At 62.5% G+C, this 56,165-nt stretch carries 49 protein-coding genes (1 of these 49 only partly in view); 31 read left to right on the forward strand and 18 right to left on the reverse strand.

All coding sequences use genetic code 11. The annotated features are described in order from the left end of the window. The 4 genes from VFW72_RS06575 to def all read right to left on the reverse strand — a co-directional run. Positions 1 to 574, reverse strand: the beginning of a protein-coding gene (locus VFW72_RS06575) for a sensor domain-containing protein (protein WP_329673483.1). Its footprint begins 1,919 nt before the window's first position; 574 of the gene's 2,493 nt are visible here — the first part of the coding sequence; the start codon lies at positions 572 to 574; its stop codon lies off the left edge, out of view. 129 nt (positions 575 to 703) lie between these two features. Continuing rightward, positions 704 to 1,552 carry a zinc metalloprotease HtpX gene (htpX, locus tag VFW72_RS06580; RefSeq protein WP_329673484.1) on the reverse strand — a complete coding sequence of 283 codons (849 nt, stop codon included), beginning with the start codon at positions 1,550 to 1,552 and terminating at the stop codon, positions 704 to 706. A 110-nt stretch (positions 1,553 to 1,662) separates the two neighbouring features. Beyond that, positions 1,663 to 2,613: a methionyl-tRNA formyltransferase gene (gene fmt / locus VFW72_RS06585; protein WP_329673530.1), complete on the reverse strand. Its 951-nt coding sequence runs from the start codon at positions 2,611 to 2,613 to the stop codon at positions 1,663 to 1,665. 16 nt (positions 2,614 to 2,629) lie between these two features. Further along, positions 2,630 to 3,136 carry a peptide deformylase gene (gene def / locus VFW72_RS06590; RefSeq protein WP_329673485.1) on the reverse strand — a complete coding sequence of 169 codons (507 nt, stop codon included), beginning with the start codon at positions 3,134 to 3,136 and terminating at the stop codon, positions 2,630 to 2,632. A 274-nt stretch (positions 3,137 to 3,410) separates the two neighbouring features. On the opposite strand from def, the gene VFW72_RS06595 reads away from it, so the two are divergent. The 4 genes from VFW72_RS06595 (at position 3,411) to lipA (ending at position 7,547) form a co-directional block, all read left to right on the forward strand. Beyond that, positions 3,411 to 4,559: a LysM peptidoglycan-binding domain-containing protein gene (locus VFW72_RS06595; RefSeq protein ID WP_414638782.1), complete on the forward strand. Its 1,149-nt coding sequence runs from the start codon at positions 3,411 to 3,413 to the stop codon at positions 4,557 to 4,559. Positions 4,560 to 4,588: 29 nt separating this feature from the next. Beyond that, a complete protein-coding gene (gene dprA / locus VFW72_RS06600) occupies positions 4,589 to 5,758 on the forward strand; it encodes a DNA-processing protein DprA (protein ID WP_329673487.1) in 1,170 nt (389 codons plus the stop codon). Between the two features lie 8 nt (positions 5,759 to 5,766). Then, positions 5,767 to 6,450 carry a lipoyl(octanoyl) transferase LipB gene (gene lipB / locus VFW72_RS06605; RefSeq protein ID WP_329673488.1) on the forward strand — a complete coding sequence of 228 codons (684 nt, stop codon included), beginning with the start codon at positions 5,767 to 5,769 and terminating at the stop codon, positions 6,448 to 6,450. A 92-nt stretch (positions 6,451 to 6,542) separates the two neighbouring features. Then, positions 6,543 to 7,547 carry a lipoyl synthase gene (gene lipA, locus VFW72_RS06610; protein WP_329673489.1) on the forward strand — a complete coding sequence of 335 codons (1,005 nt, stop codon included), beginning with the start codon at positions 6,543 to 6,545 and terminating at the stop codon, positions 7,545 to 7,547. Between the two features lie 23 nt (positions 7,548 to 7,570). Here lipA and VFW72_RS06615 read toward each other — a convergent pair whose 3' ends face one another. From VFW72_RS06615 to VFW72_RS06630, 4 genes are all read right to left on the reverse strand, one after another. Next, the gene (locus VFW72_RS06615) at positions 7,571 to 9,268 is read right to left on the reverse strand and encodes a cation:proton antiporter (RefSeq protein WP_329673490.1); all 1,698 of its coding nucleotides are present in this window, start codon (positions 9,266 to 9,268) and stop codon (positions 7,571 to 7,573) included. Positions 9,269 to 9,326: 58 nt separating this feature from the next. Then, complete coding sequence (locus tag VFW72_RS06620; RefSeq protein ID WP_329673491.1) at positions 9,327 to 9,761, reverse strand: hypothetical protein; 435 nt, start codon at positions 9,759 to 9,761, stop codon at positions 9,327 to 9,329. 21 nt (positions 9,762 to 9,782) lie between these two features. Next, the gene (locus VFW72_RS06625; protein WP_329673492.1) at positions 9,783 to 10,940 is read right to left on the reverse strand and encodes a hypothetical protein; all 1,158 of its coding nucleotides are present in this window, start codon (positions 10,938 to 10,940) and stop codon (positions 9,783 to 9,785) included. A 135-nt stretch (positions 10,941 to 11,075) separates the two neighbouring features. Next, positions 11,076 to 12,215, reverse strand: a complete 1,140-nt coding sequence (locus tag VFW72_RS06630) for a D-alanyl-D-alanine carboxypeptidase family protein (protein ID WP_329673493.1) — start codon at positions 12,213 to 12,215, stop codon at positions 11,076 to 11,078. 240 nt (positions 12,216 to 12,455) lie between these two features. Here VFW72_RS06630 and VFW72_RS06635 point away from each other — a divergent pair, with 240 nt between their 5' ends. Next, positions 12,456 to 13,433: an ABC transporter substrate-binding protein gene (locus VFW72_RS06635; RefSeq protein WP_329673494.1), complete on the forward strand. Its 978-nt coding sequence runs from the start codon at positions 12,456 to 12,458 to the stop codon at positions 13,431 to 13,433. Further along, a complete protein-coding gene (locus VFW72_RS06640) occupies positions 13,430 to 15,772 on the forward strand; it encodes an ATP-binding protein (RefSeq protein ID WP_329673495.1) in 2,343 nt (780 codons plus the stop codon). Before VFW72_RS06635 ends, VFW72_RS06640 begins: the two co-directional genes overlap by 4 nt. Here VFW72_RS06640 and VFW72_RS06645 read toward each other — a convergent pair. Beyond that, complete coding sequence (locus VFW72_RS06645) at positions 15,764 to 16,483, reverse strand: TetR/AcrR family transcriptional regulator (protein WP_329673496.1); 720 nt, start codon at positions 16,481 to 16,483, stop codon at positions 15,764 to 15,766. The genes VFW72_RS06640 and VFW72_RS06645 overlap by 9 nt on opposite strands. Before the next feature lie 190 nt (positions 16,484 to 16,673). Between VFW72_RS06645 and VFW72_RS06650 the strand changes: the two genes are divergently transcribed. Together VFW72_RS06650 and VFW72_RS06655 are read left to right on the forward strand one after the other, a co-directional pair. Next, entirely contained in the window at positions 16,674 to 17,516 is an 843-nt protein-coding gene (locus VFW72_RS06650; protein WP_329673497.1) for an SDR family NAD(P)-dependent oxidoreductase, read from the forward strand. 2 nt (positions 17,517 to 17,518) lie between these two features. Then, positions 17,519 to 18,508 carry an alpha/beta hydrolase gene (locus VFW72_RS06655; protein WP_329673498.1) on the forward strand — a complete coding sequence of 330 codons (990 nt, stop codon included), beginning with the start codon at positions 17,519 to 17,521 and terminating at the stop codon, positions 18,506 to 18,508. 90 nt (positions 18,509 to 18,598) lie between these two features. Here VFW72_RS06655 and VFW72_RS06660 read toward each other — a convergent pair whose 3' ends face one another. After that, positions 18,599 to 20,422 (reverse strand): acyl-CoA dehydrogenase C-terminal domain-containing protein, encoded by a 1,824-nt coding sequence (locus VFW72_RS06660; RefSeq protein WP_329673499.1) that lies wholly within the window; start codon positions 20,420 to 20,422, stop codon positions 18,599 to 18,601. A 244-nt stretch (positions 20,423 to 20,666) separates the two neighbouring features. On the opposite strand from VFW72_RS06660, the gene VFW72_RS06665 reads away from it, so the two are divergent. Genes VFW72_RS06665 through VFW72_RS06705 form a run of 9 tightly spaced genes read left to right on the forward strand, consistent with a single transcriptional unit; the run spans position 20,667 to position 29,091 of the window. After that, positions 20,667 to 21,785 carry a BMP family ABC transporter substrate-binding protein gene (locus VFW72_RS06665; RefSeq protein ID WP_414638781.1) on the forward strand — a complete coding sequence of 373 codons (1,119 nt, stop codon included), beginning with the start codon at positions 20,667 to 20,669 and terminating at the stop codon, positions 21,783 to 21,785. A gap of 29 nt (positions 21,786 to 21,814) precedes the next feature. After that, positions 21,815 to 22,966, forward strand: coding sequence for an ABC transporter permease (locus VFW72_RS06670; protein ID WP_329673500.1), 1,152 nt, complete (start codon positions 21,815 to 21,817; stop codon positions 22,964 to 22,966). Further along, positions 22,963 to 23,886 carry an ABC transporter permease gene (locus tag VFW72_RS06675; protein ID WP_329673501.1) on the forward strand — a complete coding sequence of 308 codons (924 nt, stop codon included), beginning with the start codon at positions 22,963 to 22,965 and terminating at the stop codon, positions 23,884 to 23,886. The genes VFW72_RS06670 and VFW72_RS06675 overlap by 4 nt, the downstream gene beginning before the upstream one ends. 19 nt (positions 23,887 to 23,905) lie before the next feature. Next, positions 23,906 to 24,949, forward strand: a complete 1,044-nt coding sequence (locus VFW72_RS06680; RefSeq protein ID WP_329673502.1) for a formamidase — start codon at positions 23,906 to 23,908, stop codon at positions 24,947 to 24,949. After that, positions 24,946 to 25,653 (forward strand): isochorismatase family cysteine hydrolase, encoded by a 708-nt coding sequence (locus VFW72_RS06685; RefSeq protein WP_329673503.1) that lies wholly within the window; start codon positions 24,946 to 24,948, stop codon positions 25,651 to 25,653. The genes VFW72_RS06680 and VFW72_RS06685 overlap by 4 nt, the downstream gene beginning before the upstream one ends. Positions 25,654 to 25,662: 9 nt before the next feature. Then, the gene (locus VFW72_RS06690; protein WP_329673504.1) at positions 25,663 to 27,285 is read left to right on the forward strand and encodes an ABC transporter ATP-binding protein; all 1,623 of its coding nucleotides are present in this window, start codon (positions 25,663 to 25,665) and stop codon (positions 27,283 to 27,285) included. After that, a complete protein-coding gene (locus VFW72_RS06695) occupies positions 27,282 to 27,959 on the forward strand; it encodes an isochorismatase family cysteine hydrolase (protein WP_329673505.1) in 678 nt (225 codons plus the stop codon). The genes VFW72_RS06690 and VFW72_RS06695 overlap by 4 nt, the downstream gene beginning before the upstream one ends. Then, positions 27,956 to 28,357: an oxalurate catabolism protein HpxZ gene (gene hpxZ, locus VFW72_RS06700; protein ID WP_329673506.1), complete on the forward strand. Its 402-nt coding sequence runs from the start codon at positions 27,956 to 27,958 to the stop codon at positions 28,355 to 28,357. The genes VFW72_RS06695 and hpxZ overlap by 4 nt, the downstream gene beginning before the upstream one ends. Beyond that, positions 28,354 to 29,091 (forward strand): GntR family transcriptional regulator, encoded by a 738-nt coding sequence (locus VFW72_RS06705; RefSeq protein WP_329673507.1) that lies wholly within the window; start codon positions 28,354 to 28,356, stop codon positions 29,089 to 29,091. Before hpxZ ends, VFW72_RS06705 begins: the two co-directional genes overlap by 4 nt. Here VFW72_RS06705 and VFW72_RS06710 read toward each other — a convergent pair. Then, positions 29,069 to 30,616: an FAD-linked oxidase C-terminal domain-containing protein gene (locus VFW72_RS06710; protein WP_329673508.1), complete on the reverse strand. Its 1,548-nt coding sequence runs from the start codon at positions 30,614 to 30,616 to the stop codon at positions 29,069 to 29,071. The two genes, VFW72_RS06705 and VFW72_RS06710, sit on opposite strands and share 23 nt — an antisense overlap. Positions 30,617 to 31,096: 480 nt before the next feature. Between VFW72_RS06710 and VFW72_RS06715 the strand changes: the two genes are divergently transcribed. After that, entirely contained in the window at positions 31,097 to 31,588 is a 492-nt protein-coding gene (locus tag VFW72_RS06715; protein ID WP_329673509.1) for a GNAT family N-acetyltransferase, read from the forward strand. Here the strand turns inward: VFW72_RS06715 and VFW72_RS06720 are convergent. Then, positions 31,572 to 32,789: an FIST signal transduction protein gene (locus VFW72_RS06720; RefSeq protein ID WP_329673510.1), complete on the reverse strand. Its 1,218-nt coding sequence runs from the start codon at positions 32,787 to 32,789 to the stop codon at positions 31,572 to 31,574. The two genes, VFW72_RS06715 and VFW72_RS06720, sit on opposite strands and share 17 nt — an antisense overlap. Before the next feature lie 48 nt (positions 32,790 to 32,837). Next, positions 32,838 to 33,575, reverse strand: a complete 738-nt coding sequence (locus VFW72_RS06725; protein WP_329673511.1) for a PhaM family polyhydroxyalkanoate granule multifunctional regulatory protein — start codon at positions 33,573 to 33,575, stop codon at positions 32,838 to 32,840. A gap of 81 nt (positions 33,576 to 33,656) precedes the next feature. On the opposite strand from VFW72_RS06725, the gene VFW72_RS06730 reads away from it, so the two are divergent. Next, complete coding sequence (locus tag VFW72_RS06730) at positions 33,657 to 35,240, forward strand: alkaline phosphatase D family protein (RefSeq protein WP_329673512.1); 1,584 nt, start codon at positions 33,657 to 33,659, stop codon at positions 35,238 to 35,240. 10 nt (positions 35,241 to 35,250) lie between these two features. Here VFW72_RS06730 and VFW72_RS06735 read toward each other — a convergent pair whose 3' ends face one another. After that, positions 35,251 to 35,811 (reverse strand): HNH endonuclease, encoded by a 561-nt coding sequence (locus tag VFW72_RS06735; protein ID WP_329673513.1) that lies wholly within the window; start codon positions 35,809 to 35,811, stop codon positions 35,251 to 35,253. Between the two features lie 296 nt (positions 35,812 to 36,107). Here VFW72_RS06735 and VFW72_RS06740 point away from each other — a divergent pair, with 296 nt between their 5' ends. From VFW72_RS06740 to VFW72_RS06775, 8 genes are all read left to right on the forward strand, one after another. After that, on the forward strand, positions 36,108 to 36,833 hold the full coding sequence (locus VFW72_RS06740; RefSeq protein WP_414638783.1) for a TetR/AcrR family transcriptional regulator: 726 nt from the start codon (positions 36,108 to 36,110) through the stop codon (positions 36,831 to 36,833). A 69-nt stretch (positions 36,834 to 36,902) separates the two neighbouring features. Beyond that, positions 36,903 to 38,693 (forward strand): acyl-CoA dehydrogenase C-terminal domain-containing protein, encoded by a 1,791-nt coding sequence (locus tag VFW72_RS06745; protein ID WP_329673514.1) that lies wholly within the window; start codon positions 36,903 to 36,905, stop codon positions 38,691 to 38,693. A 79-nt stretch (positions 38,694 to 38,772) separates the two neighbouring features. Further along, a complete protein-coding gene (locus VFW72_RS06750; protein WP_329673515.1) occupies positions 38,773 to 41,172 on the forward strand; it encodes a 3-hydroxyacyl-CoA dehydrogenase/enoyl-CoA hydratase family protein in 2,400 nt (799 codons plus the stop codon). 18 nt (positions 41,173 to 41,190) lie between these two features. Further along, positions 41,191 to 42,414 carry an acetyl-CoA C-acyltransferase gene (locus VFW72_RS06755; protein WP_329673516.1) on the forward strand — a complete coding sequence of 408 codons (1,224 nt, stop codon included), beginning with the start codon at positions 41,191 to 41,193 and terminating at the stop codon, positions 42,412 to 42,414. Between the two features lie 113 nt (positions 42,415 to 42,527). After that, positions 42,528 to 43,391, forward strand: a complete 864-nt coding sequence (locus VFW72_RS06760) for an alpha/beta fold hydrolase (RefSeq protein ID WP_329673517.1) — start codon at positions 42,528 to 42,530, stop codon at positions 43,389 to 43,391. Next, positions 43,392 to 44,270, forward strand: coding sequence for an alpha/beta fold hydrolase (locus VFW72_RS06765; RefSeq protein WP_329673518.1), 879 nt, complete (start codon positions 43,392 to 43,394; stop codon positions 44,268 to 44,270). It abuts the gene before it with no gap. Then, positions 44,267 to 45,040, forward strand: coding sequence for an enoyl-CoA hydratase (locus VFW72_RS06770; RefSeq protein WP_329673519.1), 774 nt, complete (start codon positions 44,267 to 44,269; stop codon positions 45,038 to 45,040). The genes VFW72_RS06765 and VFW72_RS06770 overlap by 4 nt, the downstream gene beginning before the upstream one ends. Continuing rightward, positions 45,034 to 45,966 (forward strand): diguanylate cyclase, encoded by a 933-nt coding sequence (locus VFW72_RS06775; protein ID WP_329673520.1) that lies wholly within the window; start codon positions 45,034 to 45,036, stop codon positions 45,964 to 45,966. Before VFW72_RS06770 ends, VFW72_RS06775 begins: the two co-directional genes overlap by 7 nt. A gap of 16 nt (positions 45,967 to 45,982) precedes the next feature. Here the strand turns inward: VFW72_RS06775 and VFW72_RS06780 are convergent, their stop codons facing one another. Both VFW72_RS06780 and VFW72_RS06785 read right to left on the reverse strand, forming a co-directional pair. Then, positions 45,983 to 48,301 (reverse strand): TonB-dependent receptor, encoded by a 2,319-nt coding sequence (locus VFW72_RS06780; protein WP_329673521.1) that lies wholly within the window; start codon positions 48,299 to 48,301, stop codon positions 45,983 to 45,985. A gap of 109 nt (positions 48,302 to 48,410) precedes the next feature. Continuing rightward, positions 48,411 to 48,800, reverse strand: a complete 390-nt coding sequence (locus VFW72_RS06785; protein ID WP_329673522.1) for a DUF2946 family protein — start codon at positions 48,798 to 48,800, stop codon at positions 48,411 to 48,413. 149 nt (positions 48,801 to 48,949) lie between these two features. Between VFW72_RS06785 and VFW72_RS06790 the strand changes: the two genes are divergently transcribed. Both VFW72_RS06790 and VFW72_RS06795 read left to right on the forward strand, forming a co-directional pair. Beyond that, positions 48,950 to 49,813, forward strand: coding sequence for a DUF6502 family protein (locus VFW72_RS06790; protein ID WP_329673523.1), 864 nt, complete (start codon positions 48,950 to 48,952; stop codon positions 49,811 to 49,813). Next, positions 49,810 to 50,979: a DUF5666 domain-containing protein gene (locus tag VFW72_RS06795; RefSeq protein ID WP_329673524.1), complete on the forward strand. Its 1,170-nt coding sequence runs from the start codon at positions 49,810 to 49,812 to the stop codon at positions 50,977 to 50,979. Before VFW72_RS06790 ends, VFW72_RS06795 begins: the two co-directional genes overlap by 4 nt. A gap of 47 nt (positions 50,980 to 51,026) precedes the next feature. Here the strand turns inward: VFW72_RS06795 and VFW72_RS06800 are convergent, their stop codons facing one another. After that, the gene (locus VFW72_RS06800) at positions 51,027 to 51,767 is read right to left on the reverse strand and encodes a 2OG-Fe dioxygenase family protein (RefSeq protein WP_329673525.1); all 741 of its coding nucleotides are present in this window, start codon (positions 51,765 to 51,767) and stop codon (positions 51,027 to 51,029) included. Positions 51,768 to 51,775: 8 nt separating this feature from the next. Next, on the reverse strand, positions 51,776 to 52,198 hold the full coding sequence (locus tag VFW72_RS06805; protein ID WP_329673526.1) for an acyl-CoA thioesterase: 423 nt from the start codon (positions 52,196 to 52,198) through the stop codon (positions 51,776 to 51,778). Positions 52,199 to 52,251: 53 nt separating this feature from the next. Here VFW72_RS06805 and VFW72_RS06810 point away from each other — a divergent pair, with 53 nt between their 5' ends. Both VFW72_RS06810 and tssI read left to right on the forward strand, forming a co-directional pair. Next, complete coding sequence (locus VFW72_RS06810; protein WP_329673527.1) at positions 52,252 to 54,075, forward strand: ABC transporter ATP-binding protein/permease; 1,824 nt, start codon at positions 52,252 to 52,254, stop codon at positions 54,073 to 54,075. A gap of 140 nt (positions 54,076 to 54,215) precedes the next feature. Then, on the forward strand, positions 54,216 to 56,165 hold a 1,950-nt coding region (tssI, locus tag VFW72_RS06815), incomplete at its 3' end, for a type VI secretion system tip protein TssI/VgrG (RefSeq protein ID WP_329673528.1).

Raw genomic sequence — 56,165 nt, forward strand, 5'->3', positions numbered from 1 at the left:
TTTCCATGCTGTTGACCGATAGGTCGAGAGGGAAGCTGTGTCCATTGACCCGAACGCCTTCGGTGCGGTGTCCGACACCGTCCAGGCCCACGCACTGGGTGGACAGAAAGTCACCGATGTCTTCGTAGCGCCCTGCCGCAGGAATGAGCTGCCCCAGATGGCGGCCGACCATGTCGGTGCGGGCGTAGCCGAAGATGTGGCACATGGCCCTGTTCACGCTCAGCAGGTGTCCTGAGGTGGACACCGTCATGATGCCGTCAATGGTGTGATCCAGCACGGAGCGCAGATGGGCTTCGCTTTGACGAGCCTTGTTGCTCAGATCCAGCGCCATGCGGGTGGCGCGGCTGTGCTTGTAGGCGGCGTTGCGCAACAGCAGCCCCAAGGCTGCGGTGGCCGTCAGACCTCCCAGCATCAAAGCCAGGGGGAAGGGGCGCAACCAGCTGGGTTCTGGGCCGCTGCCAGCCGCATGCCAACTGGCCCAGGCACTCAGAAGGGCGCCGCCCGCGAGCGCGAGCCAGGCTCTGGCTTTCAACCAGCGTGATTCTCGACGGGCTTGGAGGATCTCAGACAGCATGAAAACAAAACCGATACAGACAAGAGCACCCTGGCTTTCCGGGGTGTTCCGCTGTATCGGCTGTCGGCTGTCCTTCCTTGAACAAAGGCGCAGAGCGCCTGAGGGTATTAATGCGCGACTGTGAGGGAATCAGGCGTTGCGCGCCATGGCCATGAGGCGCGCAATGCGCTCCTCGGTCGAGGGGTGCGTGGCGAACAGACCCTTGATGCCCTCGGCCGACAGCGGGTTCATGATCATCATTTGCGCTGTTTCGGGGTGAGCCTCGGCCGCCTCCAGCGGAATGCCGCGGGCATAACGCTGGATTTTGTCGAGCGCGCTGGCTAGGGCGCGTGGGTCGCCGCTGATTTCAGCGCCGCCGCGGTCGGCTTCGAATTCGCGGGCGCGGCTGATGGCCATTTGAATCAGGCTGGCGGCCAAGGGGGCCAGAATGGCCACGGCAATGCCGGCCAAGGGGTTGGCTGGGCGGCCTTCCTGGTCGCGGCCGCCGAAAAACATGGCGAAGTTCGCCAGCATGGAGATGGCACCGGCCATGGTGGCGCTGATGGTGCTGATCAGGATGTCGCGGTGCTTCACGTGGGCCAACTCGTGCGCCATCACGCCGCGCAGTTCGCGCTCACTCAACACGTCGATGATGCCCGTGGTGGCTGCCACGGCAGCGTGTTCGGGGTTGCGGCCGGTGGCAAAGGCATTGGGGGCGGCCTCGTCAATCAGGTACACGCGGGGCATGGGCAGGTTGGCGCGCTGAGCGAGTTCCTGCACCATGGCGTAAAAGCGCGGCGCGGTCTGGGCGTCGACCTCGCGTGCGTTGTACATCTTGAGGACCATCTGGTCTGAAAACCAGTAGCTGAAGAAGTTCATGCCCAGGGCCACGACCAGGGCCAGCATCATGCCGCTGCGCCCCCCGATCACGCCACCAATGGCCATGAACAGGGCGGTGATGGCCGCCATCAGGACGGCAGTTTTCAACATGTTGAACATGGTGGGGGCCTCCTGACCCCGAAAAAGACTGAGCGTCAAACAACCGGCCACCGTGGGTAGCCCAACTCTTAGATGCGGGCAGAGCCCCGAAAGTTCAAGTCAGCCCGCGCTCAGGCGGGGCCCAGATGGCGCGGCAATTCGCCTGCGGCGTGCAGAAAATCGCGTGCGGGGATGCGCTTGCCGCCTGGGCGCTGAAGGGTATGCAGGGCCAGGGCCTGTTCGCCACAGGCCACCACCAAGGTGTCGCCCTGAGCGTGCAGCACTTCCCCCGGGACGCCGGAGCCGGGCACCACACTGGCAGACCACAGCTTGATGGTCTGCTCGCCCAGCGTGAAGGTGCAGCCGGGGAAGGGGTCAAATGCGCGGACACGGCGCGCGAGGGTGGCCGCAGGCAGGTGCCAATCGATGGCGGCTTCGGCCTTGTCGATCTTGTGGGCGTAGGTGATGCCTTCGGCGGGTTGTGGGGTGGCTTTCAAGCCCCCGCAAGCCGCCAGCTCCAGGGCTTCCACGATCATGCGCCCGCCCAGGTGGGCCAGTCGGTCGTGCAACACCGCCGTGGTGTCTTCGGGCCGAATGGCATCTTTTTCGATCAGAAGCATGTCGCCGGTGTCGAGCCCGGCGTCCATTTGCATGATGGTGATGCCGGTTTCGGCGTCGCCCGCTTCAATGGCGCGGTGAATCGGAGCCGCACCACGCCAGCGCGGCAGCAGCGAACCATGGATGTTCAGGCAACCCAGGCGGGGCAGGTCAAGCACCCACTGGGGCAGGATCAGCCCGTAAGCGGCCACCACCATCACGTCGGGTTGAGCCGCTTGCAGCGCGGCTTGGGCCGCACGGGCTTCATCGGGGTACTTGCCGTCCAGCTTCAGGCTGGTGGGTTGGGACACGGCAATGCCATGCTCCAGTGCCAATTGTTTGACGGGCGAGGCCTGCAGTTTCATGCCGCGTCCGGCTGGACGGTCGGGCTGGGTGAGCACCAGGGGCACCGAAAAACCGGCCTGCAAAATGGCATGCAGCGCTTCGCGGGCAAATTCGGGGGTGCCAGCGAAGGCAACTTTCAGCGGGGCGCTCATGGGCTTATTGCTCGTCGCGTGCGCGTTTGGCCAGTTTGGTTTTGATGCGGTTGCGCTTCAGCGGCGAGAGGTATTCCACAAACACTTTGCCTTGCAGGTGATCGAGTTCATGTTGCACGCACACCGACAGCAGGTCGTCGGCGGCAAACTCGTACGTCTGGCCTTCGCGGTTGAGGGCGCGCACCTTGATACGGGCGTGGCGGTGAACCTTGTCGTAAATGGTGGGCACCGACAGGCAGCCTTCTTCCCACACGATCATCTCGTCGCTCACCCAGGTGATTTCGGGGTTGATCAGCACGCGAGGCTCGTTGCGTTCTTCGCTGGTGTCGATCACGACCACGCGCTCGTGCACGTCGATCTGGGTGGCCGCCAGGCCCACGCCTTTGGCGTCGTACATGGTTTCCAGCATGTCGTCGACCAGTTTCTTGATTCGGTCATCGACCTGCGCGACGGGTTTGGCCACCGTGTGCAGGCGTGGATCGGGAAACTGAAGAATGGGCAGCAGGGCCATGGTGGAATAAAACTCAGCGTGAAATTGTGGACACGGCACCACGAGCGGGCCGTTAAAAGAAAAGACTCGCCCCGTAACACCGGGCAATTTTCATTGCGACGGGTTGAAGTTTGCGGGCAGAATCAAACGATCAATGTAGAGATTTTGCCGAAACTGTGGAATCCCTGTTGGGGGAAATCTTTTCGGCGGGTAATCGGAGGCTGTATTCATGACTCAGCGCTTGCTGTCCCAAGGGCAGACACATGGTCGTCAAGTCCGTCCTGGCACAACCATCATGCGAGGCCTGGTGGCTTCGGCTTTGGCCGTGTGGGGGCTCTCGGTGACGCAACTGAGCCACGCTCAGGCCAATTATCCCGTTTCCGCGCAACAAAAGGCGACGGCACAGCAGGTGGCCGACACAGGCGTGCCGCTCAGCGAGCTGGCGCCCAATGCGCCTGACTCTTATACCGTCAAGCGCCGCGACACCCTGTGGGACATCTCCAAGCTGTTCCTGAAGTCGCCCTGGCGTTGGCCAGAGCTGTGGGGCATGAACCTCCAGCAGATCAAGAATCCGCACCTGATCTTCCCTGGCCAGATCCTGTATCTGGACAAATCGGGCGGCAAGGCGCGTTTGCGCGTGGCCCAGCAAGTGGGCACCACCGTGGGGCCCAATGGCACCGTCAAGCTGGCCCCGCGCGTGCGTGAAGGGTCGCTGGATGACGCCATCACCACCGTGCCCGTGCACTTGCTGGAGTCGTTCTTCAACGAAGCCGTGATCTTTGACAGCAGCGAAGAGCTGCTGCGTGCGCCCCGCGTGGTGGCCACCCAGGAAGGCCGCGTGATGCTGTCTCGGGGTGAGACCGCCTATGTGCGCGGCGACATCGGTGGCCGCCGTGACTGGCGCCTGTTCCGCGAACCCAAGCCGCTGCGCGACCCCACCACCCACGAGGTGCTGGGCTATGAAGCGGCCTATGTGGGCACCCTGGAGTTGCAACGCGAAGGGTTGGAAGGCACGGGCGCCGATGGCCAGCCGGTGGTCATTCCTTCGACCTTCATGGTGACCTCGATTCGTCAGGAAGCCACCACCGGTGACCGCCTGGCCCCGGTGCCCCCGCGCGAGTTCGACAATCTGGTGCCTCATGCGCCCAAGCAGGACATCGGTGGCCAGATCGTGTCGATTTATGGCGAGTCCCTGTCGGCGGGCCAAAATCAGATCGTGACCCTCAACCGTGGCTCGGCTGAAGGCCTGGAGCGCGGGCATGTGCTGGCCTTGTGGCGCGATGGCGTGAAGACCAAGGATCAAACCACGGGTCAGGTCATCAAGCTGCCCGACGAGCGCCATGGTCTGCTGTTCGTGTTCCGGGTGTTCGATCACATGTCGTATGCCCTGATTCTGAACGTGCAGGAACCCGTCAAACCGGGGGATCGGTTCACCCAGCCTTGAGGGCTTGATCGGGTGTAGGCTATCGCCCGATGGATCGAGAAGAACTGAGTGCCTGGCTGCGCCTGAGTTTGACCCCGGGCGTGGGCCGGGGCACGGCGCGTCGTCTGCTCGCGGCCTTGGGTTCGCCGCAGGCCATTTTCACAGCGTCGCCTGAAGCCTTGAAAGCCGTGGTGTCTGTGCGGGATGCGCAGGCGCTGGCCACTCCCCCCGAAAACTTGCCGGATCAGCTGGAACTGACCTGGGCCTGGTTGTGCGAGGGAATTATGCCTGTGGGTACCCAGCGCGCCTTGCTGACCCTGGCTGACAGCCGCTACCCGCCCATGCTGTTGCAAACAGCCGATCCGCCTGTGCTTTTGTTTGCGCAGGGCCGACTGGATTTGCTGACGCGACCTGGTGTGGCCATGGTGGGCAGCCGCAGCCCCACGGCACAGGGGCGCGACAACGCTCAGGCCTTTGCGAAGGCCCTCAGCGCAGCGGGGGTGACCGTGGTGTCAGGCCTGGCGCTGGGGGTGGATGGCTCGGCGCACGAGGGGGCGCTCGCGGCCTTGGCTGCGCCCGATGCCACTGGAGCCGGCAGCACCATTGCCGTGGTCGGCACGGGGCTGGATCGAGTCTACCCAAGTGAGCACAGAGACCTGGCGCACCGCATTGCCCGCGAGGGGCTCATGCTCAGCGAGTTCCTGCTGGGCACCAAGCCGCGTCCGGGGCATTTCCCCTTGCGTAACCGCATTGTGGCGGGGTTGTCGCGTGGCACGCTTGTCGTGGAAGCGGCCCTGCAGTCGGGGTCTTTGATCACGGCGCGGCTGGCGGGAGAAATGGGGCGCGAGGTGATGGCCATTCCGGGCTCCATTCATTCGCCGCAGGCCCGCGGCTGCCATGCCTTGATCAAGCAAGGGGCCAAGCTGGTTGAGACGGCGCAAGACGTGCTGGAAGAACTGCAGCTTCAGTCGCCAGTGGTGCCCGGGTCAGCCGGCGCATGGGAGGCGTCCGTCGATGATTCGATGAACGCGACAGATGACCGCATTGAAGCCGACCCCGTTCTGGCCGTCATGGGCTTCGATCCGGTCAGCCAGGAGGCCCTGTCAGCCCGAACCGGCATGGGGCCCGCCGAGCTGGGCGCCAAGTTGTTTGAGCTGGAGTTGTCGGGGCAGGTTGCGCGTTTGCCGGGACAATTGTTCCAGCGTACCGCTGCAGCGTGAGAAGCAGGATGTTGATCAAAAATCTGGGCCGAGGTGTGCCCTACGAACCCACCTACCAGGCCATGGCCGCCTTCACTGAGGCGCGTGGGCCTGACACACCTGATGAGCTGTGGGTGGTCGAGCACCCCCCCACCTTCACCCAGGGCTTGGCCGGCAAGGCCGATCATGTGCTGTTCAACCCGGAAGGGCCCAACCACATTCCAGTGGTGCAAACCAACCGCGGCGGGCAGGTGACGTACCACGGCCCTGGGCAGGTAGTGGCCTACCCCCTGGTCGATTTGCACCGGCAGGGCATTTACGTCAAAGAATATGTGTTCCGTCTGGAGCAGGCCATCATCAAGACACTGGAAACCTTTGGCGTGACGGGGCACCGGGTGGGTGGCGCGCCGGGCATTTATGTGAAGGTCGATGACCCCTTTGGCCACAGCGCTCTGACCGAGCCGCGTGACCCGCGTGACCCGTTTCGAGGGCTGGGCAAGATTGCAGCCCTGGGTATCAAGGTCAGCCGGCATTGCACCTACCACGGTGTGGCGCTGAATGTGGCGATGGACTTGTCGCCCTACGATCGCATCAACCCTTGTGGCTACGCGGGCATGCGCACCATCGATCTGGCCAGCGTAGGGGTGCAGGCTGCTTGGGACGATGTGGCCGCTGAACTGGCACGCCGGCTCGACAGTTACCTGACGCCCTGAGGCTTTGTCGTCCTTTTTCGGCTGTGCGGTTGAGCTGAATGGTCTAAAGTGGCGACTTGGGCGGCGGTTTCGAGGCTGCCCGAGGTTCTTTCATGTCTGACGCCACCACGCCCGAGTCCTCTCCTTCTCAGCCCGCAGCCCCTGCGGCTTACGACCCCACCGCCAAGCAAAAGGCCCAGGCCAAAACGGCTCGCATTCCGATCAAGATCGTGCCGGCCGAGGAAGTGCTGCGCAAGCCCGAGTGGATTCGTGTGAAGGCCGGGTCGCCGTCAACCCGCTTCTACGAGATCAAGCAGATCCTGCGCGAGAACAAGCTCAACACCGTGTGTGAGGAGGCTTCGTGCCCGAACATTGGTGAGTGCTTCGGCCATGGCACGGCCACATTCATGATCATGGGCGACAAGTGCACACGCCGCTGCCCCTTCTGCGATGTGGGCCATGGTCGCCCCGACCCGCTGGATGTGAACGAGCCGGTCAATCTGGCCAAGACCATCGCCGCGCTCAAGCTCAAGTACGTGGTGATCACCAGCGTGGACCGTGACGATTTGCGCGATGGTGGGGCCGGGCACTTCGTGGAGTGCATTCAGCAAGTGCGGGCGCAGTCACCGCAAACGCAAATCGAAATCCTGACACCCGATTTCCGTGGGCGCATGGACCGTGCACTCGACATCCTGAAGGCCGCCCCGCCCGATGTGATGAACCACAACCTGGAAACCGCGCCCCGTCTGTACAAAGAAGCTCGCCCCGGGTCCGACTATCAGTTCAGCCTGAACTTGCTCAAGCGCTTCAAGGAAGCGGTGCCAGGCGTGCCCACCAAGAGCGGCATCATGGTGGGCTTGGGTGAGACCGACGAAGAGGTCTTGCAGGTGATGCGCGACATGCGCGAGCATGGCATCGACATGCTCACCATTGGTCAGTATCTGGCGCCCTCCGGTCACCACCTGCCGGTGCGCCGTTATGTGCACCCCGATACCTTCAAGATGTACGAGGAAGAGGCTCGCAAGATGGGCTTCACGCATGCCGCCGTGGGCGCCATGGTGCGTTCGTCGTATCACGCCGATCAGCAGGCCGCCAAGGCGGGCGTGACCGCCTCCTGACCGCTGGGCCCTGAGCGCTTGACTCAGGGGTGGGTATTCAACGCCCGGGTCAGCAGGGCCTCGGCCATGGCTTGTTCCGCGACAAGCCATTCCCCGTCGATGTCTTGCGCCAGGCGCTGAGCCTCCTCTGCGTTGGCGCTGCAGGCCAGGAGGCGAACCGTCGGATTGAGGGTGCGCGCGATGTCGGCCATCTGGCGAATGCGCATGCTGTCGCTGTCGGTGATGATCAGGATCGAGGCGCGGGCAATGTGCGCTTGAATCAACACCGCGGGGTCGGTGACATCACCGCAGACGGCAGGGATGTGCTGCGCGCGCAAGGACTCTACGCGCTCCCGGTCGGCGTCGGCCACCACGAAACGGCGCTGTTGTGCACTGAGTGCCTGGGCAATGCGTTGCCCCACCGCGTCGTAGCCTGCCAGAACGATTTGATGCGTCAGGCTGGATGCGTCGACCGAATCGGGTAGCTGGGCCAGCGGGTCATCGCGATGATCGAGTTGCATCGCCCATTGCGATCGGCTTTTGAGCCAGTTCAGCAGCGGCTGCATGGCGCTAAACAGGGCCGAATTCAGGGCAATCGAAACGAGCGCGCCGGCCAGAATCAGGTTCTGGCCCTCCTGGGTGAGCAAGCCCAGGCTCATGCCCACGCCAGCCAGAATGAATGAGAACTCGCCGATCTGTGCGAGGCTGGCCCCGACAGTCAGCGCCGTGCTCAACGGGTATTTGAACAAGAGCACCAGCGCGACCGCCGCCAAGGTCTTGCCGATGAGGATGATGCCGACCACCGCCGCGAGTTTGCCCGGTTCCTGCAGCACGAAGGCTGGGTCGAAGAGCATGCCCACGGACACGAAGAACAGCACGGCAAAGGCGTCGCGCAGGGGCAGTGATTCATCGGCGGCGCGGTGGCTGTACTCGGAGCCCTGCATCATCATGCCGGCGAAGAAGGCGCCCAGGGCAAACGAGACGTCAAACAGTTTGGCTGCGGCAAAGGCGACGCCCACCGCGCAGGCGATCACGCACAGCGTGAACAGTTCGCGCGAGCCGGTGCGAGCCACCCACCACAGCAGCTCGGGCAGCACCCGTTTGCCCACGATCATCATGGTGGCGATGAAGGCGGCCACTTTGGCCAGGGTCAGCCCGATGGTTTGCCATAGCGCCGCATCAGGCGCTGATGCGGCCGGGGGTGCTACCGAGCCTCCAAGCAAAGAGGCAAATGCGGGCAGCAGCACCAGCACGAGAACCATGACGAGGTCTTCCACCACCAGCCAGCCGATCGCGATGCGGCCGTTGACGGTTTCCAGCAAGCCGCGCGCTTCCAGGGCCTTGAGCAGAACCACGGTGCTGGCCACCGACAGGCACAAGCCGAAGACCAGGGCCTCGCCGAGGGGCCAGCCCCAGTAATGGGCCGTCAAGCCGCCCATTGTCATGGCCACAACAATTTGAACAATCGCGCCGGGAATGGCAATGCGCTTGACCGACAGCAGATCGGCTACAGAGAAGTGAAGACCGACGCCAAACATCAGCAGCATCACCCCGATCTCGGCCAGCTGGCTTGCCAGGCTCATGTTGGCAACGAACCCGGGGGTGGAGGGGCCAATCGCCACGCCGGCGAGCAAGTAGCCCACCAGCGGAGGCAGGCGCAGCTTGGCTGCGATGAAGCCGAACACCATGGCCAGGGCGAAGCCAGCGGCCAAAGTGGAAATCAGGCTGATGTCATGTGGCATGCGAAAACGGGTCCTCCTCGGACCCGTTTGTACACGATCTGGTTTGACCCTCTGGGGTTCAAGGCGCTTTGCGCAAAACCTTCACCTTGTTGTTCACCTTCGAGGCCTGCACATAGCCAATCGCGTCAGGCGTGTTGGCAACAAACTGCAGCACGGCCTCGTCGTCATCCAGGTGGGTGGGGGGCTTGAGCCCACCCGTGAACACGTTGCGCGCCCAGATCTTGCGCACTTCCTTTTCCGGTTTGTTCAGCACCTGAACGTGGAACTCCTCGGCCAGGCTGCCATTTTTCTGTTCGATGGGGGTGGCCGGTGCGCCTCCAGGGAAGGTCTTGATCTGCCCCAAAAACAGCTTGGCTATCGATTCATCGTCGATCACGGCCTTGTTGCTGGGGTGCACGATCACGGCGACCTGGGCCTGAACCGCCGGGGCGGCCAGAGTCAAAGCGAGAGCGAGGGCTGCCAGGTGTGGCAGAGATGGCATGGCAATGGACATGGTCCGGACTCCCTGATGTTTTTAAAAGACCGTGTCGTACGACACCGAGATGGCGTTCGAGGTGCCAACGAAGTAGGGCGCGGTGCCGGGGCCCGACAAGTCCTTCGATCGGTCGAGCTGAATCTTCACGTCGCTGCGCTCGTTGATGTCGTAGCGCAGGCTCAATGACATCACCTTCTCGGCCTGAACCGTCTCGTGGTCTTGCGGGTTGTGTTCGCCATAGCGTGTGAAGGTGGCCATGGGAATGAAGTCGCCCATGCGGTAGCCCAGCGCCAGCATGTAGGCACGCGAGCGGTAGCTGTAGTGGCTGCGGTCAAACACGCTGTATTCCGAACGGAACAGCCAGTTGTTGTAGTCGATGTTCAAGGCTGCGCCGTAGATGTTCTGGCGCTCGGTGCTGCGGTCGCTGTCTTCGGTCGGGGTGACGCGGGTGCGCACGCCATCGGTCTTGTCCCACTGTTGCACCTGCGAGGTGATGTAGTTGAAGCGCAGGGTCAGCCAGTCGCGTGTGAGTTCCAGGTCTGCACCCATGATGTTCTTCCAGGTCACATCTTGCGGGCTGGCGTAGTAGATGCGGCTGAAGCGGTTGTCTTTGGTGCGTTCGCTGCCGGTGAAGAAGTTGGACTTGGCCGCCCAGCCCTTCCAGTCGTCGCGGTAGGTGGCGTTCACGCCGTTGTAGTTGACGATTTCCCAGCCGTACAGATCGGTGGGCACACGGGCCCAGTTGAAGGCATAGCCCACATCCTGGAACTCGGAGTAGAAGTACAGGGGCAGGCGCTTGCGGCCGGCTTGAATGGTCCAGTGAGGCGAGGCTTCGTATGACAGGTAGGCCCACTCCAGGTCGGTCTTGATGCCATCCACGCCACGAGCCACCACTTGGCCGGTGGCCGACCACTGGGTGTTGAAGCTGTAGGTGCCTTGCAGGCCGATCTTGCTCTCGGTGCCGACACTCCAATGGGGTTCGTAGAGGGCGCCCTGGCCGTAGTCGGCAATGAAGCAGGGGCAGTCGTAATGGTCGTTCAGGCGTTCGGTGCGGGAGCCGCTCATGACCTTGCCGATGGCTGCAGTGGCGAAACCCGAGTAGGTGAAGTCGCCGGCCTGGGCGTGCAGTGCGGTGCCGCCAACCAGACTCAGCGTCAGCAGAGACAGGGAAACAGACTTGCTGGAACGGGAACTCATCGGGACTCCTGGCAGTTTCAACTGGGGCGACACAACGCCCCTTGGTCTCCCCTTTTCGGTGCAATCGCGGCTTGCTTGAGTTCCACAATGAAAAAAGGACCCCGAGGGGTCCTGTTTCACGACAGCTTGTCCGATTTACTTGAACCAGGAGAGGATGCGTTGCCACAGCTTCTTGAAGAAGCCGGCTTCCTCCACTGGTTCCAAGGCCACCAGAGGCTGTTCGCCAAACACCTGACCATCGACGGTGACCACGACCTTGCCCAAGGTGGCACCTTGGGCGATGGGCGCAGTGATGTTGGGCAGGAGCTGGACTTCCGACTTGACGGCGCCAGCCTGGCCGCGCGGCACGGTGGCGATGAAGTCTTTGGCCACACCCGCGTTGACCTCATCGACCTTGCCGAAGCGCACGGGGGCCTTGGCCAAGCTCACGCCGGCGCTGACGGGCTTGACGTTTTCCCAAGTGGCAAAGCCCCAGTTGAACAAGGCGCGGGTCTGGTCAGCGCGGTCTTGCATGCTCTTGGTGCCCATGACCACCGAAATCAGTCGCATGCCGTTGCGCTTGGCCGAGGCGGTCAGGCAGTAGCCCGCTTCAGCCGTGTGACCGGTTTTCAGGCCGTCGACCGTCGGGTCGGTATACAACAGGGCGTTGCGGTTGCCTTGCTTGATGCCGTTGTACTTGAACTCTTTTTCAGCGTAGATGCCGTAGTACTCGGAGCTGTTGCCAATGATGGCGCGCGCCAGGATGGCCAAATCTTGTGCCGAGGCCTTGTGGGTGGGGTCGGGCAGGCCGGTGGCGTTGGCAAAGTGGCTGTTCTTCATGCCCAGCTTGGCGGCTTCGGCATTCATCAGCCCGGCAAACGAGGCTTCGGTGCCGGCGAGGTGCTCGGCCACGGCCTTGGAGGCATCGTTGCCCGACTGGATGATGATGCCGCGCAGCATGTCGAGCACCGAGGCCGACCCGTTGAGGGGCAGGTACATGCACGACTCGGCGCTGGTGCCGCGACACCAGGCGTTTTCACTCACACGCACCTGGTCGTCCGGCTTGAGTCGACCGGACTTCAAGGCCTGCTCGACGAGGTAGCTGGTCATCATCTTCGTCAGCGATGCGGGGGGCAGAGGTTGCTGCGCATTGCGTTCAGACAGGATGCGGCCAGAATCAAAGTCCATCAGGACGTAGGCGGTGTTGTCCAGGGCTGGGGGGGCGGCCACGGCCACGGCAGACCAGGCTGCAACAGGGGCCAGCAGGCTCAGAGCCAGAACGCTCAGATGCTTCATGTCGGTACTCTTGGTTTCGCGAAGTTCGGGCGGCGAACGGTGCCGTTGCGGCCGCCAAGGTGCCGACTATACGACCGAAGCGCGCCGTTATTCGTGTGCAACACTGGGGAGTCCATTAATTGCAGATTCTCGGTCAGTGCCCGATAGTGCTTGATCCAGCGCAAGAACTGCCCCCTGTTCTCCGGCTCAATGTCTTCCTCGTCTTGCCGATGGTCTCAGGCGAGGGGGAGTCTCAACAGCATGAATCGTCGCGAATTTCTGTATTCCACGCCTTGGGTCTGCGGCGCTGCGCTTGGACTCGCGGCGGGCTTGAGTGCGTGTCAGCGGCCCGTTCAACCCATTCGTGTCGCCTCCAACGTCTGGCTGGGCTACGAGCCCATGTTCCTGGCGCGCGAACTGGGCTTTCTGCCGGAATCGGCAGTCCGCCTGGTTGAGTTCCCTTCCAATACGGCCAGCCTGACGGCTCTGGTGAATCACGAAGTGGCTCTCGGGGCCCTGACGCTTGATGAATTTCTGCTGGCCCGTGAAGGCGGGCTGGATTTGCGAGCGGTGCTGGTGTTTGATGAATCGAATGGGGCCGATGTGGTGTTGGGCGGGCCGAACGTCCGGAATCTGGCGGACCTCAAAGGCAAGCGCATCGGGGTTGAATCCTCAGCGGTCGGGGCATTGATGCTGACCAAGCTGCTCGATGTGGCCAACCTCACCGCGGCCGATGTGGTCAAGGTCGAGGTCACGCTGGAGCGGCATGGCGACGCCTTCCGCAAAGGATTGGTTGATGCCTTGGTGACCTTCGAGCCCGTTGCGTCACAGTTGGTGGGGGAGGGGGCTCGTCGCTTGCTGGACAGCAGCCGATTCCCCGGGCTGATTGTCGATGTGCTGGTGGCGCATGCCTCCGAGCTGATTCGATCCGGTGAGCAGGTCCGGCAACTCCTGGCGGCCTACTTCCAGGCGCTGGACTATTGGCAGGCGCGGCCCCAGGACGCGGCCCGCCTGATGGCGCCGCGCCTTCAACTCTCGCCTGATCAGGTGGTGGCCTCGTTTGCGGGCATCAACTTGCCCGATCTGGTCGGCAATCGGTCGTGGCTGACCGGGGGGCACCCTCGCTTGCTGTCGGCCGCGGAAACGGTTGGCGGCATCATGCAGCGCACTCGGCTGCTCAGGGCTGCGCCCAACCTGACGAATTTGTGCGATGCTCGATTTTTGCCGGAGTCTGCATGAGGCAGCAATCCCTTCGCGTGGTCCTGCCCTTGCTGTTCGTCGTCGCCCTGTTGGGCCTGGCGGGCGCATCCTTGACCTTGGCCCTGCACCAGCGACAACATGAGTTGACTGAAGAGTCTCGGGTCAATCTGCTCGGTGATGTGGCGCGCCTGGCGCGGCTGGCCGATCAGGGCTGGCCCGCCGAAGTGAATCTGATTTCAACGGATCTGGCCCAGATTGCCAGTCGCCCTCAGGTGGTGGTTGCGGTGCTCTTTTCCGAAGGGGGCGACGTCTTGTTGGCCCACCGCATGGCCTGGCGAGGGCGAACGGTTCAGGATGTCTTGCCCGATCTGGAGTTGGCTCGGGTGGCCAAGGTGGCTCGGGGTCGGATGCCTGATTGGCGCCTGACGGCCGATGGCAATCGGATGGATGCATTGCAGTCATTCGACTTGCCGTCGGACGATCACGAGGTTCGCAGTAGTCGGCGAGGATTGGCTTATGTGGTCTACGATCTCAAGACCAGTCGTGAGATCGCGCGCTATGACGAAGCCATGAAGCGCTTGCCAGATATGCTGGGGTTGTTGCTGCTCTTGGGGCCTCTGGTGTGGTGGGTGAGCCGTTATGTGACCCAGCCGCTAGGCCGCCTTGATCACGCTGCCACCGCCTTGCGTCGCGGGCAATGGCATGCCGACATCCCCCGTGGGGGCTTCGCCGAAATCGATCACCTCTCGACCGCCTTCGAGTCATTGCGACAAGATCTGGCCGCCACGTGGCGCGCCATGCCTGACCTGATGTTCGAGATGGATGCGCAAGGCACCTATCTGCGCGTGGTGGCCTCGCGGCCTGAGTTGCTGGCACACGGCACAGCCGATGATTTGGTGGGCAAGAGGCTCGACGAAGTCATGCCTGCGGCCACCGCGCAGGTGGTGCTGCATGCGTTGAGAGAGGCGGGCGAGACGGGGGGCGTCTGGGGGCGCGAGTTGTCTCTGGATGTGCCGGCAGGGCAGCGTTGGTTTGAAATTTCAGTGGCCAAGAAAATGGGGGTCGACGGTGCTGCGCCGACTTTCCTGGTCCTGTCGCGCGATGTGACCGAGCGCAAGCAGGCGCAAGGTCGGCTGGTTCAGCTCAACGACGAACTGGAGCAGCGGGTCTTGGCTCGGACCTCGGAGCTGCTGACGGCCAAGAACGAGGCCGAGCGCGCCAACCAGTCGAAGACGGAATTCCTGTCGCGCATGAGCCATGAGTTGCGGACGCCATTGAATGCCATTCTGGGATTCGGTCAGTTGCTCGAGCTCTCATTGCGCGACAAGCTTCAGCAGGACCATGCACGCCAGATCATTCATGGCGGCAAGCATCTCTTGGCCTTGATCAATGAGGTGCTGGATCTGGCCCGAGTCGAGTCCGGTCAGATGAGCGTGAGCCTGGAGCGTGTCGGGGTGTTCGACCTGGTTCAGGAGTGCCTGGATCTGGTTCGGCCTCAGGCCGAGGCGCGTCACGTCACGCTGCATGCCAGTACCTGCGAACCCCGGTTGCAGGTCATGGCCGATCGCATCCGACTCAAGCAGGTGCTGCTCAATCTGCTGTCCAATGCGATCAAGTTCAATCGGTCAGGTGGCGAAGTGCGTGTCAGTTGCGTGCTGGAAGACCATGCTCTGCTGGTTCATGTGACCGACACCGGGCCTGGCCTCGATGCCGATCAGCAGGGGCGCTTGTTTGTGCCTTTCGAGCGGCTGGGCGCCGATGCTCAGCAAATCGAAGGCACCGGGATCGGGTTGGCACTCAGCAAGCGGCTCATGGCATTGATGGGCGGCGCCATTGGCGTGACCAGCCAGCCCGGTTTGGGTAGCACCTTCTGGGTTCGCCTGGTGCGTGCGGCCGACGATGTCTTGCGTGGTTCGGTCGAGGCCATTCAGGCCCCGGCTGCATCGCAGACGCCGTCGTCGGCGGCGGTGCAAGCCACTCGCACGGTTTTGTGCATCGAAGACAACCCCAACAATTTGCAGTTGATCGACAGCGTGCTGGGCATGCTGCCCGAGGTTCGGCTGATCAGCGCCATGGCGCCAGGCTTGGGGCTGGAGTTGGCTCGGACCCACCAGCCCGACCTCATCTTGCTGGACATCAACCTGCCTGACATGGATGGCTATGCGGTGATGCAGTGCTTGCGAGAGCACCCCTTGACCCAGTCCATTCCGGTGGTCGCGGTCAGCGCCAACGCCATGCCCAAAGATCTGGAGCGGGGGCGCGCTGCCGGCTTTGCCGATTACGTGACCAAACCCATCGATGTGGGCCGCTTGCTGCGGGTGGTTGACCAGCTGACCAGCCGCGGTCGGCCGGCGCGTCCGCTGGACTGGTCAATCTGAGGCCTGAAGGGCCTTGGCCTCGGGGGCCGACTTGCTCATGCGTCGGGCGTGCTCGATGCAGGCCTCGTAGATCATCAGCGAGTTGCGCAGCACGTGCTCCAGTGGGGCGCGGCATTTGTCGGCCACCCACTGTGCCGCGATGTGGTTGTTGGCTCCCACCAGCCCGTTGGCGATCTGCAAGGTGTCAAGCCCGAATCGATCCATGCCGGGGAACTGCTGCTGCATGATGCCCGTAATCAGGTGCGCAAAGTCCTGATTGGTTTGCGAGGTGTGCTCGTACATCAACTCGCCCACGGTGAAGGCGTCAATCAGCATCACCCGCGCGCGGTGCGGATCTTCGCGAATGAACTCGTAAAACGTGCGCAGGCCGGCGGCGGCCAGCTTTTCCGGGTCTGGCGCGCAGTGAGTCAGCGACATCACGGTGGCTTGCATCAGCTGTTTGCTCACCGCGGTGTAGACCGCCCGGAACAAGTCTTCCATGCCTTCGAACGACTCGTAGAAGTAACGCGAGGTCAGTTGGGCCTGCCCGCACACATCGCGCACCGTCGATTGATGAAACCCCTTTTGTCCGAAGACCACCAGCCCGGCTTCGACCAGGCGCTGTTTGCGTTGGCGTTGGCGCTCGTCTGAGTCGATGCCGCCATAGCGGCGGCCACTATTCCCCGCATTACCGGGGGAGGGTGGGTTAACCCTATTTTTGGAAACAGGCATTGTCAGATATTATTTTTTGAAACCGGTTGTTGTCAGATGGCGTCAACCGAGGAGACAAACCCACCACAAGGATGACGCTCAACCGGAGCGAAAGCTTTCAACTGTATACGGGTCACATCTTGCCTCAGGTTCAAGGTGGCGCCAATGCGGTTAACGCCCGGTTTGATCTGAATCGAAGTCCGAAAAGCCGATGAAAGAGTTCAAAAACAAGGTGGCTGCGGTCACCGGGGCCGCCTCAGGCATGGGGCGTACGCTCGCATTGAATCTGGCCAGTCGTGGCTGCCATCTGGCATTGAGTGATGTCAACTCTGCCGGTTTGGATGAGACGGCTCAGATGGCGGCCAAGGCCGGCGTCAAGGTCACGACCGCCCTCGTCAACGTGGCCGATCGGGAGCAGGTGTACGCCTGGGCCGACAGCGTGGTGCGCGATCACGGACGGGTTCATCTTGTTTTCAACAACGCCGGCGTGGCGTTGGGTGCGACCATCGATTGCCTCAAGCCAGACGACTTCGAGTGGATCATGGGCATCAACTTCTGGGGGGTGGTGTGGGGCACCCAGGCCTTCCTGCCGCACCTGAAGGCAGCCGGCGAGGGCCACATCGTCAATACCTCCAGTTTGTTTGGTTTGCTGGCGGTGCCGTCCCAAGGTGCTTACAACGCCAGCAAGTTTGCTGTGCGCGGCTTCACCGAAGCGCTGCGGCAGGAGCTTGACATTGACCAGTGCGGCGTCAGTGCGACCTGTGTGCACCCGGGCGGTATTCGCACCAACATTGCCATGGCAGCACGCATTGACCCGGGCATGGCGGCCAAGACCGGGGTGGATCCGGACGTGGCCCGCAAGCGCTTTGACAAGATGCTCAACACCACCTCGGCTGACAGCGCGGCCAAGCAGATCTTGCGTGCGGTCGAGCGTAACCAGCGGCGCGTGCTGGTGGGGCCTGATGCCCGCTTCCTTGATAAGGTGGTTCGCCTGTTCGGCGCCCGCTATCAGCCGCTCACCACCTTGTTTGCCAAGAAAGGCATGATGGGGTGAGCATGGGGGCAGCCATTCATCAACGGTTGACGCCGTCTGAGTCGACCGCCATCAACGAGCCCATCGTGCGCCACTATGTGCCAGGCGATGACTGGCGCGAGGTATGGCTGTCGCGGGTGCTGAAAGCCGGCTTGTTTGCTTCGTTCAAACCCGTCATGCGGCCGCCGGTGCCCGTGCAGGTTCAGCGGGCGGTCATGCATGCCTTGGCTGTGTCCATGCCAGGGGTGGGTGGCGTCACCATTCGTCACGACACGCTCAACGGTCTGGCCATCGAGCGCATCACGCCCAAAGGGGTTCAGCCCCGGCATGCCATCTTGTATCTGCATGGTGGGGCTTTCTGTGTGGGCAGTCCGCGCAGCCATCGCAGCATCACCACGCGCCTGGCGCAACTGGCGCAGGCCGAAGTATTCGTGCCGCACTATCGGCGCATTCCCGAGCATCCCTATCCAGCTCAGATCGAAGACACCCTGCAGGCCTATCGTCGCGTGCTGCAGGCCGGCTACCCCGCCAAGCGAGTGGCTGTGGCGGGGGATTCGGCCGGGGGCACCCTGTCGTTTGTGCTGCCGGCGGCGGCAACCGCTGCGGGCTTGCCTCGACCTGCTGCATTGGTGTTGATGTCGCCGGCGTTGAATCTGAAATTCGATTCAGTCAGTGCGCGCGAGCGCGCCCGCCGCGATCCTTTGATTCATCCGTCGTGGGTCAAGCAGGCCGTCCACTGGTTGCAGATGCCTCACCAGCATCCCTTGGGTAACCCGCAAACACTGGAGTTGGCGGCCTACCCACCCAGCCTGGTTCAAGTGGGCGAGGACGAGGTTCTGCACGATGACTCGATCTGGGCGGCGCAAGCCCTGGCCCAAGCCGGGCGGCACGCTGAACTGGAGGTGTATCTGAAGCGCTGGCACGTGTTCCAGGTGCACGGTGCCTTTTTGCCTGGCGCCCAAGCCGCGCTGGTGCGCCAGGTGGAGTTCATGTTTCAACACTGGGCCCGTTGAAGAGACGGCCCAGTCGACACGGTTTCATTGCTTGTCTCTCTCTGACAATGCTTTCACAAGGCCCCTCGGGGCCTTGCTTTTTTTGTGCCGTCAGCTGAAGCTGAAATGCTCGTTGTCCATCTGCATGACCGCGCGTGTCGGGGCCAACATGGCCTTCTTGTGGCCGTCAGCGCGCGGCAGCAGTCGCTCGAAGTAGAACTCGGCGGTCTGAATCTTGGCTTTGTAGAACTCGGCGGGTTCCTGTCCTTTGCCCGAGTTCAGCAACTCTTTGGCCTTTTGTGCCTGTTGGGCCCAGAAGTAGCCCATGGTCACAAAGCCCGAGTACATCAGGTAGTCGTAGCAGGCGGAACTGACCGTGTCGCGGTCTTTGGCGGCGCGCAGCATCAGGCGGGTGGTGATCACGTTCCACTGCACGGCGCGCTTGGCCATTTCACGGGCCATGCGTCCAACAGGGTCCCCATCCAGGCAATGCTTGGCGGCGAAGCCCAGCATCTCCTTGGTGAAGTCGCGTACGCACTGACCACGGGTGGCCAGCAACACTTTGCGGCCCAGCAAATCGAGCGCCTGGATGCCGGTGGTGCCTTCATACAAAGTGGCAATGCGCGCATCGCGGGCAATCTGCTCCATGCCATGCTCTTTGATGTAGCCGTGGCCCCCAAACACCTGCATGCCCAGGTTGGCGGCTTCGAGTCCCATCTCGGTCAGGAAGCCTTTGAGAATGGGCGTGAAGAAGCCCAGCTTGTCGTCATAGCGGTCGTACTTGGCCTGGTCCTTTTCCAGAATGCCATTGACCATGTGGTCGGCCAGCTTGGCAGCGTGGTAGATCATGGCGCGACCGCCTTCGGCCACGGCCTTCTGGGTCAACAGCATGCGGCGCACGTCGGCATGCCAGATCAGGGCGTCGGCGATCTGGTCGGCGTCTTTCTTGCCTGACAGGGCGCGCATGGAGCGGCGCTCCATGGCGTAGGGCAGCGAACCTTGGTATGACAGTTCGGCATGAGCCACGCCTTGCACGGCAGTGCCGATGCGGGCGGTGTTCATGAAGGTGAACATGGCTTCCAGGCCTTGATTGGGCTGGGCAATCAGGTAGCCGGTGGCCTCATCAAAGTTCATGACGCAGGTGGCCGAGGCGCGAATGCCCATTTTGTGTTCCAGGGCGCCGGCTTTCACGGTGTTGCGCGGCCCCAGGCTGCCGTCGGCCTTGACCAGGAATTTGGGCACGATGAACAGCGAAATGCCCTTGGTGCCCTTGGGCGAATTGGGCAGGCGTGCCAGCACGATGTGCACGATGTTGTCAGCCAGATCGTGTTCCCCTGCAGAGATGAAGATCTTGGTGCCCGTGATCTTGTAGGAGCCATCGGCCTGGGGCTCGGCCTTGGTCTTGACCTGGCCCAGGTCGGTGCCGCACTGGGGCTCAGTCAAGCACATGGTGCCGGTCCATTCACCGCTGACCAGGCGCGGCATGTACAGATCCTTCTGTGCCTCCGAGCCGAATTGCATGATGGTGTTCATGCACCCCAGGCTCAGGCCGGGGTACATGGTGAACGACCAGTTGGCTGTGCCCATCATCTCCGACTTGATGAGGTTCAGCGACATGGGCAATTCCTGGCCGCCGTACTGTTTCGGATGCGACAGGCCCTGCCAGCCGCCCGCCACGTACTCGGCGTAGGCCTCCTTGAAGCCCTTGGGGGTGGTGACCACCCCATCGTCAATGGTGCAGCCTTCCTGGTCGCCGCTCAGGTTCAGCGGGGCCAGCACTTCTTCGCAGAAGGTGGCGGCACCCTCCATGATGGCCTCGACCATGTCGGGAGTGGCGTCGGCGCCGTTGGACAGCTTGGCGTAATGACCGGGGTAGTCAAATACCTCGTTCATCAGGAAGCGCATATCGCGCAAGGGGGCTTTGTACTGCGGCATGGGGCACCTCTATCAGAAGCAAACTCAATCGATCGCACATTTAAAACGATCGTTTGAAATTGCGCGACCCCCTGCATGAACATTGCTGCCGCGATGGGGAATAAAAGGTGTCTGGCTCGACTGGTCAATGCTCCGTGGAAGAGACGGTTTCATCGCGGGGTCATGTGGCACGCACGTTGCTTGTATACAAGCGGGTACATCAGATTTTCTGGTGGATGCAACGCAGTGGTGCAAGGAGAAGCGAATGGCTAACGGGCAATGGAATCGTCGTGACTGGATCATGGGTGTCGGCGCCGCCGGCGTGGGAACGGGCTTGATGGGCTTGTCGCCCTTGGCTTTGGCGCAGAAGCCGCTGACCATCGGCATGATCTACGTCGGCCCGAAAGACGACTTCGGCTACAACCAGTCTCACTACGAAGCGGCCATGGCGATCAAGGCCATGCCTGGCGTGAAGATGGTGGGCGAAGAAAACGTGCCCGAAACCCAGGCTGTGCAAAAGACCATGCAAGGCATGATCTCGCAGGACGGGGCGACCTTGCTGTTCCCCACCTCTTTTGGTTACTTCAATCCGCATATTCTGGAAGTGGCCAAGAAGAACCCCGATGTGCGCTTCTCTCACTGCGGCGGTTTGTGGGATGCGGCCAAGCACCCCAAGAGTGTCGGGAGCTTCTTTGGCTACATCGATGAGTGCCAGTACCTCAACGGGGTCATCGCGGGGCACATGACCAAGTCCAAGAAGATCGGTTTCATCGCTGCCAAACCCATTCCCCAGGTGCTGCGCAACATCAATGCGTTCACCTTGGGGGCGCGATCCGTCAAGCCCGATGTGACCTGTTCGGTGATCTTCACTGGCGACTGGTCCATGCCCGTGAAAGAAGCCGAGGCCACCAACAGCCTGGCCGACCAAGGGGTCGATGTGTTCACCATGCACGTAGACGGTCCGAAGGTGATCGTCGAAACAGCCGCCAAGCGCGGCAAGTATGTCTGCGGCTACCACGCCTCCCAGGCCAAGCTCGCGCCTAATGCGTACTTGACCGGTGCCGAATGGAACTGGGTCACGCCTTACAAACAGGTTGTCGAGGCGGCGATGACAGGCAAGCCGCACCCTAACTTCCTGCGTGGCGGTTTGAAAGAAGGCTATGTGAAGACCTCGCCCTACGGTGCCATGGTGCCGGAAGGGGCCCGCAAGCAAGCCGACGCAATCAAGGCGGCCATGCTCAAAGACGAGTTTGAAATCTTCAAGGGCGAACTCAAGGACAACACCGGCAAGGTGGTGATCCCCAAGGGCACCACCATGAAGCAAACGGATGTGGTCCTGGAGCAGATGAACTACCTCGTTGAAGGTGTGATCGGCAAGATCTGATCGCGGTCGCTGTCAACCGAAAGGCGCTCATGAACTCCTTGCGTTGGGCTGCGGTCTTTGATGCCATCGTGCTGCCCCTGCTGGCTCTGGCGGGGGCGGTGCTGATGTTTGGTGGCTTCGTGTGGCTGGGCGGGACCGATCCGATCGAGGCTTGGAGCCTGCTGTTCAAGGGCGCCTTTGGTGATGCCTTCTCCTGGCAGAACACCCTGCAACGTGCCGCACCGTTGATGTTGACGGCGCTGTGCGTGGCCATTCCCTATCAAGCAGGCTTGATGGTGATTGGGGGGGAGGGGGCACTGGTGTGGGGCGGGCTGGCCTGTGCAGGTCTGCCCTACTTGTTCGTGCCCCCGGTTGGCGTGTCGGGCACCGTGGCGGTGCTGTTGGCGGGGGCTGCGGCTGGGGCGCTGTGGATGGCGCTGGTCGGGGTCTTGCGGCAGTACCGTGGCGTCAACGAAACCATCAGCTCCTTGCTGATGGGGTATCTGGCCATTGGCTTGTTCAAGCATTTTGTCGAGGGGCCCATGCGCGACCCGCAAAGTCTGAACAAGCCCTCGACCTTGCCCTTGCCCGTGGATGCGCAACTGGGCCTGATTCCTGGCTACGAAGTGCACTTGGGCTTGGTCATTGGCGCCGTGGTCTGTGTGCTGGTGGGCTTGTGGCTGTACGGATCTACCCACGGCTTTGCGACCCGGGTGGTCGGCGGCAATGCACGCGCTGCGCGCTTGGTGGGCTTGCCGAGTGACCGACTGGTCATCACGGCTTGCGCCTTAGGTGGGGGGGCTGCGGGGCTGGCTGGCGGCATTGAAGTCGCGGCAGTCCACACCGCGGCCAACACTTCCTTGATTGTGGGCCTGGGCTACACCGGCATCCTGGTGTCTTTCGTGGCGCGGCATAACCCGATTGCCGTGATCCCCGTGGCGATTTTGTTTGGTGGTTTTGGCGCCGCCGGCAGCCTGCTGCAGCGTCGCCTCGATTTGCCAGATGCCTCGGTGCTGGTGTTGCAAGGCTTTGCCTTTGTGCTGATTCTGGCCAGCGATGCCCTGCGCGGCAAGCTGGGTGAGGGGGTGATGCAGCGGGCCAGCCGAGCACCTGCTCAAGTGGCCCATGAAACCAGCCGGCAACGCCTGGCGAGAGAGCGGGCCGAGCGTTCTGCCGCAGCCCCCCGAAAGGAAGCCGCATGAGCGATGTCTCTTTATGGGCCGATGTGGCGCTGGCCGTACTGGGTGGCGCCGTTCGAGTCGGCACCCCCTTCCTGTTTGTGAGCCTGGGCGAGTGCCTGACCGAGAAATCCGGGCGCATCAATCTGGGATTGGAAGGGGTGCTGGTGTTGTCTGCGATGGCGGCGTTTGGCGGCGCGTACTGGTCAGGCTCTGCCTGGGTGGGCGTTGGCGTTGGGGCCTTGGTGGGGGCGGCGCTCGCCCTGTTGCACGGCTTGCTGTGTTCGCTGCCGCGCGTGAACGACATTGCCACGGGCATCGCCTTGATGTTGCTGGGGGCGGGACTGGCCTTCTATTTGGGCAAACCACTGATCCAACCCCAGGCGCCCCAGATTCCGTCGTTCGAGTGGGGCGCGTGGAGTGATTCGGCGCAAGTGCAGGCGGCCTTGCGCATCAACGCGCTCTTTCCCTTGGGGGTGGTGCTGGCCGTGGCCATGGCGTGGGCGTTCGCCAATACACGTTGGGGGCTCATTGTGCGCATGGCGGGTGACAGCTCGGATGCGGCGCGTGCCTTGGGCTATTCGGTGAACACGGTGCGTGTGTTGGCCACCACCGTGGGTGGGGCCATTGCGGGCATTGGCGGCGCGTCCTTGTCTTTGTATTACCCAGGTAGCTGGAATGAAGGGCTGTCGAGTGGGCAGGGCCTGATTGCCGTGGCCTTGGTGATCTTTGCGCGTTGGCGCCCCATGGCTTGCCTGGGGGCGGCCTTGTTGTTCGGCGGTGCCGGTGCTTTGGGGCCTGCGCTGCAATCGGTGGGTATGGGCTGGGGCTATCACCTCTTCAATGCCATGCCCTATGCCCTGACCTTGTTGATTCTGGTGTGGACCTGCAGCCCCAAGCGCGCCTTGCAAGGTGCGCCCATGGAGCTGGGGGTGTCGCGTTGATCTGGATAGGAGTGCAGACATGAGTGGACTCGGTGGCCTGAACAAAACCCCGTCTGGCATGACCTTGGGGCTGGTGCAATTGCAATTGCCAGTGGTGGAGACGCCCTCGCAACTGGCGGCCCAAACCCAGCGCATCGTTGACATGGTGGGCAAAGCGCGGCGCAGCTATCCAGCCATGGATCTGGTCGTGTTTCCCGAGTATTCGCTGCACGGCTTGTCCATGAGCACCGCAGACGAGTTGATGGTGACGCTGGATGGACCCGAGGTGGCCGCCTTCAAAGCGGCTTGCGTGGCCCATCGCATCTGGGGCTGCTTCTCCATCATGGAGAAGAACCCGGGCGGCAATCCCTACAACACCGGTCTGATCATCGACGACCAGGGGCAACTGCAGCTCTACTACCGCAAATACCACCCTTGGGTGCCGGTGGAGCCGTGGGAGCCCGGCAACATGGGCATCCCCGTCATCACAGGGCCACGGGGTGTCAAGCTGGCGCTGATCATTTGCCATGACGGCATGTTCCCGGAAATGGCGCGCGAATGTGCCTATCAAGGCGCCGAGTTGATGATTCGCACGGCGGGCTACACCGCACCCATTCGCCATGCTTGGCAGATCACGAATCAGGCCAATGCCTTCCAGAACCTGATGGTGACGGCCAGCGTGTGTTTGTGCGGCAGCGATGGCACCTTCGACTCGATGGGCGAAGCCATGGTGTGCAACTTTGATGGCACGGTGATGGCCCAAGGCGGCGGACGCCCCGACGAAATCATCTGTGCCGAGATTCGCGCCGATCTGGTGCGAGAGGCTCGTCAGCACTGGGGTGTCGAGAACAACATCTATCAGTTCTTCCACCGTGGCTATGTGGCCGTGAAAGGCGGGGCGCAGGACTGCCCCTATACCTTCATGCAAGACATGGTGGCCGGTCGTGCCCGTTTGCCTTGGGAAGACCAGGTCGCGCACACCGACGGCCGCGCCTGTGGCTTTGATGCGCCCACGCGAACGTTTGAGGGCGAGATGCCCAATCTCTTGACTCCCACCATTGCCAAGCTTCAGGAGGCCGCATGAGCCAGCCCGCCAGCACCTATGTCGATGCCCAGCCTTATGCCTGGCCCTACAACGGCGACCTGCGCGTCTCGAACACGGCCTTGATCATCATCGACATGCAGACCGACTTCTGTGGTCCCGGTGGTTATGTCGACAAGATGGGCTATGACATCACAGCCACACGTGCGCCGATTGAACCGATCAAAGCGCTCTTGGCTGCCGCGAGACAGGCTGGCATCCTGGTCATCCATACCAGAGAGGGCCACCGGCCCGATCTGAGCGATCTGCCCGCCAACAAACGCTGGCGCTCGCGCCAGATTGGCACCAATGGCGTGGGCATCGGCGATGAGGGCCCCTGTGGTCGCATCCTAGTGCGCGGTGAACCCGGGTGGGACATCATTCCTGAGTTGTACCCCATTGATGGCGAACCCATCATTGACAAGCCGGGCAAGGGCTCGTTCTACGCCACCGATCTGGAACTGATCCTGCGTACCAAGGGCATCGACAACATCATCCTCACAGGCATTACCACCGACGTGTGTGTGCACACCACCATGCGCGATGCCAACGACCGCGGCTTCGAGTGCGTGATGCTGACCGATTGCACCGGCGCCACCGACCCCGGCAACCATGCCGCCGCCTTCCAGATGATCAAGATGCAGGGCGGAGTCTTTGGGGCCGTCTCAGACTCCAAAGCGGTCATTCGGGCCCTTCAAAGTTTGTGAGGTGAGACCATGACCGCGCCACTGGACCCCGCCCCCCCAAAGACCGGGGCCTTGGCCCTGTCGACCTACCAACTCACCAAACGCTTCGGCAGTTTCACGGCGCTGGACAACGTGTCCATTGATGTCAGGCCGGGCACCGTGCACGCTTTGTTGGGTGAGAACGGTGCAGGCAAGAGCACCCTGGTCAAGGCGATTGTGGGCTATCACCAGCCCGATGGTGGGGCTGTGCTGATTGATGGGCGCGAACATGCCATCACCTCACCGGTGGTGGCCCGGCAGTTGGGCATTGGCATGGTCTACCAGCACTTCACCGTGGTGCCAGGCATGACCGTGGCCGAGAACCTGCTGCTGGCCAAGGGCGAGCTGCCCGCCTTCATTCCCTGGCGCAAAGTACGGGCCGAATTGGAGGCTTTCCTGGCCACCACCCCGTTCAAGCTGGATCTCGATGCACGCCCGGTGGACCTCTCCGCAGGCGAAAAGCAAAAGCTGGAAATCCTCAAGCAGCTCTATCTCAAGCCCCGCCTCTTGATTCTGGATGAACCCACCTCGGTGCTGACACCTCAGGAGGCCGATGAAGTCCTGGGTGCCCTGCGGGATCGGGCTCATGCGGGGGAGGTGTCGGTCATCATGATTTCGCACAAGTTTCGCGAGGTGATGGAGGTGGCCGACGACGTCAGTGTGCTGCGCCGAGGCACCTTGATGGGCAGCCATCGCGTGGCGGATACGAACCCGACTCTGTTGGGTGCCGAGATGATGGGGCAGACCGCAGGCAGCCCCTCGGCCCCAGCCTCGGCGATGGCAGAAGTGGCATCGCCTGCCGGTCCCATGTCGCGTGAGCCCTTTCCCCAAGCCCCCATGCGCCTGCGGGTGGATCGATTGTCCGTTCTGGGTGACCGGGGTGACCTCGCGGTCAAGGATCTGTCAGTCAGCGTGCGTGGGGGAGAAATCGTCGGCGTGGCCGGCGTATCGGGCAACGGCCAGCGCGAGTTGATGGAGGCCCTGGTGGGGCAGCGCGATCGCGCTGGTGGGACGGTGTGGATTGGCGAGGAACGCTACCAGGCGCGGCGCGAACAGAACCAACGCCTGCATGTGCGCAGCTTGCCGGAAGAGCCTCTGCGCAATGCCTGTGTGGGTGGCTTGAGTGTGGCCATGAACATGGGTTTGCGACGTTTTGATCAAGCCCCTGCGGCTCGCTTGGGCTGGTTGCGTACCAGCGTGCTGACCACCCAGGCGCAAGGCCTCATTGAGGCCTACAAGGTCAAGACACAAGGGGCGGGGGCGCCAATCCGATCCCTGTCGGGCGGCAATGTGCAGCGCGCGGTGTTGGCGCGAGAGTTGGAGGGGCAGGTCGATGTGCTCCTGGTGTCCAACCCGGTCTTCGGTCTGGATTTTGCTGCTGTCGCCGAGATCCATGCCCGCATCATGGCCGTGCGCAATCAGGGCGGGGCTGTGTTGTTGTTGAGCGAAGACCTGGATGAACTCCTGAAATTGGCCGACCGCATTGTGGTCATGAGTGAGGGGCACATCGTGCACGAGTGCGATGCCCACGAAGCCGATCGCCACGTGCTGGGCACCTTCATGGGCGGGCATCACCATGCGCCCTCATCCGGCACACACAAGGAGGCCGCATGATTTGCCGTGTCGATGCGCAACCCTTTGCCTATGCCTTTGACCCTGCGCACACGGCGCTGGTCATCATTGACATGCAACGTGATTTCGTCGAGCCGGGCGGCTTTGGGGCCTCTCTTGGCAACGACGTGACGCCGCTGCAAGCCATCATCCCGACGGTTCGCCGGGTGCTGGACACCTGGCGCCAGATCGGGGCCTTGGTCATCCATACCCGCGAAGCCCACTTGCCCGATCTGTCTGACTGCCCCCCAGCCAAACGACAACGCGGCAACCCCAGCTTGCGCATTGGCGATGCAGGGCCGATGGGGCGCATCCTCATTCGCGGTGAACCGGGGCACGCCATCGTGCCCGAACTGGCCCCCATCGAGGGCGAGTGGGTCATTGACAAGCCAGGAAAAGGGGCCTTCTATGCCACCGGTTTGCAAGAGCGATTGGAGGGGGCGGGCATCACCCACCTGATCTTCATGGGGGTCACCACCGAAGTGTGTGTGCAAACCTCCATGCGAGAAGCCAATGACCGAGGCTACGAGTGCCTGCTCATTGAAGATGGCACTGACAGCTATTTCCCCGCCTTCAAGGCCGCCGCCATCGAAATGATTCGGGCACAAGGGGCCATCGTCGGTTGGACGGCGATGAGCGAGGCGCTTCTGGTCGCTTTGCTCGGGGAGGCCGTGTGAGTCTGACACCTGCTGACATCGATAACCCTGTCGTGCACAGGGAAGTGCGAGCGTGTTTCGATCGGTATGAGCAAGCGCTGATGGCCAATGATGTCCAGGCCTTGAATGATTTTTTCTGGCAAGACCCGCGTGTCACGCGCTACGGCATCGCAGATCGGCAGCATGGCCATGATGAACTCGTGGCTTATCGCCAATCCGTGCCAGCCCCTCAGTTCACGCGTCAATTGCATGCCATTCGGATCAGCACCTGGGCGCGGGACATGGCTGTGGTGATGTGCGAGTTCACCCGCAGCGATACCGAACTTCGTGGTTTCCAGACCCAAACCTGGGCTCGATTGCCGAATGGTTGGAAAATCGTGTCTGCGCATGTCAGCATGATTCCTTGGCCCACACCATGACCCTTCCCGAGCGCGCCGGTACCCTCGCGACGCTGCCCATTGGCGCAGGTGCGTCGCTGGCTGACCGCGCCTACGTCCACATCAAGCAGTTGATCTTCGATTTCGCCTTGCTGCCAGGCGATCGTTTTTCTGAAGGAGATCTGGTTGGCCTGGTGCAAGTCAGCCGCACACCTTTGCGACAGGCCTTGCAGCGCCTGCAGCGCGAGGGCTTTCTGCAGGTGTTTCCCAAAAGCGGTTGGCAGGTTACTCCGCTGGACTTCGAGGTGTTTGATCAGTTGTATGACCTGAGGGTGCTGCTTGAAACCCATGCGGTGATGCGTCTGTGTGAAGCCGAGGATCGGCCCTATCTGACTGAGCTGGCCGAGGTCTGGCTCGTCAAGCCGGCTGAGCGTCTGATGGTCGGCGGGGCGGTCGATCAACTCGATGAGGCCTTCCATTCGGCGCTGGTGCACGCCACGGGCAACCAGGAAATGCTCAAAGTGCACAGCGACATCACTGAGCGCATTCGCATCATTCGCCGGCTCGATTTCACCAAGGTCGCGCGGGTGGAGGCCACTTACGATGAACACGCTCGGATCTTGCGTGCCATCAGTCGGCGCAAGGCCGACGAGGCGGTGCGTCTGCTCAAGGCGCACATCGAGCACAGCAAGCTGGAAGTGCGTCACATCACCCTGGACATGCTCTATCAGGCACGCCAGCGCGCGGCAGACGTCAGAAGCGTGGCAGGTCTTTGAGCGCTGCTTCTAAAGCCGGCGAGCGCCCCGTCGGTCCACCTGGGCCGGGGCGTGTTTCTCCGCAGCGGCTCAGCATGGGAATGGCCTTGCCGGGGTTCAGCAGCCCCAGCGGGTCGAATGCCGCTTTGAAGGCCAGCATCTGTGCGCGTTCGTCGTCGCTGAACTGCACGCACATGGCGTCCAGTTTCTCGATGCCCACGCCGTGCTCGCCCGTGATCGATCCGCCCAGCGAGACCGCCGTGCGAAGGATGTCGTTGCCAAATGCCTCGGCACGACGCAGTTGGTCAGCGTCGTTGGCGTTGTACAGAATCAGCGGGTGCATGTTGCCGTCGCCGGCGTGAAACACGTTCACGCAGCGCAAGCCGTAGGTCTGCTGCATGCCTTGGATGGCTTGCAGCATGGTGGCCAGTTGCTTGCGTGGAATGGAGGCGTCCATGCACAGGTAGTCCGGGCTGATGCGGCCCGTGGCCGGGAAGGCGTTTTTCCGGCCGCTCCAGAAGCGCAGGCGCTGGGCTTCCGACTGGCTCAGGTCGACTCGGGTGGCGCCAGCCGCCTGCAGCACCGAGGTCAGTCGCGCGATCTCTTCTTCGACTTCTTCCGTTGTGCCATCGCTTTCCACCAGCAAGATGGCTTCGGCCTGGAGGTCATAGCCGGCATGCACGAAGTCTTCCACGGCTTGCGTCATCGGACGGTCCATCATTTCCAGTCCGGCCGGAATGAGGCCGGCGCCGATGATGGCGGCCACGGCGTTGCCCGCTTGGCTGACGTCGTCAAAGCTGGCCAGCAGGCAGCGAGCCACCTGCGGCTTGGGTAGTAGGCGCACAGTGACCTCGGTGACCACCCCCAGCAAGCCCTCGCTACCAATGAAGGCTGCCAACAGGTCGAGCCCGGGCGAATCCAGGGCCTCGCTGCCCAGTTCGAGCACGTCGCCTTCTATGGTGAAGCCGCGAACCCGCAGCACGTTGTGCACAGTCAGCCCGTATTTCAGGCAATGCACGCCCCCGGCGTTTTCCGCCACATTGCCGCCAATGCTGCAGGCAATCTGACTGCTGGGGTCGGGGGCGTAGTACAGGCCGTGCTGGGCCGCTGCTTCACTGATGGCCAGATTGCGCACGCCGCACTCGACCACGGCCGTGCGGCTCAAGGGGTCGATTCGCACAATACGGGTCAGGCGCGCCAGTGACAGGGTGACGCCCATGCTGTCTGGCATGGCCCCCCCGGACAAACCGGTGCCTGCCCCCCGGGCCACAACTGGTACCTGAAGGGCATAGCAGGCCGCCAGCACGGCGCCCACCTGCTCATGGTTTTCTGGCAAGGCCACCGCCAGCGGTCTGCGGCGGTAGGCGGTCAGGCCATCGCACTCGTAAGGCGCAACCGCTTCGTCTCGCCACAACACGCTGTGTGCGGGCAGCACCTTCAGCAAAGCGGCGACAACAGCCTGCTGGCGAATCGAGCGTTGGGTGGCGTCAACCGGTGCGTTGCTGGGTGCGTCCGGCGGCTGCGGGAGGGTGACCGTGGTGTCCATCTGCGTCACTTTAACCGCAGCGCCGAGCGCCGTCATCGAGGTCAAAGCAACATGAGGTCGGGAATGCGTCCCAACATGAGGGCGTCGCGCGCATCAATGGCCAGACTGTGCCCGTACCCTTGGAAACGGTATAGGCGCCCCGTGAGGCTTGACTGGACGCTCAACGTACCTTGTCCCAGAAACTTGGCGCAACGCGTGCCGCTGGGCGTCTGGGGAGAGCCCAGAGCTCTGCGGGCAGGGGCGACCTTTGGCCGCGGCGGGGGCATGCCAGCGGCGCTGGGGTGGCCAAAGGGAATGGGCTGGGGGCGGTTGGGGGTTCGAGCGATCATGGCGGCATCCTGAGCTGTGGGCGGGGCGGCTGAAGCCCAGGCAGTGTCTTGCTCGGGGCAGCGCTTGGCCATCCCCCTTGGGTGGGAGTGCTCCTAGGGATGGTCGGCTCGTTCATCCAACGGTATCCTGATCCGGTCAGGAAGGTTGTATATGGCTCCGATTTCGATCTGTCGTGCGGTGGTTCAGGATGCCCCGCAGATCAGCGCCCTGATTGCCGGTGTGGCGCGCTATTTCACCGTCCATCCCCAGGGGTTGGGCGCAGAGGCCTTTCTGGTCGGCATGAGTGCTGACGCCATTGCCAGCTACATTCAGGACCCGGGCTTCGTTTACTTGGTTGCACGGGCTGAAGACGGCAGCCTGGCTGGCGCTGCGGCGCTGCGGCACGACAACCATCTTTTCCATCTGTTTGTGGCCCCCGCATGGCAGCGTTTAGGCGTGGCCACGCAATTGTGGCGTGCCGTTCGCGATCTCGCCGATGAGCAGGGCCGAACCAGCCGTGGTTTCACCGTCAATGCCTCGCTGTATGCGGTGCCCTTTTACGAGCGCATTGGCTTCGCCCCCTCGGGGCATCGCGTTGAGTCTCGCGGCATTGCTTTCGTGCCCATGACCATGATGGCGCCCGGGCTCAGCCCCACACTGTGAGGATGCCGGTGTAGCCGAAGAGGTGATGGCGGGCAATTTCGCCGCCGGCGAAGAAGCCCACCATCGGGATCTCGCCCATGGCGTGGGCCAGCAGGGCCATTTCGGCGTGCGGTCCACCGAAATGCTGCCCGCCTCGGCCTGCGCAACTGATGTAGAGGCCACCTGCAGGGCCATCCTGCTCGGCTTGGTCCTGCGGGTCAAACTCTTCGCGCACTTCGGCCGCCATTCGGATCAGATCCTGCCGGGCGGCATTCACATTGCGTTTGCAAAAGGCCATGCGCATGCCAGGCTCCACCAACTCGCCCATGGCCACGCCGTGACGATTCGGGTCCAGCCCGATCAGGTGGCGCACTCGGGTGTCGCCGCCAAAGTGCTGTCCGTGTGCCATGAGATCCGAGTCCGCATCGGTCAGCCCGACCAGGGTGTTGCGGATGCGTGGAATCGCTTCGCGTTCCCATCCTTCTGTGGACAGGTCTGCCAGCAGGTTGAGATCTTGCAGCAGGCATCCCAGAGCCGGCTGGCCATCGAGTTCATAGACCACATTGCGGTCAGCGTCGGTGATCTCCCGGCTGGGGCCAATGGGGATACAGCCCTGGGTCATCCGACTGACCAACTGGGCTTGTGCGCTGAAGCTCACGCCGGACAGGCCGCCTTCCCATACGCCGGTGTGTTCGGCAGGCAGCGGCCGAAGGGGGTCGACTGCCAGATGCACGGCCGCGTGCCGACCGACCGTGATGCCGCCAAACAGGTAGCCGCTTCGGGTTCGATCGGCCAGTTCCTGCAGCAGGTCAGGGAGGTCGGGAACCTGAGAGTCGGCGTGGACCAAGGCCGAGTGCGGCACAAAGCCCTGGGCCGATTGCTCTTTCAGCGGCTGACAGCCGTTGAAGATCTGAAACTCCTGGCGCGGCAGGTTGCACACCATCACGGCCAGGGCCGGCTCATCGAAATACTCGACGCCGGTGGCCAGCACGCCCACGCCACTGGCGCCCACCCAGGCCACATGCGGCAGGTGCTGGCGCAAGGCATGCAGCACCGCTTTGGCTTGTGGGGCCAACTCGTCGGTCAGATAGCACCATCCCAAGGTTGGCCCCATGGCCTCCACCCCGCGCGAGGCCAGTTGCGCCCACACCAGTCGCACCGCCATGTCGGCTTGCGGGTGGGTAGCGTGCGCATGAAGGAACTGCAGCGGGGGGTGGTGCATAGAGTCTGGGGGCGAGAAAACAGGTGTTGCGGGGTGGGTGGGCTGCGCTCAGTCGGCCTGGCCGCCCGACTTGGGCTTCTGGCTCTTGGGCGGGTGTGCCGCGCCGCCGCGTGCTGCCCCCCGTTTGCCTGCCGGCTTGGCGGCCGATTGAACGGCTTCGGCTGCGCTGGCCGCGGCTGCCGTAGCCGAGGCGGCTGCCTGGGCCATGGTGTTGGTCGCAGCTGAGCCTACGTCGACGCCAGCTTGCGCGGCCTGGCTGGCCAAGCTGGTGAATTGCTGGGTCAGTGTGTCCCACCATTGCATTGGGTTGATGCCTTGTCCCCCCGCCTCGGCAGAACTTGCCGCCTGTTCAGGTTCGGCTTCGGCTTCGGGCTCAGTGCTCGCGCGCTCGGTGGCCGCAGCGCGCGCTTTGAGCGACTCGCGCAAGGCATCCATTGACACATTCATGCCCTTGAGGGTCGACAGCGTCATGCGCTGGACCTCCAGACCCTGAATGGTCATGGCGATCATGCGGGCGTTTTGCTCCAGCCAGAACTGCACCGTCTTCAAGTCGGTGATGCGCTTTTCCAGTTCTTGTGGGTCGAGCGTAGGCATGGTCCAAGCCCCTAAGCCGCTCATGGGGGATGCGGTGCCGGCGGTGGCGCCGGCCTGGGGCATGCCGGGCATCGCACTGCCGGCGGCTTTGATCCAATCCTGGAAGAAACCCAGCCCGGCGGTGAAGGGGTTGGCGCCCTGGCCCGCGTTGTCAGTGGAAGAGGTGGACTGGGAAGAAGAATCTGCGCTCATCGTGGCCTCCTGTGTATCCGGATCATTGTGCCCGCCTGGGGGCGTCTCGCAACACAATACGCCGCCATAATCAAACGCGAAATGCAACGCCGCCACCTTTTTCGTCAATGGAGCCGACTTGCTGCCGCCCTGGCTTGGCAGCAGTTGTTTGCCACGCCTGCTCAAGCGCAAGTCGAGTTGCCGCCCTGGACCACTTCTGCCAATGTGTTCTCCCTGGGGGTGGCCAGTGGCGAGCCGCGACCTGATTCTGTTGTGCTTTGGACACGCTTGGCGCCGGTTCCATCGATGGTCGACGGCGGCATGCCCGCGCGCCCCATTCCGGTGATCTGGGAGGTGGCTCACGACGAACAGTTCTTGCGTATTGCCCGGTCGGGTACCACGCAGGCGTTGCCGGAACGCATCCACGCCCTGCACCTTGAGGTCGATGGCCTGACGCCCGGTCGGCGCTATTTCTATCGTTTCATGGCGGCGGGGCAGGTCAGTCCGATTGGCCGCACCCGAACCGCGCCGGAGCCCCAGTCCTACCCGCAACGGCTGCGCATGGCCTTGGCCTCCTGCCAGCACTATGAAGCCGGGCATTTCACCCTGCATCGCGAAATCGCGCAGGCGGATCTGGACCTGGTCCTCTTTGTGGGCGACTACATCTACGACACCGAAATGCCGGGGCTGAATCGTGTGCGTCAGCACCCCCATGTGTTTCCGCGCCGCGAAAGCGATTACACGCTGGAAGACTATCGCCTGCATCACGCCAGCTACAAGCTCGACGCCGACTTGCAGGCCAGCCACGCCGCGCACCCCTGGCTGTTGGTGTGGGATGACCACGAGGTCATGAACGACTACACGGCCGAACAATCGCCCGAGGTGCCCGACAAGGACGCCTTCTTGAAGATCCGGGCGGCCGCCTATCGCGCCTACTTCGAACATCTGCCCATTTCGCCTCGGCGCATGCCGGTCGGGGCCGCCATGCCTCTGCGTGATCGTTGGGAGTGGGGGCAGTTGGCGGAACTGTGGACGGTGGACACGCGCCAGCATCGCGATGCGGCTGCGTGTCAGAAGGACGCACTAATGGGTGGTCAGGCCTTGTGGCGTTGCGCCGAGCTGGGTGCAGAGTCTCGCTCCATGCTGGGGCCCAAGCAGGAAAACTGGCTGGGAGACACCTTGCTGGCCAGCACCCGGGCCTGGAAGTTCATCGCGCAGTCCACCCAAGTCTGCCCTGGTGGCTTGCGGACGCCTCTGGGCCGGGTCTACCACGCGGACGGCTGGGACGCCTTTCCCAAGGCACGGCAGCGTCTGCTGGAAGCCATTGGCCAGCCGCGTATTCAGAACGTCGTCTTTCTCGGGGGGGATGTGCATCGCCATGTGGCCGCCCAATTGCGGCTGGATCCCCTTGATCGGCAAACCCCTGTGGTGGCCAACGAAATCGTCACGTCGTCGCTGAGCAGTCGGGGGCTGAGCGAGTTCCTCAGCAGTTGGATGCGCGCCAGCAACCCGGACTTGCTGCATTTGCGAAGCGACCAGCGTGGCTACGTCATCCTCGATGTGACCCCGCAGCGCATGGTTGCCGAGTTTCGCGCCACCCCGCACCCGGTCATGCCGCAATCGCAAACCCAGGTTCAGGCGCGCTTTGCTCTCGAGGCCGGCTCACTCGACTTGCGCCGGCTTTGAGGGCGGTCGCTCAACACAGGCGAAGGCGGCTGTGTGCCGGGACGCTGGCCAGCAGAAACTCCATCTGGTCGGCCACGATGCGGCGTCCGCGCAGAATCATGTCTTCGTGCAGGCTCGGCACATAGGGCAGGTACTGGAGTGACCAGCCCAGCTCGTTGGGTGTACGGTTGCCCTTGCGGCTGTTGCAGCTGCGGCAGGCGGTGATGCAGTTCATCCAAGAGTCTGCGCCCCCACGAGAGGTCGGCAGCATGTGCTCCCGGGTCAGCTCATCGGTTGGAAACACCCCGCCGCAGTACGCGCACATCTGCCGATCTCGGGCAAACAATTTGGCGTTGTTCAACGAGGGCGTCAGCCGCCAGGCGCGCGAAGGAATGGCGCCATGCACGGCGATGATCGGATGCAGCTCCAGCCGCGATTGCAGGCCGGTTCGCCGTTGAATGCCTCCGCGCAACACCAGAAACGGGTTGCCCAGCGTCCAGGCGACGCTGTCATTGGCATACAGAACCGCCGCATCCTTGGCTGATAGCCAAGCCTGCGGACGGCCTGACACATCAAGTTGCAGCACGTCCATGCAGCCTCTCCATCAAAGGGCTTGATGTGTGCAGGATAGTGCAGGATTGATGACTTTCTCAACCATAAGCGACACGTTGAGGGCAGTTGACCGGCAAGATGGTGCCCCCTTGAACGCGGGGGTGCTGGGGCGGATCCGCATTAACCCTGGGCTCAGATCCCTGGGGTCTCCCGTGAACGAGTGGCGCGTGCAGGAAATTCCTCAAAAAAATATGGCCAGGGGGGCTATACAAACGAGTTGTTTTCTGCAAAATAGCACGACCGTTCGTTTTATTTTGAGGACTGCCTGTGGCCGAAATCCTGTCCCATGACGCCAAGCCCGCCCAAGAGGTGGGGCGTGAGCGTGGGCGCGGGGCACACAAAGGCCAGCAGACCCGTGCCGCCATCCTCGAAGCCGCGCTGAGCCTGGCTTCTCAGATGGGCATCGAGGGCTTGTCCATCGGCGCCTTGGCCGAAGTCACGGGCATGAGCAAGTCGGGCGTGTTCGCCCACTTCGGTTCTCGCGAAGAACTCCAAATTTCCGTCATCCGGGAATACCACGCACGCTTTGCCGACGAGGTGTTCCTGCCGGCCATCCGCGAACCCCGCGGTTTGCCCCGGTTGCGCGCCTTGTTCACCCGTTGGGTCGACAAGGTTGCCACCGAAATCGATTCTGGTTGCATTTACATCAGCGGTGCGGTTGAATTCGACGACCGTCCAGGCCCAGTGCGTGATGCCCTGGTCGAGATGGTTCGGACCTGGCACGGCGCGCTCGATCGCGCGATTCGCCTGTCAGTCGATGTGGGCCATCTGCGTCCCGACACCGATCCGATGCAAATGCTGTTCGAAATCCATGGGTTGATCCTTTCGCTGCACCACGACGCACGTTTCTTGCGTTCGTCGGGCGCGGTGGATCGGGCCCACAAGGCGTTTGAGCGGGTGATTCAGTTTTATGCTGTTGACCCTGCGAAAGCGCCAGTTGGAGCGGTTGCTATCAACGCAGCCAAGGTCGAAGGCGAGCGATCGTCGTCGACACCTCTTTAACCCGTCCACTGCAAAGTGGTGCGATCAACTTGATCTAGTCCTGATTTTTCTGACCGAGGAGCTTTAAAGATGCCTTCTTACACCCCCCCACTGCGCGACATGCAATTCGTCATGCACGAACTGCTGGGCGCTGTCGACGAACTGAAGCAGATCCCTGCCTACGGCGATCTGGACGTTGACACCGTCAACGCCGTGCTGGAAGAGGGCGGCAAGTTCGCTTCCAAGGTGATCGCTCCCCTGAACCTGGTGGGCGACGTGCAGGGTTGCGTCCTGAACAAGGAAACCCACGAAGTCAAGACCCCTGATGGTTTCAAGGAAGCCTACAAGCAGTACACCGAAAACGGTTGGTCCGGCCTGTCGGCTGACCCCGAGTACGGCGGTCAAGGCATGCCTCAACTGGTGAACCAGGCCATCTATGAAATGATGAACTCGGCCAACCAGGCCTGGACCATGTACCCCGGCCTGAGCCACGGCGCTCACGCTTGCCTGGAAGTGCACGGCACCCCCGAGCAAAAGGCCATGTACCTGCCCAAGCTGACCAGCGGCGAGTGGACCGGCACCATGTGCTTGACCGAGCCACACTGCGGTACCGACCTGGGCCTGCTGCGCACCAAGGCCGAGCCACAAGCTGACGGCACCTACAAGATCACCGGCCAGAAGATCTTCATCTCCGCTGGTGAACACGACATGGCCGACAACATCATTCACTTGGTGTTGGCTCGCCTGCCTGACGCTCCCGAAGGTTCCAAGGGCATCTCCCTGTTCGCCGTGCCCAAGTTCCTGGTGAACGCTGACGGCTCGCTGGGTGCTCGCAACGGCATCTACTGCGGCGGTCTGGAGCACAAGATGGGCATCCACGGCAACGCCACCGCTCAAATGGTGCTGGACGGCGCCGTCGGTACCCTGGTTGGCAAGCCCCACCGCGGTCTGCCTGCCATGTTCGTGATGATGAACGGCGCTCGTCTGGGCGTGGGCAACCAGTCCCTGGGCCTGACCCAAGTCGCTTACGAAAACGCTGTGAACTACGCCAAGGACCGCATCCAGATGCGTGCTCTGTCTGGCGCCAAGCGTCCTGACCTGGCTGCTGACCCCATCATCGTTCACCCCGACGTCCGCAAGATGCTGCTGACCGCCCGTGCTTACGCCGAAGGCGCTCGTGCTCTGGTGTACTTCGTGGCCATCGAACTGGACAAGTCGCACAACCACCCCGACGAAGCCGTTCGTAAGGAATCCGACGACATCGTCGCCTTGCTGACGCCTATCGTGAAGGCCTTCATCACCGACAACGCTTGGGAAGCCACCGTGCATTGCCAACAAGTGTTCGGCGGCCACGGCTTCATCCACGAGTGGGGCATGGAGCAGTTCGTTCGCGACGCTCGCATCAACATGATCTACGAAGGCACCAACACCGTGCAATCGCTGGACCTGTTGGGTCGTAAGGTGCTGGGCGACGCTGGCGCCAAGCTGACCAAGTTCGGCAAGCTGGTGTCCACCTTCGTGAAGGAAAACGCCGACAACGCCGCGATGCAAGAGTTCACCGTGCCTCTGGCTGACCTGGGCAAGAAGGTGCAAGCCTTCACCATGGAAATCGGCATGAAGGGCATGCAGAACCCTGACGAAGTGGGCGCCGCTGCTGTCGACTACCTGCGCGTGGTCGGCCACATGGTCTACGCTTACTTCTTCGCTCGCATGGCCAAGATCGCTCTGGACAAGCAAGCCTCTGGCGACGCCTTCTACAAGGCCAAGCTGACGACCGCTCGCTTCTACTTCGCCAAGCTGATGCCTGAAGTCGAGACCCTGATGATCACCGCCAAGGCCGGTCTGAAGCCCCTGATGGAAATGGACGAAGCCCTGTTCTAATCGACGGGCTGTTCAAGGGAGGTGAGGTTTCACCTCCCTTTATCCATCTCCATTCATTTGAGTTCTGCTAGGAGAGAACATGAGTCAATTCAACGTACGCAAGGTTGCCGTGCTCGGCGCCGGCGTGATGGGCGCTCAGATCGCTGCTCATCTGGTCAACTGCAAGGTGCCGGTCGTGTTGTTCGACCTGCCCGCTAAGGAAGGCCCCAAGAACGGCATCGTTACCAAGGCTGTCGAAAACCTCAAGAAGATGAAGCCGTCGCCTCTGGGCGTGGCCGAAGACGCAGCGCTGATCCAGCAAGCCAACTACGAAGAGCACCTGGAAGCTCTGCGCGGTTGCGACCTGATCATCGAAGCCATCGCTGAGCGTCTGGACTGGAAGGAAGATCTCTACAAGAAGATCGCTCCCTTCGTCAACGACAAGGCCATCCTGGCCACCAACACTTCCGGTCTGTCCATCACGGCCATGGCCAACGTGTTGCCTGAGCAGCTGCGTTCGCGCTTCCTGGGCATCCACTTCTTCAACCCACCCCGGTACATGTACCTGCTGGAGTTGATCCCCACCCAGTTCACCGCTCCTGAAGTGGTTGACCAACTGGAAACCTTCTCGACCTCCGTGGTCGGCAAGGGCGTGATCCGCGCTTTCGACACCCCCAACTTCGTGGCCAACCGCGTTGGCGTGGCTGGCATGCTGCTGACCTTCCGCGAAGTCGAAAAGTCTGGCCTGGGCTACGACATCGTTGACGACCTGACCGGCAAGAAGCTGGGGCGCGCTTCGTCCGCTACCTTCCGTACCGCTGACGTGGTCGGTCTGGACACGATGGCTCACGTCATCAAGACCCTGCAAAACGGTGCCAAGGACGATCCATTCTCTGGCGCGTTCGACACCCCTGCCGCTCTGACCGCTCTGATCGAAAAGGGCAACCTGGGTTCCAAGACCAAGGCTGGCTTCTTCAAGAAGGAAGGCAAGACCATCCTGCAATTCAATGCAGCGACGGGTGAATACGTGGCCGCTGGTGGCAAGGCTGACAAGGAAGTCGTTGACATCCTGAAGAAGCCTGCTGCTGAGCGCCTGAAGGCTCTGCGTGAGTCGGCCAACCCTCAAGCTCAATTCGTGTGGGCCATCCTGCGCAACAGCTTCCACTACGCTGCTGTGCTGCTGGGTGACATCGCTGAATCGGCTCGCGACATCGACTTCGCCATGCGCTGGGGCTTCGGTTCCAAGCAAGGTCCTTTCGAAATCTGGCAAGAAGCCGGCTGGAAGCAAGTGGCTGAATGGGTGAAGGCTGACATCGACGCCGGCAAGGCTCTGTCGAAGGCTCCGCTGCCTGCTTGGGTGTTCGACGGCCGCGACGGCGTGCACACTGCTGAAGGTTCCTGGTCTGCCAAGGAAGGCAAGTACGTCCCCGCACGTGACCTGCCCGTCTACAAGCGTCAGTTCTTCCGCGAAAGCGTTCTGGGTTCCAACGCCCCTGACGCCAAGACCGCCGGCAAGACCCTGTTCGAAGACGCCGCCATCCGCCTGTGGACCCTGGACGACGAAGTGGTCATCGCTTCGATCAAGTCCAAGATGCACACCATTTCGGCTGAAGTCACCGCTGGTCTGTCCAAGGGCCTGGAAATCGCCGAAGCTGGCTACAAGGGCCTGGTGATCTGGTCGTACGACGGCCCCTTCTCCGCTGGTGCTGACCTGCAATCCATGATGCCTGCCTTCATGGCTGGCGGCGGCAAGGCCATCGCTCCTTTCGAGAAGCAACTGCAAGACTTCATGCTGTCGCTGCGCTACTCCAACGTGCCCACCGTCGCTGCCATGCACGGTCTGGCCCTGGGTGGTGGTTGCGAACTGGCTGTCCACACCGCCAAGCGCGTGGCTGCCATGGAAACCTACGTGGGTCTGGTCGAAGTCGGCGTGGGTCTGATCCCTGGCGGCGGCGGTCTGGCTTACCAAGCTCGCCGCGCTGCTGAGCTGCTGGAAACCTCCAAGGGCGTGTCGGGCCAGACTCCGGTCGACCTGATGGCTTACGTCAAGGAATTCTTCCAGGCTTCCGCCATGGCCAAGGTGGCAACCTCTGCCATCGAGGCACGCAAGTTCGGCTACCTGCTGGATGGCGACATCGTGGTGCCCAACAAGGACGAAGTCCTGTATGTGGCCATCGCCCAAGCCAAGGCCATGTACGAGTCGGGCTACCGTGCTCCTGCCAAGAAGCTGTTCCCCGTTGCTGGTCGCAACGTGAAGGCCACTCTGCAGTCTTCGCTGATCAACATGCGTGACGGCGGCTTCATTTCGCAACACGACTACTACATCAGCTCGTGCATCGCCGACGTGCTGACCGGTGGCGACGTGGAAGCTGGCACTCTGGTGAGCGAGGAATACCTGCACGCACTGGAGCGCAAGCACTTCTGCACCCTGTTGGACAACCCCAAGACGCAAGAGCGCATCATGGGCATGCTGTCCACTGGTAAGCCTGTCCGCAACTGATCGATCGGAGACAACAACATGTCTAAGCAACTTCGTGACGTATACGTCGTCGCCGCAACCCGCACCCCGATCGGCAAGTCTGGTCGTGGCGTCTTCAAGAACACCCGTCCTGACGACCTGCTGGTTGCCACCATCAAGAACGCCCTCAAGCAAGTTCCTACCCTGGATCCTGCTGCCATCGAAGACGCCATCGTTGGCTGCGCGATGCCTGAAGGCGAACAAGGCATGAACGTGGCCAAGATCGCCGCGTTGCTGTCGGGCTTGCCCAAGACTGTGGCCGGTGCCACCGTGAACCGCTTCTGCGCGGCCGGTATCACTGCCGTGTCGATGGCTGCTGACCGCATCCGCGTCGGTGAAGCCGAAGTCATGATCGCCGGCGGCGTGGAATCCATGTCCATGGTGCCCATGGGCGGTGCCAAGCCTTCGTTCAACCCCGCTGTGGTGAACGTCGACGAAAACGTCGGCATCGCCTACGGTATGGGCATGACCGCTGAGAAGGTGGCTGAGCAGTGGGGCATCACCCGCGAAGAGCAAGACGCTTTCGCGACCGAGTCTCACCGTCGTGCCATCGCCGCTCAGCAAGCTGGCTGGTTCGATGCTGAAACCACTCCGATCGAAGTCGAAGTGCGCACACCTAACCTGGAAACAGGTGAAGTCACCATCACCAAGAAGACCATCACCCGCGACGAAGGCGCTCGTCCTGACACCTCGGTGGAAGGTCTGGCCAAGCTGCGTCCCGTGTTCGCTGCCAAGGGTTCCGTCACTGCCGGTAACTCGTCGCAGACCTCTGACGGCGCTGGTTGCTTGATCCTGGCTTCCAAGGAAGCTTGCGAAAAGTATGGTCTGAAGCCTCTGGCCAAGTTCGTGGCGTTCGCCGTCAAGGGCGTGCCTCCCGAAATCATGGGCATTGGCCCCATCGAAGCCATTCCAAAGGCTCTGGAATACGCCGGCCTGAAGGCCTCCGACATGGACTGGGTTGAGTTGAACGAAGCGTTCGCTGCTCAATCTCTGGCCGTGTTGAAGGACCTGGACAGCAAGGGTCACGTGCTGGATCGTGCCAAGGTGAACCCCATGGGCGGCGCGATCGCTCTGGGTCACCCCCTGGGCGCGACCGGTGCCATCCGTGCCGCGACTGTGGTGCACGGTCTGCGTCGCACTGGCGGCAAGTACGGCATGGTCACCATGTGTATCGGTACTGGCCAAGGCGCTGCTGGCATCTTCGAGCGCGTCGACAGCCTGTGATCGATCTGATTCGTTGAACCTCGGGTTTGACGATTCAATCCGAGCCCGCACAAGCCCGCCTTGTGCGGGCTTTTTTATTTATGAAAGCCCCCCTCGGGGCTTGAAGAGTCCTCATGCAGTCTTTGACGATTCAAACCTCTGATGGACAAGCCATCGTGGCCACGCGGTATGTGCCGGGGCAGCGCGATGGGCGCCCTGGCCGACCAGCCAAACGGGCCGTCATCCTGGCGCCCGCCTTGGGCGTGCCGCAGACCTTCTACAAGCGGTATGCGCAGTGGTTGGCCGATCAGGCTTGTGTGGTCTACACCTTTGACTGGCGGGGCATGGGTCAGTCGGCACCTGCATCGCTGAAGGGTTACAAAGCCAAGCTGACCGACTGGGCCTTGCTGGATGCGCCTGCCATCATGGACGCGGTGGCGCAGGCGCACCCGGGTTTGCCGCTGTCGTGGTTCGGGCATAGCATGGGCGGCATTCTGTATGGCTTGATGCCGCAGCACCCGGCCATTGATCGGGTGGTGACCTTGGGCAGCGGCAGCGGCTATGCGCCGCACCTGGCACGTCCTTTGCGCTATGGCATGGGCCTGTTCTGGAATGTGTTGGTGCCTGTCAGCGTGCGCTTGAATGGCTATTTCGCAGGCCGGCGCATGCGTGCGGTGGGTGACTTGCCTCGCGGGGTGGTTGCGCAGTGGCGGCGCTGGTGCCAGCACCCGGAGTTTCTGATGAGTGAGGGGCCTCATGTCAAGGCGGCGTATGCCAGCGTCAAAACGCCCATCACCGTGGTGATGGTGGCCGACGATGAGATGGCCACCCGGCGCGGCATCAAGGCCGTGCATGAACATTACAAGCAAGCGGCCTTGCGCTGGGTAACACTCAAGCCGCGCGAACTGGGCGTCAAGGCCATTGGCCACTTTCATTTCTTTCACCCCAAGGCTGGGCCCCGTGTATGGTCGGTCAGCTTGCCTTGGTTGGGGGCGTAAATGGCGACCGTTCAGTCGATCAAGATCAAGACCCGTGACGGGTATGGGCTGACTGGGCGGGAGTTTTTGCCGGCCGGTCACGTGCAGCGGGCTTTGCTGATCGTGCCCGCCATGGGCGTGAGTCAGCGCTTTTACGAAGCCTTTGCAACCTGGATGGCCGACCAGGGGGTGGCGGTGACCACCTTTGACTTTCGGGGCATTGGTGAGTCGGCGCCCCATCGTCTGCGAGGCTTTGATGCCAGTGTGACCGATTGGGCTGAGCGCGATTTGTCAGCCGTTTGCGAACATGTGCATGCCCGCTGGCCTGACGTGCCACGCACATATCTGGGGCACAGCTTGGGCGGGCAGTTGTTTGGCTGGCTAGACCACCCTGAGCGTTTCGACAAGGTCGTCACGGTTGCCAGCGGCAATGGTTATTGGCGCTACAACGCGCCCGCGGTGCGCAGCAAGGCGCCTTTGCTGTGGTGGGTCATCGCCCCCATCAGCGTGGGCATGGCGGGGTACTTCCCAGGCAAGAAAATCGGGGCGGTGGGCGATTTGCCTGCCAAGGTCATGTGGCAGTGGCGCCGCTGGTGCCTGCATCCTGATTACCTGGGGGTGGAGGGTGATGTCTTTCGTGCGTTGTACGCACGCGTTCGCCAGCCTATTCACGCCGTCCTCGCGGAAGACGATGAACTGGTGTCACCTCTGGGCATTCGTCGGCTTTACCACCTGTATGCAAATGCCCATGTGACTTTTGAGTCGATTCAGCCGAAGTCGGTGGGTCTGCCCTTCGTGGGACACTTTGGTGTATTCAAGCCCGCTGCGGCATCGCAGTTGTGGCCTCGGGCCTTGCAATGGATTGGCGCCAGCGCCACACAAACAGGAGACAAACCATGAGCGATCTGATTCTGAAACACATCGAAGGCGGTGTATTGACGCTGACTTTCAATCGTCCTGACAAGAAAAACGCCCTGACGCGTGACATGTATACGGCCTTGTCTGATGCCCTGGAGCAGGGGGCATCGGACGAAGCGGTACGAGTCGCCGTGTTCCAGGGCGCAGTCGATGTGTTCACTGCGGGCAATGACCTGATCGACTTCCTGAGCAGCCCGCCGGATGCCAGCAAGGGCGATGACGAGCCGGTGTTCCGCTTCTTGCATGCCCTGCAGTCGTTCCCCAAGCCAGTGGTGGCCGCGGTGTGCGGCCCGGCTGTGGGGGTGGGCACCACCATGCTGTTGCATTGCGATCTGGTCTATGCGGGCGACAACGCTGCATTCAGCATGCCCTTCGTCAACCTGGGGGCGTGCCCCGAGGCTGGTTCCAGCCTGTTGCTGCAGAACCTGATTGGCTACCACCGAGCCGCAGAAAAGCTGATGCTGGGTGAAGCCTTCTATGCGGAAGAGGCGCTGGAGATGGGCTTGGCCAATCGCGTCTTGCCCCCACACGAAGTCAATGGGTATGCCCAGGCGCAGGCGGCCAAGCTGGCGGCCAAGCCTGCCACGTCTTTGCGCATCACCAAGGCCTTGATGAAGCAGCACCACCCCACCTTGCCCGCTGTGATGATGGAAGAGGGGAAACATTTCTCGGATTTGATCCGTGGACCGGCAGCCAAGGAGGCAATGTCTGCGATCATGGAAAAACGTCGTCCTGATTTTTCCAAGTGCTGATCAATCATCTGTCTCCCGACCTCGTCCAGTCTGTGCTGGACGCGCTGCCTGTGCCGGTCTTTTTCAAGGACCGGCAGGGCCTCTATCAGGGCTGCAACAAAGCCTTCACCGAGGTCATGGGCAAGCGCTCTGACGAGTTGCTGGGGATGTCGGTATTCGATTTGTCGCCGCCTGATCTGGCTCAGGTCTACTTCGATGCCGATGAGGCTTTGATGCGAAGCGGGGGCGAGCAGCGTTATGAAGCTCAGATTCAGCTGCCGTCTGGCGAGCGGCGCGATGTGCTGTTTTACAAGGCCGTGCTGCGTGACGCACAAGGCGAGGTCACCGGCCTGGTGGGAACCTTGCTGGACATCACTGAGCGCAAGGCGTTGGAAATGCGCCTGGCCGATCTGGCCCAACATGACGCGCTGACGGGCCTGCTCAATCGGCGCGCCATCTTGGCCTATCTGGATGGGCTGCACAAAGATCGGCGGCAGGTTCACCAGCCTGTGTGCTTGATGATGATCGATGTGGACCGATTCAAGTCCATCAATGACCAGCATGGTCATGCGGTGGGCGATGAGGTTTTGCGCAAGGTGGCGTTTTGCCTGAAAGCGCAGTTGCGAGATTCCGATCGTGTGGGTCGCATTGGTGGCGAAGAGTTTCTGATTGTGCTGGGCAGCACCGATCTGGACGACGCTCAGCGTGTGGCTGAACGCTTGCGCCAGGAGGTCGCTGCGCTGACGGTGAATGGCAGTGAAGGCCCATTGAGCCCCACCGTCAGTCTGGGCCTGGCGCAAAGCCACAGCAATGAAGAAGATTGGGCCGATGTGATCGGCCGCGCCGATGCCGCCTTGTACGAGGCCAAGCGCGCCGGACGCAATCGGGTGGTGGTGGCGCACGAAACCGCGCGCAGTGCCTCTCACAAAGATTGGCACCGCGACTGATACCGCCACGAGCGCGTCAGAAACTGGCTTGCAACTCCGCATGCACCGTGCGTTGGGGCATGGGGTGGTAGGCGTAGTAGGTCGCGTTGTTCAGGTTGTCGATGCCGGCGGCCACTTTGATGCCCAGGGCTGCGGTCCAGGTCACGCGCGTGTCCCACACCAGGTAACGGCTGTTGGAGGTGTAGGTGCTGCGGTTCGTGTCGAGGTTGTCGAGTTGGTTCGACTGGTTGCCGCTGTAACGAGCCGCCAGGGTCCAGGCCAGCTTGTCTGACACGCGATAGGTGCCGACCCAGGTGGCGCGCCAGTCTGGCACACCTGGGTAGACATTGCCCTCGGTGGCGGGGGCGATGGCATTGCGAACGATGCGGGCGCGGGCGTAGGTCAGGCTGCCGTTCATGTCCAATCCAGCCAGGCCCACATCGGTGTGCTGGAAGGCCAGCGTCAGGCCAGTGGTGCGAACGTGATCCACATTCGAGATGGCACTGACGGTGGTGCCGTCCACGCTGGTGCGTTGCGAGTACAGCGCGTTGTGCAGGTTCTCGTGGAACACCGACACCCGCATCTGGCCCTTGTCCAGCAGCTTCTCGGCGGTGACCTCGGAACTGGTGGTGCTCTCGGGCTTCAGGTCGGGGTTGTTGACGGTCAAAGTCGAGCCCACTGTGATGGCCTGGAACAGCTCGGTCACCGTCGGGAAGCGATAGGCACGCCCGATGGTGGCTTTGTAGATCCAGTTGTCGTCGGTGGCTTTTTGCAGCGCCAGTTTGGGCGACAAAGCCAGGTTTTGCGCATGCGTTGCATAGGCGGCCTGCTTCACGCTGCCGCTGACGATCGCGGTGTTGCCGCCGTCGAAGGCCTTCCAGGCTTCGGTGCGCAAGCCCGGGGTCAGCAGCCAATCGGGGGCGAAGCGCCAGGCGTCCTGCGCATACAGGGCTTGGGTTTCGGTTTTGCCGCGCGAAGCGGCCATCAGGTTGGTGCCGTCGGCGGTCTTCCAGCTTTCGCCCGTGGCAGCGGCATTGCTGAAGAACGTTTGCGAGTTCAGCACGTATTGGTCGTAGTGGTAGCCGGCGCTGATGTCGTGCCCGGCCAGACCCCGCCAGTTCATGCGCCAGTCCAGTGTGCGCCAGCCGTCACCATAGGGGTTACGCACCTCGGTGCCGTAGTACTTCTTGCCGCCGGTGCCGGTGCGGCCATCGGGGGCGCTGGCGTGTTGGGTGTCATGCCCAATGCGGTACCAGGTGGCAGACGCGTCCCAATCGAATTCGCTGGAAGGTGTGCCTTTGAGGGACACGGCATTCATCCAGTGCATCTGGTCCCAGGTGTTTTCCGAGAAGGCATTGGCCCCGATGGTGTAGTCCTTGCTCACGCCGTCGTAAATGCGGCGGGCCGTGGTGATGGGGTTGCCGTTGGCATCGCGCAGGTAGCTGGTGACCTGGTTGTAGGACTGGTTCTGCCAGTGGCTTAGCCAGTAGCGCGCCTTCAGTGTGGGGGTGATGTCGTAGGCCAGTTTGATGCGGAAGCTTTTCTGGTGGGTGGTGTCGCGGCTGGTTTCGCCCAGAATCAGGCGCCGCCCGCCTGTGAGGTTGGTGTCTTCCACGAAGCCGGTCGCAGCGGTGCCGTTGGTGTGCGCCGAGCCCGCGCCTTCCACCACGGCGTACTGCATGGGGTGGCCTTGGCTGTTGAGCTGGTTCACGCCCAGCAGCCACGACAGATCGCCCACCTTGTTGCCCACCGAGGCTTGCAGGTTGTCGCCGGTGAACGAGCCGCTGTGGCCGTACAGGCTGAAGTTTTCCTGGAAGAGTTGTGCCTTGCCCGAGGCTTCAAAGGTCTGGGGCATGCGGGTGGTCATCTGCACCGTGGTGCCCAGCGAGTTCCCCGGGTGGGCGGCCGAGTAAGGGCCGAAGAAGAAGTCGACGCGTTTGATTTCTTCCGGGGCGACCATGTTCCAGCGCGGCGGGTAGCTGAAGCTGTTGCCCAGCAGGTTTGACAGCAGAAAGCCGTCGGCATACACCAGCGAGCGGGCGCTGGCCGTGACGCTGGCGGTGCGGGTTTCGATGATCGCGTTGCGGTCGCCTATGTAGCGCTTGCGGGTCATCGTGTCGGGTGAGTACTTGACGATGTCTTCCGTGTTGATGACGTTGACTTGTTCGTACAGCTCACGCGCGCTGTAGCCCGCGCTGTTGGCGCTGAGGTTGCGGGGCAGTCCGCCGCCGCTGGAGCCATTGGATGGTGCCGTGATCACCACTTCGGGCAGTTCGGCGTCGCCGGCGGCGCTGCCGGCCAGACAGTTCAAGGGGAAAAGGGGAAGGGCGCTCAGGCCCAGAACATAGCGCTTCATGGGAAGGGGTGTCTCTGGAGTGTCAGACGCCAGGCCGCACGCAGGCCACGCGTAAAACGGCGGGGCAGCGATGGGCTGGGGCAGGGCCGCAGCGAATGCGGCAGCGGGGTCAGACCAGAGACAGGGGTGGGGCGCGGGTGTGGGGGCGCGACCAGTCAGTCGGCGCAGGAGCGTCTGCGAGCCCCCCCTGAGGGGCGGTTTGGATCAGGTCGAGCCGGAGGGCGGCGGTGAGGCCATCCTGGGGTGGTAAGCCTGCCAAATGCGTTTCGTGCACGCACAAGGCGCAATGCTGGCCAGGGCTGCCAGGCTCGGAAGGCTTCTTGTGCGACGCCGGATTGCCATGCCGTGCAGCGGAGCACACCTCGCTGCTGGGCAGCGTGTAGCGCACTTGCGCACGGGCCACCCACGGTGCCACAGCGGGCAGCAGCGCCGCCAGCAGGATCGTCCAGATGACGAGCCAGTGTGGCAAGTTGGAGCGGAAACGCAGGGCGAGGCGCATGAGGTGCAGTGTAGGCCTCTTCACCCAACTGGCCAGTGCCTGCGCCAGAATTCATGAGAAACATCAATATGGGGTGATGGTCAAAAAACACGAGAGGCCCTAAAATGGCCAAAACGCACATTTACGCCTTGAGTTGACTGCCTTGCCCCATGTCTGATGTTCCGACGTCTCCGCCAACCGATCAGGACGCCCTGCTGGATGTCCTGCAGGCGGTCATGACTCCGCTGGCGCAACTGGCGGTGGCCAAGGGCTTGACGTATTCAGGGGCAGAAGAGGCGCTCAAGCGCGCGTACGTGCGTGCGGCCCGAGAGGCCCAGATCGAGGCCGGTCACGCGCCGCATCGCTTGGTCAGCCGCATCAGCACCGCTACCGGAATCAACCGTCGCGAGGTCACCCGCCTGACCGAAACCGACACCGGGCGCCCGGTGCCGGCGCCGGTATCTCTGGCGTCTGAGGTGTTCACACGCTGGCTGTCTGATCCCAATTATTGTGAAGACGGCCAACCGGGCTGCCCTAAGGCCTTGCCTCGCCAGGGGCTGGCGCCCAGCTTTGAAACCTTGGCGCGCTCGGTCACGCAAGATGTGCACCCGCGCAGCCTGCTCGACGAGTTGGTGCGTCTGGGCTTGGCGCAAATCGATGCCCAGTCTGACCTGGTCAGACTGCTGCAGCAGGGTTTTGTACCAAAGGGCGACTGGCAGCGTATGCTGGCCTTCTTGCGCGACAACGTGTCAGACCATCTGCACGCGGCGGTGGGCAACGTGCTGGCCGACAAGTCTGCTCATTTCGAGCAGGCCGTGTTTGCCGATCAGTTGTCGCACGAATCGGTCGAGCTGGTGCGCGATCTGGCGCGGCAGCATTGGAAACAACTGTTGAGTGAGGCGGTGTCCTTGCTGGAACACCGCATGGTGGTCGATCGCGAAAGTGGTGCCTCCGCCAACCAGCGTGTTCGCCTGGGGCTGTTCACCTATCACGAGGCGCAGGCACAGCTCTCGCCGGACAAGGATCCATCATGATCAAGAAACTGGCCTGGTTGGCCGCAGGGGTGTTCATTGGGCTCTCGGGGTGCGGCGGTGGCAGCAGCACCACCGCAGGCAGTGGCATTGGCAGTGGGGGCACGGGCTCTTACACGAGCGGGCCCGTCACGGGCCTGGGCTCGATCATTGTCAACGGCGTGCGCTACAACGTGGAATCGGCGGCGGTGAGCGATGACGACGACACGGTCGGCTTTGGCAAGTCCGATTTGAAGTTGGGCATGTTTGTCGAGGTACAGGGGTCTGATTTGACCACCGGCACAGGCAGCACGCCTGACACCGGAACTGCCAAGCTCGTGAAGGTGGCCAGCGATTTCGTGGGGCCGGCTCGCAACATCACGCGCAACCTCGATGGGGACATCACCAGCTTCACGGTCTTTGGTCGCACCATCCATGTCGATGGCAAGACGGCCTACTCCGCTGCCTTGACCAACGGGGACCCTGTTGCGGTTTACGGGCTGGTCTCAGCCGACGGCTACACCGCTACACGCGTGCAGCGCCTGGCCTTTGCGCCGGTCTACAAGGTGACGGGCAAAGTGGTGGCCTGGAATCCGAGCACCCGCACCTTCAGCCTGGGCGGTCGCATCTTTGAATATGGCACCGATGTGAGCTTGCCGTCCGGCTTTGGTGTGGGGTCGTGGGTGCGTGTACGCGTGCAATCCCTGGTGATCGAGTTGGCTCAAATTCCTGTCGTGTCGGTTCGTGCTGCGGCCAATGGGCCCGTCAGCTCGCCGGTCGCGCGGATCAAGGGACTGGTCGGCGCCGTCAACAGCTCGACCCGCTTTGTGGTCAATGGTGTCACGGTTGATGCGACGTCGGCCACTTTGTCTGATCTCAGCGGGGGGATTTCCGAAGGGGTGCGCGTCGAGGTGCGCGGCCGCATGGTCGATGGTGTGCTGGTGGCCAAGACCATTGAGGGCGAAGACGACGCCAAGGTCGAGGCCAAGGAAATCGAACTCCATGGCCGAGCCAGCGCGGTCGGAGCCGACACCTTTGTGGTCAAGGGCATGACGGTGTACTTCGTGCCACTGACCGGTGGGGCGATTGCGGATCGGGAATGCGTCGAGGTGCGTGGCACCCGCTTCAACGGCAATCAGCAATTGGTGGCCACCGAAGTCAAGCGCCAGCGCTCAGACTGCGACGATTGATCGATGCTGGCGCGGGTCGCGTTTGACCCGCCTGGCCCGCCTCAGTGTCAGGCCGCAGCGGGGCCTTGAAAGCCCCCTTGCCTGAACGTCAGCACCAGGGTGTCGCGCCAACCATGTTCACCCAGGGGCTGAATGGGGGTGGACTCGTGAATCACCCGCTCGTCATCCAGCAGCAAGGTGCTCCAGGGCTCGGTCAAGGTGAAGCGCACGCCGCGTGGGCCTTGGGCCTCGAACACACGGGTTTCGCCACCTTTGATCTGGTGACGCCCCAGCATCAGCACGGCCACGAAATCAACCCCGTCTCGGTGTGCCCCTTCTGGGGTGGGGCGACCAATGCCGCCGGTGGTGTCCACTCGGAACTGGTGGGCTTCAATGAACCAGCGGTCGACAGGTTTGGCCTGTGCCAGCAACTGGCCCAACTGCCGTATGACGGCCTCCCACACCGGGTGCTCGGCCACGCTGGCTTCGACTGGCTCAAACCAGCGCTCGAAACCGCCGTGCAAGGCGTTGTAGATCACCGGTTGCCAGTGGGCTCGATGAGGAACCCGTCGCAGTTCACCTGTGGCCACGTCCAGCGTGTAGCTGTCGTGGCGGCGGAATCGGTAGTGCCCGCCGTCGCGCAAATGGGTGTCGGGGGGCAGGCGGTTCCAGCTGTCATGCAGAGCCTGGGCCGTGTTCAGGTCGGCGCCGACCCACGGTAGCAAGGTGGCGCCGTTGAGCAGTGCCCAGCCTTGCGTATGCAACGCGGCTGGCGCGGCGGCCAGCGTCGAAACAGGAACCAGATCCATTGCCGTGATCAGTTTTTCGGGATCGGGCGTGGGCGGCCTTCATGGTCAATGGCCACGTAGGTCACCTTGGCTTCGGTCACTTTCACCAGGAAGGGGGCAGAGGGGTTGCGCTCGGCCCAGGCCTCCACATGCACAGTGACCGAGGTGGTTCCCACCTTTTCCACTCGGGCGTAAATCGACAGCAGGTCGCCCACCGACATGGCCGAGCGGAAGACGAACTCGTTGACGGCCACCGTGGCCACGCGCCCCTTGGCCACCCGCGCGGGCAACACGCAGCCGCCCAGGTCGATCTTGGCCATGATCCAGCCGCCAAAGATGTCGCCATTGCCATTGGCGTCTTCCGGCATGGGCATGACCCGCATGACCAGCTCCATTTCAGGGTGCAGGTCGGGTGGGGTCAGAAGGGTATTGGGTCGAGGCACGATGGTCATTGGATTTACAGCCGACAATGAGGGGTCCAAATCAGACAATACATTGTTCCAGAATGCGGCGCCACGCACACACACAATCCGCTGATACCCAGACATCTTCCTCGGTTTCCGTCCGTTCAGACCGGGAAACCCTGGCCCGACTGTGGCCGTATTTGTGGCAGTACAAATGGCGCGTGCTGTTGGCGCTGGGCTTCATGGTGGGGGCCAAGGTGGCCAATGTGGGCGTGCCGGTGCTGTTGAAAGACCTGGTCGACCGCCTGGCGCCCAACCCCACGGCCGCCCAGGCCATGCTGGTGGTGCCCACGGGCTTGCTGGTGGCCTATGGCCTGCTGCGCCTGTCGACTTCGCTGTTTGCCGAGCTGCGCGAACTGGTGTTTGCCAAAGCCACCGAGGGCGCGGCGCGGTCAATTTCTTTGAAGGTGTTTTCGCACCTGCATGCGCTCAGCCTGCGTTTTCATCTGGAGCGCCAAACCGGCGGTATGACGCGCGACATCGAGCGCGGCACCCGCGCCGTGCATTCGCTGATTTCGTACTCGCTCTACAGCATCATTCCCACGCTCATCGAAGTCACCTTGGTGCTGACCTTGTTGGCCACCAAATTTGACGTCGTCTTTGCCTGGATCACCTTGACCGCCTTGGTGCTGTACGTCGCCTTTACCGTGTCGGTTACCCAGTGGCGCACGCAGTTCCGCAAGGTCATGAACGAGTTGGATTCCAAAGCGCACACCCGCGCCATTGACTCGCTGCTGAACTACGAAACCGTCAAGTACTTCAACAACGAATCCTTTGAAGCCAAGCGGTATGACGAGGCTTTGGAAAAGCTGCGCAAGGCAGGTCTCAAGAGCCAACAGACCTTGTCCCTGTTGAACACAGGGCAGCAAACCATCATCGCTGTTGGCTTGATCGTGATGCTGTGGCGTGCCACCGATGGCGTGGTGGCTGGTCGCATGACGGTGGGCGACCTGGTCATGGTCAACGCTTTCATGATTCAGCTCTACATTCCGCTGAACTTCCTGGGCGTGATCTACCGCGAAATCAAACAGTCGCTGACCGATCTCGACAAGATGTTCACCCTGATGGAGCGCGACCGCGAAGTGGCCGATGCCCCCGGTGCGCAAGCCCTGCAAGTGCAAGGGCCACCCGCCGTGCGGTTCGAGAACGTGCGCTTTGCCTACGACCCTGATCGTCCCATCCTGCACGACATCAGCTTCGATATTCCGGCCGGACAAACCGTGGCGGTCGTGGGCCCATCTGGCTCGGGCAAATCGACCCTGGCGCGCTTGCTCTATCGCTTTTACGACGTGCAGGGCGGCCACATTCGTGTGGAGGGTCACGACATTCGCCAGCTCACGCAAGACAGCCTGCGCCGCCACATTGGCATCGTGCCGCAAGACACCGTGCTGTTCAACGACACCGTGGCCTACAACATCGCCTACGGTCGCCCTGATGCCACTCAATCCGAAGTTGAGGCAGCCGCTCAGGCCGCCCGTATTCACGACTTCATCGTCAGCACCCCCAAGGGGTATGACACCGTGGTGGGCGAGCGGGGCTTGAAGCTGTCAGGCGGTGAAAAGCAGCGCGTGGCCATTGCCCGTACCCTGCTGAAAAATCCGCCCATCCTGGTGTTTGACGAAGCCACCTCGGCCTTGGATTCGGCCAACGAGCGCGCCATCCAGGCGGAGTTGGCCGCCGTGGCGCAGGGCAAAACCGTGTTGGTGATTGCGCACCGTTTATCCACCATCGTTCAGGCTCATGAAATCCTGGTCATGGAGCACGGCCACATCATCGAGCGCGGCACCCATGCGCAATTGCTGGCCGCCAATGGGCGATACGCCGACATGTGGCGCCTGCAGCAAAGCGGTCACGAGTCCTCTTGATCTATCGGCGCCTCGGCCTGGCGGGCCGGGGCTCGAAACAACTCCTTGCAACTTCACCTGAACGGGTGAGTGGCCCCTTCCCGCGTCTGCCTGATGATTGAAGGTTGCATTTCCTTCAATAAATAAATTCAGGTGGAACCATGAATCTACCCGTGCCCGGGGCCCTTGGTAACTTGGGGGCTGGCGGCGCAGGCGGGAGCGTGCCTTCGCAGCTCAAAAGCCTGGTCAGCGCATTGGCAGATTGGCGCAGCAAGCTCGACGGATTGACGGGTGACTTGCTCGCGCGTTTGCGTGCGGCCCTCACCTTGGGGCAAGACACCCGCTTGCTGCAACTGGAAACCCCGCTGGAATCGGGCGCCTTGGTGGTGGAGCGTTGTTGCCTCACCGAAGCCGTGCATGCCAGCGAGCCCCTGTGGGCTGAGATCGACTGTGTCAGCACCTCTGCCCAATTGGCCCTCAAAGCCCTGACGGGGGAAGTGGCCAAGCTCAAGCTGCAACAGGCTGACGGCAGTTGGCGCACCTGGCACGGCTATGTGGTGCAGACCGCGCAACTGGGCGCTGACGGTGGCCTGGCACGCTACCGCCTCACGCTGGCGGCCTGGACGCATTGGTTGCAACAGCGCCGCGACACGCGCATCTTCCAAGACCTGAGCGCCAAAGACATTGTTTCGCAAGTGTGCGCGGCCTACCCACAAGCACGCTTCCGTTTTGACGTGTCGGCTGCATGCCCGGTGCGTGCCCACACCACCCAATACCGCGAGACCGACTGGGCCTTCGTGCAACGCCTGATGGCCCAGGAGGGCTGGAGCTGGCGCCTGGAGCACGACGCCAACCAGCACACCCTGGTCATCTTTGATGAACTGGCTGAGGTGCCCGACGTGGGCGCCCTGCGCTTTGGTCGCACCGATTTGCGTAGCGCCAGCGGCCATGGTGAAGACAAGATCACCGCATGGAGCGTGGGCCAACAAGTGGGCCCCAATGCCGTGACCCTGGCTGCGTGGGACGAGCGCCAAACCAGCGGCGTGGCCGCCCATGCCGTCGCCGTGACCCCACAAGGCAATGTGCCCACGCTGGAAGGCTACCTGGGCCATGGCGAGCGCCAATATGCTGATGGCCGCGTGACCGATGCCCTGCACGCTAGCCCCCAAGCCGCCGATGCGCGTGCCCGCGCCTGGATGGCCGCGCACGACTTGCTGCAACGCGGCGCCCAAGGCCACAGCGCGGTGCGCACCTTGCGCGAAGGCGCGGCGTTTGCCATCACCGAACACAGCCTGTATGACGGCGGCGCTGACAACCACTTCAAGGTCATCAGCATCACCCACGAAGCGGCCAACAACCTGGGAGCCGAAGCGGCCAAGATCCTGCAAACGTCTGACCTCGACGAAGGCAGCTACCGCAACCACTTCCAGGCCGTGCCGGCCGATGTGCGCCTGGTGCCGCTGCCTGCAGCGCCTTGCATGGCCCCAGGCCCGCAAACCGCCATCGTGGTCACCGCCAACGGCGACCCAGTCACCACGGATCGCGATGGCCGCGTGCGCATCCAGTTCCCCTGGCAGCGAGGCACCGCGCCCATCAACGGCGGCCTGAGCGGCCCCAACACCGTGGGCGCCCAATCCACCGGCCATGCCCCGGGTGACGCCAGCAGCGGCACCTGGGTGCGTGTGGCCCAAGGCGTGGCGGGCCCCAACTGGGGCGCGGTGTTCACGCCGCGTGCAGGCACCGAAGTGCTGGTGGACTTTGTCGATGGCGACATCGACCGCCCCATCATCGTCGGCCAGTTGCACAACGGCCAGCACGACCTGCCTTGGCCCGCGGGTGAAGACAGCGGCGCCAACCACATTGGTGCCATCTCGGGCTGGCACATGCCCCATCTGGACGGCGGTGGCGCCAGCCAATGGTTGGTAGACGACAGCCAAGGCCAATTGCGTATGCGTCTGGCTACCCACGGTAGCCGGGGTGGTTGGTCAGAACTCAGCCTGGGCCACATCATTGCCCACAGCGGCCAAGGTGGCGCAGGCCACGCCCAACGTGGCGCCTGGCTGGGCGAAGGCTTCTACGGCCACACCGACGGCTGGGCTATCGTGCGCGCA

Source organism: Aquabacterium sp. (genome assembly GCF_036273115.1).
Taxonomy (GTDB): Bacteria; Pseudomonadota; Gammaproteobacteria; order Burkholderiales; family Burkholderiaceae_C; genus Aquabacterium.

Bases quoted from the DNA above. Each gene is read 5' to 3' on its own strand.
- VFW72_RS06655 (WP_329673498.1), top strand. From the start codon at position 17,519: ATGGGGGCAGCCATTCATCAACGGTTGACGCCGTCTGAGTCGACCGCC.
- dprA (WP_329673487.1), top strand. From the start codon at position 4,589: ATGGATCGAGAAGAACTGAGTGCCTGGCTGCGCCTGAGTTTGACCCCG.
- lipA (WP_329673489.1), top strand. From the start codon at position 6,543: ATGTCTGACGCCACCACGCCCGAGTCCTCTCCTTCTCAGCCCGCAGCC.
- VFW72_RS06715 (WP_329673509.1), top strand. From the start codon at position 31,097: ATGGCTCCGATTTCGATCTGTCGTGCGGTGGTTCAGGATGCCCCGCAG.
- VFW72_RS06685 (WP_329673503.1), top strand. From the start codon at position 24,946: ATGAGCCAGCCCGCCAGCACCTATGTCGATGCCCAGCCTTATGCCTGG.
- VFW72_RS06620 (WP_329673491.1), bottom strand. From the start codon at position 9,761: ATGTCCATTGCCATGCCATCTCTGCCACACCTGGCAGCCCTCGCTCTC.
- VFW72_RS06670 (WP_329673500.1), top strand. From the start codon at position 21,815: ATGAACTCCTTGCGTTGGGCTGCGGTCTTTGATGCCATCGTGCTGCCC.
- VFW72_RS06725 (WP_329673511.1), bottom strand. From the start codon at position 33,575: ATGAGCGCAGATTCTTCTTCCCAGTCCACCTCTTCCACTGACAACGCG.
- VFW72_RS06635 (WP_329673494.1), top strand. From the start codon at position 12,456: ATGAATCGTCGCGAATTTCTGTATTCCACGCCTTGGGTCTGCGGCGCT.
- lipB (WP_329673488.1), top strand. From the start codon at position 5,767: ATGTTGATCAAAAATCTGGGCCGAGGTGTGCCCTACGAACCCACCTAC.
- VFW72_RS06665 (WP_414638781.1), top strand. From the start codon at position 20,667: ATGGCTAACGGGCAATGGAATCGTCGTGACTGGATCATGGGTGTCGGC.
- VFW72_RS06675 (WP_329673501.1), top strand. From the start codon at position 22,963: ATGAGCGATGTCTCTTTATGGGCCGATGTGGCGCTGGCCGTACTGGGT.
- VFW72_RS06690 (WP_329673504.1), top strand. From the start codon at position 25,663: ATGACCGCGCCACTGGACCCCGCCCCCCCAAAGACCGGGGCCTTGGCC.
- VFW72_RS06785 (WP_329673522.1), bottom strand. From the start codon at position 48,800: ATGCGCCTCGCCCTGCGTTTCCGCTCCAACTTGCCACACTGGCTCGTC.
- VFW72_RS06650 (WP_329673497.1), top strand. From the start codon at position 16,674: ATGAAAGAGTTCAAAAACAAGGTGGCTGCGGTCACCGGGGCCGCCTCA.
- VFW72_RS06645 (WP_329673496.1), bottom strand. From the start codon at position 16,483: ATGCCTGTTTCCAAAAATAGGGTTAACCCACCCTCCCCCGGTAATGCG.
- VFW72_RS06755 (WP_329673516.1), top strand. From the start codon at position 41,191: ATGTCTAAGCAACTTCGTGACGTATACGTCGTCGCCGCAACCCGCACC.
- VFW72_RS06680 (WP_329673502.1), top strand. From the start codon at position 23,906: ATGAGTGGACTCGGTGGCCTGAACAAAACCCCGTCTGGCATGACCTTG.
- VFW72_RS06810 (WP_329673527.1), top strand. From the start codon at position 52,252: ATGCGGCGCCACGCACACACACAATCCGCTGATACCCAGACATCTTCC.
- VFW72_RS06630 (WP_329673493.1), bottom strand. From the start codon at position 12,215: ATGAAGCATCTGAGCGTTCTGGCTCTGAGCCTGCTGGCCCCTGTTGCA.
- VFW72_RS06595 (WP_414638782.1), top strand. From the start codon at position 3,411: ATGCGAGGCCTGGTGGCTTCGGCTTTGGCCGTGTGGGGGCTCTCGGTG.
- VFW72_RS06640 (WP_329673495.1), top strand. From the start codon at position 13,430: ATGAGGCAGCAATCCCTTCGCGTGGTCCTGCCCTTGCTGTTCGTCGTC.
- VFW72_RS06790 (WP_329673523.1), top strand. From the start codon at position 48,950: ATGTCTGATGTTCCGACGTCTCCGCCAACCGATCAGGACGCCCTGCTG.
- htpX (WP_329673484.1), bottom strand. From the start codon at position 1,552: ATGTTCAACATGTTGAAAACTGCCGTCCTGATGGCGGCCATCACCGCC.
- VFW72_RS06705 (WP_329673507.1), top strand. From the start codon at position 28,354: ATGACCCTTCCCGAGCGCGCCGGTACCCTCGCGACGCTGCCCATTGGC.
- VFW72_RS06615 (WP_329673490.1), bottom strand. From the start codon at position 9,268: ATGCCACATGACATCAGCCTGATTTCCACTTTGGCCGCTGGCTTCGCC.
- VFW72_RS06805 (WP_329673526.1), bottom strand. From the start codon at position 52,198: ATGACCATCGTGCCTCGACCCAATACCCTTCTGACCCCACCCGACCTG.
- VFW72_RS06795 (WP_329673524.1), top strand. From the start codon at position 49,810: ATGATCAAGAAACTGGCCTGGTTGGCCGCAGGGGTGTTCATTGGGCTC.
- VFW72_RS06770 (WP_329673519.1), top strand. From the start codon at position 44,267: ATGAGCGATCTGATTCTGAAACACATCGAAGGCGGTGTATTGACGCTG.
- VFW72_RS06780 (WP_329673521.1), bottom strand. From the start codon at position 48,301: ATGAAGCGCTATGTTCTGGGCCTGAGCGCCCTTCCCCTTTTCCCCTTG.
- VFW72_RS06730 (WP_329673512.1), top strand. From the start codon at position 33,657: ATGCAACGCCGCCACCTTTTTCGTCAATGGAGCCGACTTGCTGCCGCC.
- VFW72_RS06765 (WP_329673518.1), top strand. From the start codon at position 43,392: ATGGCGACCGTTCAGTCGATCAAGATCAAGACCCGTGACGGGTATGGG.
- VFW72_RS06750 (WP_329673515.1), top strand. From the start codon at position 38,773: ATGAGTCAATTCAACGTACGCAAGGTTGCCGTGCTCGGCGCCGGCGTG.
- VFW72_RS06710 (WP_329673508.1), bottom strand. From the start codon at position 30,616: ATGGACACCACGGTCACCCTCCCGCAGCCGCCGGACGCACCCAGCAAC.
- VFW72_RS06800 (WP_329673525.1), bottom strand. From the start codon at position 51,767: ATGGATCTGGTTCCTGTTTCGACGCTGGCCGCCGCGCCAGCCGCGTTG.
- VFW72_RS06720 (WP_329673510.1), bottom strand. From the start codon at position 32,789: ATGCACCACCCCCCGCTGCAGTTCCTTCATGCGCACGCTACCCACCCG.
- VFW72_RS06660 (WP_329673499.1), bottom strand. From the start codon at position 20,422: ATGCCGCAGTACAAAGCCCCCTTGCGCGATATGCGCTTCCTGATGAAC.
- def (WP_329673485.1), bottom strand. From the start codon at position 3,136: ATGGCCCTGCTGCCCATTCTTCAGTTTCCCGATCCACGCCTGCACACG.
- VFW72_RS06735 (WP_329673513.1), bottom strand. From the start codon at position 35,811: ATGGACGTGCTGCAACTTGATGTGTCAGGCCGTCCGCAGGCTTGGCTA.
- VFW72_RS06695 (WP_329673505.1), top strand. From the start codon at position 27,282: ATGATTTGCCGTGTCGATGCGCAACCCTTTGCCTATGCCTTTGACCCT.
- VFW72_RS06625 (WP_329673492.1), bottom strand. From the start codon at position 10,940: ATGAGTTCCCGTTCCAGCAAGTCTGTTTCCCTGTCTCTGCTGACGCTG.
- VFW72_RS06760 (WP_329673517.1), top strand. From the start codon at position 42,528: ATGCAGTCTTTGACGATTCAAACCTCTGATGGACAAGCCATCGTGGCC.
- VFW72_RS06745 (WP_329673514.1), top strand. From the start codon at position 36,903: ATGCCTTCTTACACCCCCCCACTGCGCGACATGCAATTCGTCATGCAC.